The organism is Pantoea sp. USMM079, from assembly GCF_037153115.1.
GTDB lineage: Bacteria > Pseudomonadota > Gammaproteobacteria > Enterobacterales > Enterobacteriaceae > Pantoea > Pantoea communis.
On sequence record NZ_JBBCKX010000006.1, the window covers coordinates 170271 to 227941 of the forward strand.

General features: G+C 55.3%; 51 protein-coding genes (2 of these 51 cut by a window edge). 30 read left to right on the plus strand and 21 right to left on the minus strand.

The window, feature by feature from the left end; all coding sequences use genetic code 11:
* From WFP70_RS11735 to WFP70_RS11745, 3 genes are all read left to right on the plus strand, one after another.
* Positions 1–938: the 3' portion of a beta-propeller fold lactonase family protein gene (locus WFP70_RS11735; RefSeq protein WP_337023394.1), read on the plus strand. 76 nt of this gene lie to the left of the window's left edge; the window shows 938 of its 1014 coding nt (coding positions 77–1014); the start codon falls outside the window, past its left edge; it ends in the stop codon at positions 936–938.
* 30 nt (positions 939–968) lie between these two features.
* Positions 969–1394, plus strand: coding sequence for a nuclear transport factor 2 family protein (locus WFP70_RS11740; RefSeq protein WP_337023393.1), 426 nt, complete (start codon positions 969–971; stop codon positions 1392–1394).
* A 114-nt stretch (positions 1395–1508) separates the two neighbouring features.
* Positions 1509–2408, plus strand: coding sequence for a LysR substrate-binding domain-containing protein (locus tag WFP70_RS11745; protein ID WP_337023392.1), 900 nt, complete (start codon positions 1509–1511; stop codon positions 2406–2408).
* A gap of 32 nt (positions 2409–2440) precedes the next feature.
* Here WFP70_RS11745 and WFP70_RS11750 read toward each other — a convergent pair whose 3' ends face one another.
* Entirely contained in the window at positions 2441–2749 is a 309-nt protein-coding gene (locus tag WFP70_RS11750) for a putative quinol monooxygenase (protein WP_058961933.1), read from the minus strand.
* A 31-nt stretch (positions 2750–2780) separates the two neighbouring features.
* Positions 2781–3362, minus strand: a complete 582-nt coding sequence (locus tag WFP70_RS11755) for an NAD(P)H-dependent oxidoreductase (RefSeq protein WP_034828398.1) — start codon at positions 3360–3362, stop codon at positions 2781–2783.
* 163 nt (positions 3363–3525) lie between these two features.
* Between WFP70_RS11755 and WFP70_RS11760 the strand changes: the two genes are divergently transcribed.
* Positions 3526–4290, plus strand: a complete 765-nt coding sequence (locus WFP70_RS11760) for a transporter substrate-binding domain-containing protein (protein WP_045831819.1) — start codon at positions 3526–3528, stop codon at positions 4288–4290.
* Between the two features lie 85 nt (positions 4291–4375).
* Here the strand turns inward: WFP70_RS11760 and WFP70_RS11765 are convergent, their stop codons facing one another.
* The 6 genes from WFP70_RS11765 to WFP70_RS11790 all read right to left on the minus strand — a co-directional run bounded on the left by WFP70_RS11765 (position 4376) and on the right by WFP70_RS11790 (position 9862).
* Positions 4376–5239 (minus strand): ketose-bisphosphate aldolase, encoded by an 864-nt coding sequence (locus WFP70_RS11765; protein ID WP_034828403.1) that lies wholly within the window; start codon positions 5237–5239, stop codon positions 4376–4378.
* A 268-nt stretch (positions 5240–5507) separates the two neighbouring features.
* Complete coding sequence (locus tag WFP70_RS11770; RefSeq protein WP_313377370.1) at positions 5508–6359, minus strand: class II fructose-bisphosphate aldolase; 852 nt, start codon at positions 6357–6359, stop codon at positions 5508–5510.
* Between the two features lie 9 nt (positions 6360–6368).
* Entirely contained in the window at positions 6369–7460 is a 1092-nt protein-coding gene (locus WFP70_RS11775) for a PTS fructose transporter subunit IIC (protein ID WP_034828408.1), read from the minus strand.
* A gap of 11 nt (positions 7461–7471) precedes the next feature.
* Positions 7472–7786 (minus strand): PTS fructose transporter subunit IIB, encoded by a 315-nt coding sequence (locus tag WFP70_RS11780; RefSeq protein ID WP_034828411.1) that lies wholly within the window; start codon positions 7784–7786, stop codon positions 7472–7474.
* A 24-nt stretch (positions 7787–7810) separates the two neighbouring features.
* Complete coding sequence (locus WFP70_RS11785) at positions 7811–8281, minus strand: PTS sugar transporter subunit IIA (RefSeq protein WP_034828413.1); 471 nt, start codon at positions 8279–8281, stop codon at positions 7811–7813.
* An 18-nt stretch (positions 8282–8299) separates the two neighbouring features.
* Positions 8300–9862, minus strand: a complete 1563-nt coding sequence (locus tag WFP70_RS11790; RefSeq protein ID WP_097118136.1) for a BglG family transcription antiterminator — start codon at positions 9860–9862, stop codon at positions 8300–8302.
* Positions 9863–10273: 411 nt separating this feature from the next.
* Here WFP70_RS11790 and parC point away from each other — a divergent pair, with 411 nt between their 5' ends.
* The 3 genes from parC to ftsP all read left to right on the plus strand — a co-directional run bounded on the left by parC (position 10274) and on the right by ftsP (position 14860).
* A complete protein-coding gene (parC, locus tag WFP70_RS11795) occupies positions 10274–12547 on the plus strand; it encodes a DNA topoisomerase IV subunit A (RefSeq protein WP_097118135.1) in 2274 nt (757 codons plus the stop codon).
* Positions 12548–12585: 38 nt separating this feature from the next.
* A complete protein-coding gene (locus tag WFP70_RS11800) occupies positions 12586–13323 on the plus strand; it encodes a 1-acylglycerol-3-phosphate O-acyltransferase (protein WP_058961927.1) in 738 nt (245 codons plus the stop codon).
* A 109-nt stretch (positions 13324–13432) separates the two neighbouring features.
* On the plus strand, positions 13433–14860 hold the full coding sequence (ftsP, locus tag WFP70_RS11805) for a cell division protein FtsP (protein ID WP_034828418.1): 1428 nt from the start codon (positions 13433–13435) through the stop codon (positions 14858–14860).
* Positions 14861–15016: 156 nt separating this feature from the next.
* Here ftsP and dkgA read toward each other — a convergent pair whose 3' ends face one another.
* A complete protein-coding gene (gene dkgA, locus WFP70_RS11810) occupies positions 15017–15844 on the minus strand; it encodes a 2,5-didehydrogluconate reductase DkgA (RefSeq protein ID WP_034828419.1) in 828 nt (275 codons plus the stop codon).
* Positions 15845–16049: 205 nt separating this feature from the next.
* Here dkgA and WFP70_RS11815 point away from each other — a divergent pair, with 205 nt between their 5' ends.
* Positions 16050–16958 carry an AraC family transcriptional regulator gene (locus WFP70_RS11815; RefSeq protein ID WP_058961925.1) on the plus strand — a complete coding sequence of 303 codons (909 nt, stop codon included), beginning with the start codon at positions 16050–16052 and terminating at the stop codon, positions 16956–16958.
* Between the two features lie 152 nt (positions 16959–17110).
* Here WFP70_RS11815 and WFP70_RS11820 read toward each other — a convergent pair whose 3' ends face one another.
* From WFP70_RS11820 to WFP70_RS11840, 5 genes are all read right to left on the minus strand, one after another.
* Positions 17111–17773: a DedA family protein gene (locus WFP70_RS11820; RefSeq protein WP_038644709.1), complete on the minus strand. Its 663-nt coding sequence runs from the start codon at positions 17771–17773 to the stop codon at positions 17111–17113.
* Positions 17774–17878: 105 nt separating this feature from the next.
* A complete protein-coding gene (gene metC / locus WFP70_RS11825) occupies positions 17879–19069 on the minus strand; it encodes a cystathionine beta-lyase (protein ID WP_034828423.1) in 1191 nt (396 codons plus the stop codon).
* 133 nt (positions 19070–19202) lie between these two features.
* Positions 19203–20489 carry a TRAP transporter large permease gene (locus WFP70_RS11830; RefSeq protein ID WP_034828425.1) on the minus strand — a complete coding sequence of 429 codons (1287 nt, stop codon included), beginning with the start codon at positions 20487–20489 and terminating at the stop codon, positions 19203–19205.
* A gap of 15 nt (positions 20490–20504) precedes the next feature.
* Positions 20505–21011 carry a TRAP transporter small permease gene (locus WFP70_RS11835; RefSeq protein ID WP_160868868.1) on the minus strand — a complete coding sequence of 169 codons (507 nt, stop codon included), beginning with the start codon at positions 21009–21011 and terminating at the stop codon, positions 20505–20507.
* Between the two features lie 49 nt (positions 21012–21060).
* Positions 21061–22035: a TRAP transporter substrate-binding protein gene (locus WFP70_RS11840; protein ID WP_097118131.1), complete on the minus strand. Its 975-nt coding sequence runs from the start codon at positions 22033–22035 to the stop codon at positions 21061–21063.
* Between the two features lie 353 nt (positions 22036–22388).
* Between WFP70_RS11840 and exbB the strand changes: the two genes are divergently transcribed.
* The 3 genes from exbB (at position 22389) to WFP70_RS11855 (ending at position 25050) form a co-directional block, all read left to right on the plus strand.
* Positions 22389–23117 carry a tol-pal system-associated acyl-CoA thioesterase gene (gene exbB / locus WFP70_RS11845; protein ID WP_072017041.1) on the plus strand — a complete coding sequence of 243 codons (729 nt, stop codon included), beginning with the start codon at positions 22389–22391 and terminating at the stop codon, positions 23115–23117.
* Between the two features lie 5 nt (positions 23118–23122).
* Positions 23123–23545 carry a TonB system transport protein ExbD gene (exbD, locus tag WFP70_RS11850; RefSeq protein WP_034828432.1) on the plus strand — a complete coding sequence of 141 codons (423 nt, stop codon included), beginning with the start codon at positions 23123–23125 and terminating at the stop codon, positions 23543–23545.
* 182 nt (positions 23546–23727) lie between these two features.
* Positions 23728–25050, plus strand: a complete 1323-nt coding sequence (locus tag WFP70_RS11855; RefSeq protein WP_034828434.1) for an MFS transporter — start codon at positions 23728–23730, stop codon at positions 25048–25050.
* A gap of 162 nt (positions 25051–25212) precedes the next feature.
* Here WFP70_RS11855 and WFP70_RS11860 read toward each other — a convergent pair whose 3' ends face one another.
* The 5 genes from WFP70_RS11860 to WFP70_RS11880 are packed head-to-tail and all read right to left on the minus strand — an operon-like array spanning position 25213 to position 30441.
* On the minus strand, positions 25213–26178 hold the full coding sequence (locus tag WFP70_RS11860; RefSeq protein ID WP_337023391.1) for a Csu type fimbrial protein: 966 nt from the start codon (positions 26176–26178) through the stop codon (positions 25213–25215).
* Positions 26175–28610: a fimbria/pilus outer membrane usher protein gene (locus WFP70_RS11865; protein ID WP_442956341.1), complete on the minus strand. Its 2436-nt coding sequence runs from the start codon at positions 28608–28610 to the stop codon at positions 26175–26177. The genes WFP70_RS11860 and WFP70_RS11865 overlap by 4 nt, the downstream gene beginning before the upstream one ends.
* Complete coding sequence (locus tag WFP70_RS11870; protein WP_337023451.1) at positions 28610–29308, minus strand: fimbrial biogenesis chaperone; 699 nt, start codon at positions 29306–29308, stop codon at positions 28610–28612. The genes WFP70_RS11865 and WFP70_RS11870 overlap by 1 nt, the downstream gene beginning before the upstream one ends.
* Before the next feature lie 25 nt (positions 29309–29333).
* Positions 29334–29849 (minus strand): Csu type fimbrial protein, encoded by a 516-nt coding sequence (locus WFP70_RS11875; RefSeq protein ID WP_034828443.1) that lies wholly within the window; start codon positions 29847–29849, stop codon positions 29334–29336.
* Between the two features lie 22 nt (positions 29850–29871).
* Positions 29872–30441, minus strand: coding sequence for a spore coat protein U domain-containing protein (locus WFP70_RS11880; protein ID WP_045814784.1), 570 nt, complete (start codon positions 30439–30441; stop codon positions 29872–29874).
* 546 nt (positions 30442–30987) lie between these two features.
* Here WFP70_RS11880 and WFP70_RS11885 point away from each other — a divergent pair.
* The 3 genes from WFP70_RS11885 (at position 30988) to WFP70_RS11895 (ending at position 36864) form a co-directional block, all read left to right on the plus strand.
* Positions 30988–33090 (plus strand): putative bifunctional diguanylate cyclase/phosphodiesterase, encoded by a 2103-nt coding sequence (locus WFP70_RS11885; RefSeq protein ID WP_337023389.1) that lies wholly within the window; start codon positions 30988–30990, stop codon positions 33088–33090.
* A 159-nt stretch (positions 33091–33249) separates the two neighbouring features.
* Entirely contained in the window at positions 33250–35340 is a 2091-nt protein-coding gene (locus WFP70_RS11890; protein ID WP_182056912.1) for a putative bifunctional diguanylate cyclase/phosphodiesterase, read from the plus strand.
* Between the two features lie 108 nt (positions 35341–35448).
* Entirely contained in the window at positions 35449–36864 is a 1416-nt protein-coding gene (locus WFP70_RS11895; RefSeq protein ID WP_337023388.1) for an aminotransferase-like domain-containing protein, read from the plus strand.
* Positions 36865–37035: 171 nt separating this feature from the next.
* Here the strand turns inward: WFP70_RS11895 and WFP70_RS11900 are convergent, their stop codons facing one another.
* The gene (locus tag WFP70_RS11900; RefSeq protein ID WP_034828452.1) at positions 37036–37518 is read right to left on the minus strand and encodes a YlaC family protein; all 483 of its coding nucleotides are present in this window, start codon (positions 37516–37518) and stop codon (positions 37036–37038) included.
* Between the two features lie 253 nt (positions 37519–37771).
* On the opposite strand from WFP70_RS11900, the gene WFP70_RS11905 reads away from it, so the two are divergent.
* From WFP70_RS11905 to WFP70_RS11955, 11 genes are all read left to right on the plus strand, one after another.
* On the plus strand, positions 37772–38386 hold the full coding sequence (locus tag WFP70_RS11905) for a cupin domain-containing protein (protein WP_034828453.1): 615 nt from the start codon (positions 37772–37774) through the stop codon (positions 38384–38386).
* Between the two features lie 125 nt (positions 38387–38511).
* Complete coding sequence (locus tag WFP70_RS11910) at positions 38512–39951, plus strand: circularly permuted type 2 ATP-grasp protein (protein ID WP_166933480.1); 1440 nt, start codon at positions 38512–38514, stop codon at positions 39949–39951.
* Entirely contained in the window at positions 39945–40874 is a 930-nt protein-coding gene (locus tag WFP70_RS11915; protein ID WP_337023387.1) for an alpha-E domain-containing protein, read from the plus strand. The genes WFP70_RS11910 and WFP70_RS11915 overlap by 7 nt, the downstream gene beginning before the upstream one ends.
* On the plus strand, positions 40871–41671 hold the full coding sequence (locus tag WFP70_RS11920) for a transglutaminase family protein (RefSeq protein ID WP_034828459.1): 801 nt from the start codon (positions 40871–40873) through the stop codon (positions 41669–41671). The genes WFP70_RS11915 and WFP70_RS11920 overlap by 4 nt, the downstream gene beginning before the upstream one ends.
* A gap of 21 nt (positions 41672–41692) precedes the next feature.
* Positions 41693–42397 carry a proteasome-type protease gene (locus WFP70_RS11925; protein ID WP_038644739.1) on the plus strand — a complete coding sequence of 235 codons (705 nt, stop codon included), beginning with the start codon at positions 41693–41695 and terminating at the stop codon, positions 42395–42397.
* Positions 42398–42636: 239 nt separating this feature from the next.
* Positions 42637–44355 (plus strand): lysophospholipid acyltransferase family protein, encoded by a 1719-nt coding sequence (locus WFP70_RS11930; protein ID WP_034828463.1) that lies wholly within the window; start codon positions 42637–42639, stop codon positions 44353–44355.
* A 122-nt stretch (positions 44356–44477) separates the two neighbouring features.
* Positions 44478–45545, plus strand: coding sequence for an ABC transporter ATP-binding protein (locus WFP70_RS11935; protein WP_337023386.1), 1068 nt, complete (start codon positions 44478–44480; stop codon positions 45543–45545).
* Between the two features lie 24 nt (positions 45546–45569).
* A complete protein-coding gene (locus WFP70_RS11940; RefSeq protein ID WP_160833669.1) occupies positions 45570–46559 on the plus strand; it encodes an ABC transporter substrate-binding protein in 990 nt (329 codons plus the stop codon).
* Positions 46560–46561: 2 nt separating this feature from the next.
* On the plus strand, positions 46562–48304 hold the full coding sequence (locus WFP70_RS11945; protein WP_337023385.1) for an ABC transporter permease: 1743 nt from the start codon (positions 46562–46564) through the stop codon (positions 48302–48304).
* The gene (locus WFP70_RS11950; RefSeq protein WP_337023384.1) at positions 48292–49410 is read left to right on the plus strand and encodes an MBL fold metallo-hydrolase; all 1119 of its coding nucleotides are present in this window, start codon (positions 48292–48294) and stop codon (positions 49408–49410) included. Before WFP70_RS11945 ends, WFP70_RS11950 begins: the two co-directional genes overlap by 13 nt.
* Positions 49411–49576: 166 nt before the next feature.
* The gene (locus tag WFP70_RS11955; protein ID WP_337023383.1) at positions 49577–52420 is read left to right on the plus strand and encodes a sensor domain-containing protein; all 2844 of its coding nucleotides are present in this window, start codon (positions 49577–49579) and stop codon (positions 52418–52420) included.
* Positions 52421–52591: 171 nt separating this feature from the next.
* On the opposite strand, the gene ftnA is transcribed toward WFP70_RS11955, so the two are convergent.
* Entirely contained in the window at positions 52592–53101 is a 510-nt protein-coding gene (ftnA, locus tag WFP70_RS11960; RefSeq protein ID WP_337023382.1) for a non-heme ferritin, read from the minus strand.
* 238 nt (positions 53102–53339) lie between these two features.
* On the opposite strand from ftnA, the gene WFP70_RS11965 reads away from it, so the two are divergent.
* The 5 genes from WFP70_RS11965 to WFP70_RS11985 form a co-directional block, all read left to right on the plus strand.
* Complete coding sequence (locus tag WFP70_RS11965) at positions 53340–54443, plus strand: M20 peptidase aminoacylase family protein (protein ID WP_034828476.1); 1104 nt, start codon at positions 53340–53342, stop codon at positions 54441–54443.
* Positions 54444–54787: 344 nt separating this feature from the next.
* Positions 54788–56377 (plus strand): peptide chain release factor 3, encoded by a 1590-nt coding sequence (gene prfC, locus WFP70_RS11970; protein WP_337023381.1) that lies wholly within the window; start codon positions 54788–54790, stop codon positions 56375–56377.
* Positions 56378–56635: 258 nt separating this feature from the next.
* The gene (gene osmY / locus WFP70_RS11975; RefSeq protein WP_166933497.1) at positions 56636–57223 is read left to right on the plus strand and encodes a molecular chaperone OsmY; all 588 of its coding nucleotides are present in this window, start codon (positions 56636–56638) and stop codon (positions 57221–57223) included.
* Between the two features lie 95 nt (positions 57224–57318).
* Positions 57319–57480, plus strand: a complete 162-nt coding sequence (locus WFP70_RS11980; protein ID WP_007893192.1) for a DUF1328 domain-containing protein — start codon at positions 57319–57321, stop codon at positions 57478–57480.
* 178 nt (positions 57481–57658) lie between these two features.
* On the plus strand, positions 57659–57671 hold the 5' portion of the coding sequence (locus WFP70_RS11985; protein WP_337023380.1) for a patatin-like phospholipase family protein. Its footprint extends 1040 nt past the window's final position; only the first 13 of its 1053 coding nucleotides appear in the window; the start codon lies at positions 57659–57661; the stop codon falls past the right edge of the window.

The following is a 57671-nucleotide window of genomic DNA, read 5'->3' on the forward strand; positions in this document are numbered from 1 at the left end:
ATGCTAAGAATGACAATAAGCATGAAGTGCACAGGGTAACTTTTGATGGAGCGATAAAAAATAACACCCTCGCCATGAATCCGAATGAAAAAATGGCAGTGGTTGCCAGCAGTGAGAATTCTGAAGTTGTCATTTATGATTTAGTCAATGGCAAGGTTCAGGGCGTGTTAAAAAATTACGTGACGCCACGCAATATCATCTTTGCACCGGATGGGAAAAGTTTTTATATCTCAGACAGCAGCAAAGGTGTTGTGGATCGTATTGATAGTGAATCTTTCCAGACCATTAACCAATACGCTATTGGGCCCGGAGCGTTTGGTACGGCGCTGAACTCTGACGGTAAAGCTTTGTACGTGAACAATCAATCCAGCGACTCGGTGACAGTTATGAACACTGAAACGGGTGTTGCGCAGGCTGTGATTAAAGGTTTTGCCCAACCGAGACAAGGTGTGCAACTGAGCCCTGATGGACATCGTTTGTATGTGACGAATTTCCTCGGGGATAAGATCACTATAGTGGATACCGCAGGAAATGAAATTATTGGAGAGATTAGCGGATTCAATAAAATTCGCGCCATTTCGGTCACGGGTGATGGTAAAACACTGTTCGCTGCTAATAGCGGAAGTAATACGGTGGCCGTTGTCGATATTACAAGTCAAAAGATCATGCTTTCTATTCCCGTGGGGGAGCAACCCTATGGCGCTGCACTCTCTCCCGATGGGGGGGTTATTTACAGTGGCAATCTCATTGATAATAGCGTCTCAGTCATTGATGCTAAGAAACTGAGTGTTATTACCACTATTACAGGCTTTGACCACCCTCGTCAGGCTCTGGTGTTCACTCGCGATAATAAATATGCCTATGTATTGAACCAGGATCTGAGTCTTTCAAAGGTAGAGCGTGCTACACAAAAAATTATTGATACCCTCAAGCTGTAAAAGATAAATAATAAAACCAAGGAGCTATATATGTTGAAACTTAAACCATTATTGATTTCCACTGTATTATTCACTTTGTCAGCGGGACAAAGTTTTGCCGCTGATGCAGATAATGCGCGAGCGCATTTTCAGGCGATTGCTGCGGGTAATATGGCTGAGATAATGGCGCATTATGCCGATAACGCGCATCTGGAATGGGTTGGAGGACCGCTGGATGGGGCCTATAACTCCAGCGATGCCATTCAGCAGGTATGGAGCAAATTCAGTACTGCCCAGGGAAATTTGCAATACACCGTGAATAACCTCACTGAAGCGAGCAATCCTAAAGGCAGCACGGTTTTAGCACAGGTGCACTTTAACGGTAAAAATGCGTTGAACGTGAGCTACATCTTGACCTACCGCGCGGGTAAAATTGTTTCTGAAATCTGGCAGGTCACGCCTAATCCCGCAAAATAATCACCATAAGTGCTGTCCTGTCGTGAGTGGCGGGGCAGCAATGGCAATTGTGTTATCCTGCCGCCTAAAACCGTACCACTGTGCCAGACGGTGCAATGCGAAAGGATAGAATGCGTGAAAATCACACTGGAAGAGCTGCGCGCCTGGGTGGTGGTAGTGGATACCGGCTCAATCACAGCGGCGGCCGAGCAGCTCGATCAAACCAGTTCTGGTATCAGCCGGGCGTTGAGTCGGCTGGAAAGCAAATTACAAACCACGCTAATGCACCGCACCACGCGGCGTCTCGCGCTCACCGAGGAAGGCTTGATCTTCCTCGATCATGCGCGCCAGATCCTTTCGTCGGTAGAAAGGGCGGAAGAGCAGATCGCCCAACGTCGCGATATCCCCTCTGGCAGATTGCGCATCAATGCCAACGCACCCTTTATGCTGCATGTGATCGTGCCGCTGGTGGCGGAATTTCGACAGCGTTACCCGCTGATTCAGCTGGAGTTGAATACCGACGACATCATGATCGATTTGCTGGAGCAGCAGACCGATATCGCGATTCGTGTCGGGGAGCTGCGTGATTCTACGCTGCGTGCCCGCGTGCTGGGCAGCAGCGCCACGCGTTTAGTGGCGAGCCCGGCTTACCTGCAGCAGTATGGCAGCCCGGAATCAGTTGAGGCGTTGTCAGCCCATCAGCTTTTGGGATTCAGCCAGCTGGATGCGCATAACGTCTGGCCCGTATGGCAGCGTGAAGGTGAGTTTTTGCAAATTAAACCCACGCTGTCGGCTTCCAGCGGAGAAACCCTACGTCAGCTGGCGCTGGCAGGCCAGGGTATTGCACGTTTGTCTGATTTTGTCAGCCGTAAGGATCGTGAGCGGGGTGATTTAGTGCAGGTGCTGGAGCAGGAGACGCGTGAATGGCGTCTGCCGGTTCATGCTGTGTATTACCGCAACCAGTCACTCACCTCGCGCATTACCTGTTTTCTCGATTTTCTGCGCGAGAAGATTGAACAAGATCGCCTGCTATAAAAAAGCCCCTGCACAGGCAGAGGCTTAGACGATTAACGAACCGGCTCTAATACCAGGATCTTCACATCCACCACATCGTCTTTAATCGTGGCGCGATGCGCATCCATATGCGGCATTTGCTGATGCTGCTCAAGATGGCGCAGCGATTCCCACTGCTCCAGCATGAAAATGGAATCTGGGGAATTTTGCTTCCACGGCACCTGCGCCTGATGGTCAACCAGCGCGTCATACTGATGGCAACCCTCTTCTTCCAGCACGGTGGGGATCAATTTATTGATGGCATCCAGCACCACATGACGGCGGCCTGGCTTGACGCAAATTTCTGCAACGACGGTTAACATAGCGCTTCCTCTTTTCCCGGTGTGCTTACAGTTAAGCAAAGATCTGGCTGAGATGAGTCCGATAACGTTCGATATCGCGCGGCACGTCCGGCATCTTGATCACATCGTTACAGATAAAGGTCGGTAAACCTTCCATGCCAAGGAACTGGTTGGCTTTGTGGAAGTGCAGATAGAGACCATCCACGCCCACGCCTTCGAAGAACTGCTCAGGATCATTAAACGCTTCCAGCGGTGCATTCCACGTCAGCGACAGCATGTATTTTTTGCCCTGAATCAGACCGCCTGAACCGTACTTTTTGCCCGCATCGCTGCGCGTACGGCCATCACTGGCATACAGTGAACCGTGGCCTTCGGTGAACACGTCATCAATGTATTTTTTCACCGTCCACGGCTCGCCCATCCACCAGCCAGGCATCTGATAAATCACCACATCGCTGTCGAGATATTTCTGCACTTCTTCTGCCACGTTGTAATCGCTGTCTGCAAGGGTGACCACCACGTTATGGCCCAGATCGCGCAGCTGGCTGGCTGCCACGTCAGTGAGGGTGTGATTCAGTTCGCCTTTCGAGTGGGCAAAAGTTTTACCGCCGTCGATGATTAAAATATTGCTCATGGATGATTCGCTCCGTTTCCCGTTGATGGCGCACACTGTACGCGCGCAGGCGAAGCAAAAAAATGCGTGATTGATCACAAGACTTTTGCTAATAAAGCAACAATGCGCAGGGCTATGCAACAATCCGCGCGCAAACCAACATCAACATAAAAAAGAAGAAACCATGAAAACCGCGATACTGAGTGCATTACTTCTGGTGAGTGGCGCTGCGTCGGCGCAATCCCACCTCGACGAGATTCGTAGCAGTAAAACCCTGAAAGTCTGTACCACGGGCGACTACAAGCCTTACAGCTATCTGCGCAGCGATGGGCAGTATGAAGGGCTGGATATCAGCATGGCGCAGTCACTGGCGGCAAGTCTGGGTGCCAAAGTGCAGTGGGTGCCAACCACCTGGAAAACCATGAGTGACGATTTCGTGGCAAAGCAGTGTGATATCGCGCTGGGTGGCGTGTCCGTTACCTTAAAACGCCAGCAGATTGCCTGGTTTGCCGAGCCGCTGGGTGTGGATGGCAAAATCCCGCTGGTGCGCTGTGATGATAAAGACAAATATCAAACCGTCGCGCAGATCAACAAGCCGAGCGTGCGGGTGATTGAACCGGCTGGCGGCACCAATGAAGCCTTTGTGCACAGCCACTTACCGCAGTCGACGCTGCAACTGGCCGATAACGTCGGTATTTTCCAGCAGCTGGTGGATAAGAAAGCCGATGTGATGATTACGGATGCGTCCGAAGCATTGTTCCAGATGAAGCACTACCCGACGCTGTGCGCCATCAATCCGGATAAGCCGATGCAGTATGGTGAAAAAGCCTACATGATTCCGCGTGATGATATGAGCTGGAAACTGTATGTCGATCAGTGGCTGCATCTTAGCACCGCCACCGGCGAATATGCGCAGATCGCCTCGCAGTGGCTGGGTGTGATTAAGTAAACTCATGCCTGATGCATCGCGCCGCTACTGGAGCGGCGCGATTATTGCGTGGCTTAAAAGGGGCAACGTGGCCCCATTCGGGTACTCAGCGATACAAACTCGCTTTACCCAATCCACCAAACAGATTCATCTTGTAGCGAATCACTGCTTTGGCGGCGGTAATCGCTTCCGGATAAATCACATTGGGATCCCACCAGGTTTCACGCGCCAGAATTTCGCGCAGTTTAGCGAAGTAGGCGTACTTCATATCGCTGGAAATATTGATTTTGCCCACGCCGAGGGTCACCGCCTCAGCAATCTCCGCATCCGGGTTAGCAGAACCCCCGTGCAGCACCAGCGGAATATCGGTACGTTGAGCAATATCCTTCAGAATATGCATCTGCAGTTCCGGCTTCATATCTTTTGGATAGATACCGTGCGCGGTGCCAATTGCCACTGCCAGGGTATCGACGCCGGTGCGCTGGATAAAATCTTCTGCCTGCGCCGGTTCGGTATAGATCACCTTGCTAACGCCACCTTCCACGGTGGTGCCGGTATCGCCAATGGTGCCGAGTTCACCTTCCACCGACACGCCCACCGAATGCGCCAGCTTCACCACCTCTTTGGTCAGCGCCACGTTCTCTTCGTACGGCAGCAGTGATCCATCGATCATCACTGACGTAAATCCACATTGGATGGCGCGCAGCACCTGCGCAATCGATGCACCGTGGTCGAGGTGAATGGTGAAGGGCACTTTGCTCTTCAGCGTGCGTTCCCGCACATAGCCAAAGAATTCATCGGTCACAAACTCCAGCTCACTCGGGTGAATCGAGATGATCGCCGGAGTGTTGGTGGCTTCGGCTTCCTCCACCACGGCACGGATAAAGCAGCTGTCTGCCACGTTAAATGCGCCGATGGCGTAGCGGTGTTCACGAGTCGGTGCCAACATCTCTTTCATTGAAATCAACATGTTAATATTTCCTCAACGTGAGTTTTACCAGAGCCGACGCGTGCGCCGACCCGATGATGGATAAAAAGGGAAATGCTTCTGATTCCTGTCGCTGCGCGACTTATCGCGCTTTATCTTGCCGCTGCTTTAAATCGCGATGAGCAAAGCGGCGTTTCAGGTGCGTATTAATGCGTCAAATCACGTGTATTCTTTTCAACGCTATGCATAAATCCGTCTCCTACGGGGCCCCGTAGGGGTGACATTTATGGCGATCTGGCGCGTCCGCGAACTACGCTTTGCCAGCCGATCCCGACCAGCTCAGATACTCAATCACCACTTCACGGCAGGCAGATTCCATCAGCCCAAGCAGATCGGCCAGTTCCGCGTGCGGATGCTGTTTAAGCGCCTGCTCAACCGCGTTTTTACCGGCATCAAACACGGCGGCACCGACGTTAATCTTCGCCACACCATGCTGACTAACGCGGCGAATATCCTCGGCGGGTGTGCCCGAACCGCCATGCAGTGCCAATGGGCGTGTTGAGACCGCATGCAGCTCCTGCAAGCGCTGGAAATCAATCTTCGGCTTCACGCCCGCTGGATACAGCCCGTGCGCAGTGCCCACCGAAATCGCCAGCAAATCGATATCGGTTTGCTCAATAAACGGCAGCACGTCAGCAACTTGCGTCATCTTCACGGAGGCATCGGCTAACTCGTAGGTCGGCGCATCGGCGATATGCCCCAGCTCGCCTTCGACGCAAACGCCAGCGGTGTGCGCCATCTTCACTACCGCTGCGGTCTGGCGAATATTTTCGGCCAGCGGATCGGCAGAGGCATCGATCATCAGGCCGGTAAAGCCGGCGCGAAACGCCTGACCAATCAGCGGAAAGGCCTTGCCGTGGTCCAGCGCCAGCGCAATCGGTACCGTGGCGTCTTTCGCCAGCGCCTGCACCAGCGGCACCGCCACGGCGGGTGGGAAGTGTGTGCTGTGACCCTGATAGACATTCAATATCAGCGGTGCACGCTGCTGTTCGGCGGCCTGAATCGCCGCCCGCGCGGTTTCAAGGTTGAAGCAGTTTATCGCCAGCACGGCATATTGCTGCTTAGCGGCGGCCTGAATCAGGTCATTCATCATGGCAAACATGGTGGCTCCTTATTCCAGTGTGAATTTGATCTCTTCGTCGCGGACGCCAGGGGCTTCCACGTCATCGAACTCTTCATCTGCCTGCGTCACTGGCTTCTTCATTAGCGACAGCATCACGCCACACACCACGGTGCCGATGCCCAGCGCCAGACAGAACATCAGCGGTTTGGTGAACAGCGGCACCACAAACATGCCGCCGTGCGGCACCGGTGCTTCCACGCCCCACACCATAATCAGCCCACCGGCGATGGCAGAGGCCACCACGCAGCTGCCGACCACACGCAGCAGGTCACGCGCCGCAATCGGAATCACCCCTTCGGTAATCATGCAGATACCCATCGGGAAGGCGGCTTTGAGCGCCTCTTTCTCCGCTTTGGTGTATTTATGGCGCGTCAGCAGATACGACAGCGTGATGCCAAACGGCGGAATCATTGAGCCGACAAACTTCACTGCTTCCGGGCCATAAATCCCGTCGACCAGCATGCCGTCGGCGAACAGCGACATGGTTTTGTTGATGGGGCCGCCGAAGTCAAAAGTCGCCATCGCACCCAGCACCGCACCCAGCACAAACTTCGATCCGCCCTGCATCGATTCCAGCAGATGAATCAGCGCCTTCTGCAGCCAGACAATCGGCTGGCCAATAAAGGTCATCATCAACAGACCGGCGATGATGGTGCTCAACACCGGCAGCACCATAATCGGCATCAACCCCTGCATCGACTGCGGCAGCTTAATGGTGCGGCGCAACAGCAATACCGTGTAACCCACCAGGAAGCCGCCGAGCATACCGCCAATAAAACCGGTGCCGATCTGCCCGCAGATAAAACCGACGATCAAACCTGGCGCAAAGCCGGGACGATCGGCGATGGAGTAGGCGATGGCCGCGCTGATCAGCGGCACGATCAAGCCCATGCCCCAGCCGCCGATCTGATTCAACATCCAGGCGATAGTGCCGGTTTGCTTGCCGACATCCGGCCCGCCAATCACCTGGCCGAGCGCGATACAGATCCCGGCGGCGACGATCAGCGGGATCATCCAGGATATCCCGGTGAGCAGATGGCCTTTGATCTCTTGTCCGTACTGACGTTTGTTGTCGTTCATGATGGATCTCCTCAGGCACGCGCCAGTGAATCCGCCACTTTTTCGAGGAATTTCACCGGTGACTTGATCACCACTTCGGTTTTCACTCGTACGATGGGTTTGCCCTGAAAGCGTTCTTCACCGTTGATCTTCACATCAATGGCGAGGATCACCACGTCAGCGGCAGCGATGTCTTCACGCGTCAACGCGGTTTCAGTGCCGATGGTGCCCTGGGTTTCAACGTGGATGGTGTGGCCCAGTGCATGAGCGCCTTTGATCAGTTTTTCACGCGCAATATAGGTATGCGCGATGCCTGCCGTGCAGGCCGCTACACAGACGATATTCATGTGTCACCTCAAAGAGTTAGGGGATTAACAGAGGTCGGTTTCGGCGTACTGGCTAAACAGCCGGATGATATTGCTGGGGTCGTTTTCCACCAGCAGTTGGGCTATCACCTCATCATCGGCCAGCGCGCTGGCCACCTGCGACAACAGGCGAATATGGGTGGTGTTCTGATCTTCCAGTCGCACCGCGAACAGGATGATGCAGCGCACCTGGCTGCCATCGAGCGTTTCCCAGGGGATATCCTGTTGGGTACGACCAATGGCTAATGTGGTGTGTTGGACGGCGGAAGACTTGCCGTGCGGAATGGCAACGTGGTTTTCGAACCCGGTTGAGCCCTCAGCTTCACGCAGCCAGACATCTTCAATAAAGGCTGCACGATCGGTGATGGCGCCGTCCTGATACAGCAGATCGGTCAGTTCGTTGATCACTTCTTCTTTGGTGGTGGCGGTGAGCGCCAGGTTAACGCGGCGTGGCGTCAGAATGCGGGAAATGTCCATGGGTTTTACCTCATTCAATTAATGTTCAGCCAACGCGCAGTGCGCGCCGTCCGGCAGCTGGCTGCCAATCATGGCGTCAGTGACCCGCCGGATATCGTCATCGTTAAAAAATGCACTCACATACACTGCCGGAATAGGCCCGGCGTTGAGATGGATAGTGGTGATCACTAAATCCACTGTCTGGTTCTGACAAAACGCGGCGTGATTGCTGGCGGAGACGACACCCGCGATTTCCCAGTCAGGGAATGCCCGCAAGATGCGGCTTTTCAGCAGATGCGACGTCCCCACGCCGCTGGAACACACCACCAGAATGCGTTTATGGGCAATTTGCCGCTCCAGCGCGGCCTGGAAATGCACGCAGAGATAACCGATTTCGTCGTCAGCCACTGGCGAAAGCCCGTAAGTGCGAGCGGTTAATTGCATCGCCTGGTGCGTTAACGAAAATATGCCTTTCATTTCCTGCTGAATATCCTCCAGCAGCGGATTGCGAATATGAATATGATATTTGAGTCGATTTAATAGTGGCTTTATATGCACCAGTAAGCCGTCAAATAATAATCGGTCCTGCGCTAAATCTTGCTGAATAAAGGCTGCGAAACGATCAATTAATTCACAGGTTATTTTTACGGACTCTGCGGTGCAGAATTGATTATGCATCGGCGCATTATCGCCGCGCTCTTCCACCACAATGCCGGATGACACGATATATTGATAAATAAAACCCACTTCATCGGCGGGCAGGGCACAGCACATCCGCTGTTCAATCTGCGTCACCATTTGCTGGGCAATCAGTAAAATGCGCTGATCGAGATCCTGCATTGTGGCCAGAGTTGCCAGTGCCAGCGCATTCCCCTGCGCCATCCGGTGCATCATGATCAGAATATGGGTGCAGAGATTCAGATACCAGGCATCGCCTAGCGGGTAACTGAGTTGCTGCTCCATCTGTTGCAGCAGCGTCTGCACAAAAGCCACATCCTCATCGCCAAAATAATGCACCAGTGCCTGCTGGCTGCCGGGATCGAGACGTGGCAACAGCGGCGTACCGGCAACGTTTTGCTGCATCACATCATTGATCAGGGAGACCATTGCCTGACGCAGCGCCTGTTCGTTACCTTCGATATGGGTGCCACCTGGCCCACGTTGCAGCGTCAAACCCAACGGTTGTAGCCACTCTTCAATCACTTTCAGGTCATTCACAATCGAGGCGTGGCTAATAAAATAGCGTTCCGACAGCTTACTGATAGAGGTTGCACGCGGCGCGTCACTCAGCAACTGCGAGGCAATTTTTACTCGGCGGCTGTTTTGCCCCAGCGCATCGGCACTGCTTTCATCGCCGTTGAGTTGCTGCTCCAGTTGCAGGCGCTGCTGGATATCATCAACCCGCAAACGCACGCCGCGGCCTGGGGTTTTCTCCAGCGTCAGTGACCAGCTACCAAGCCAGCTTTCCAGCCACTGCAAGTCGCGCTGAATCGTCTTTTCTGACACGCCCAACTGTAGGGCTAATTCTCTGATCGGCTGCGGTGCAGCATGTTGCAACAGCAGTTTGACTAAACGGTGTTGTCGCGAAGTCAGTATTTGCATTCGGTCACCCTTTATTTTGGCAAAGCGTTTTTAAGATTATTTCCTCGTTATCTATTTCTTCATGCCAGAAATCAGGAGCGCAATATTGATGTCTTATGGAGTATAAATTTAGGAAAGGACGGTGTAAGCAACAATACTAAATGTTGTCCATGATTACGGACAGCTTTAATACACCTGAAATAGTTAATAATTAATTGCGATCATGCTCACATATTAATGGGGATATTCATTGTGATATTGATCTCATTCCTTTTTCATTTTCCAACCGATATCACGTTATTTAATGCCATACGATTCTGCCTGCGGTCATTGGCTTCCCTGTGACTAACTCGCACGAATAAGGTACTATCCTCGCCAAATGAGCGCCGGATGCCCCGCCGTTGCGGGCCACGAAGTGAGGATGCGAGCTTAATGAGCGAATTGACGCAGGATGGTGCAGAGCGTCTTGCCCTGCACAAATTTACGGAAAACGCGTACCTGAACTACTCCATGTACGTGATCATGGACCGCGCACTGCCGTATATCGGCGATGGCCTCAAGCCGGTGCAGCGCCGAATTGTATACGCGATGTCGGAACTGGGCCTCAATGCCAGCGCCAAATTCAAAAAATCTGCCCGTACCGTCGGTGACGTATTAGGTAAATATCATCCGCATGGCGACAGCGCCTGTTATGAAGCGATGGTGTTGATGGCACAGCCGTTCTCCTATCGCTACCCGCTGGTGGATGGTCAGGGCAACTGGGGGGCGCCGGACGATCCCAAATCCTTCGCCGCGATGCGTTACACCGAGTCACGCCTCTCCAAATATGCCGAGATTTTGCTGGGTGAATTGGGACAAGGCACGGTCGATTACATCCCGAACTTTGACGGCACCATGCAGGAGCCGAAGATGTTGCCGGCACGTCTGCCGAATATCCTGCTGAACGGCACCACCGGTATCGCCGTGGGCATGGCCACCGATATCCCACCGCACAACCTGCGTGAAGTGGCGGAAGCGGCGGTGAAGCTGATCGACAAACCCAACACCACGCTGGATGAGTTGCTGGATATTGTGCAGGGCCCGGATTATCCGACCGAAGCCGAGATCATCACGCCGCGCAGCGAGATCCGTAAAATCTACCAAAGCGGGCGCGGTTCGATCCGTCAGCGCGCGGTGTGGAAGAAAGAAGATGGCGATGTGGTGATCACTGCACTGCCGCACCAGGTTTCCGGTGCGCGCGTGCTGGAGCAGATCGCTAACCAGATGCGCAATAAAAAGCTGCCGATGGTGGAAGATCTGCGTGATGAATCCAACCACGAGAACCCAACGCGTCTGGTGATTGTGCCACGCTCGAATCGTGTGGATGTGGAGCAGGTGATGAACCATCTGTTTGCCACCACCGATCTGGAAAAGAGCTATCGCGTTAACCTGAATATGATTGGGCTGGATAACCGTCCGGCGGTGAAAAACCTGCTGGAGATCCTGTCTGAATGGCTGGTGTACCGACGCGATACCGTGACGCGCCGCCTGAACTATCGTTTAGAGCGCGTGCTGCGCCGCCTGCATATCCTCGAAGGTTTGCTGGTGGCGTTCCTCAACATTGATGAAGTGATTCACATCATCCGTACCGAGGACGAGCCTAAGCAAGTGCTGATGTCGCGCTTTGAACTCAGCGATACGCAAGCCGAATCCATTCTGGAACTGAAACTGCGCCATCTCGCCAAACTGGAAGAGATGAAGATTCGTGGTGAGCAGGCGGAGCTGGAGAAAGAGCGCGATCAACTGCAGGCGATTCTGGCGTCCGAACGCAAGATGAGCAACCTGCTGAAGAAAGAATTGCTGGCAGATAGCCAGACCTACGGTGACGATCGCCGTTCACCGCTGCATGAGCGTGAAGAAGCTAAAGCGCTGAGCGAAACCGAGCTGGTGAGTGCCGAGCCGGTGACGATTGTGCTGTCGCAGATGGGCTGGGTGCGCAGCGCCAAAGGCCACGATATCGATCCAACCGGTCTCAGTTACAAAGCCGGTGACAGTTACCTCGCCGCCGCACGCGGTAAGAGCAATCAGCCAGTGGCCTTTATCGACTCCACCGGCCGTAGTTATACGCTGGATCCGACCTCGTTGCCGTCGGCGCGCGGGCAGGGCGAACCGCTAACCGGCAAACTGACGCCACCGCCAGGTGCCGCGTTTGAACAGGTGCTGATGGAAGCGGACGACCAAAAACTGTTGATGGCCTCCGATGCGGGTTACGGCTTTATCTGTACCTTTGCCGATTTGATTTCGCGCAACCGCGCCGGTAAAGCGCTGCTAACGTTGCCAGACAATGCCAAAGTGATGACGCCAATGGCGGTGCATTCGGGCGATGATATGCTGCTGGCGATTACCCAGGCCGGACGTATGTTGATGTTCCCGGTGGGCGATCTGCCACAGATGTCGAAAGGAAAAGGGAATAAAATCATCTCTATTCCATCAGCGGATGCCGCTGCGGGCGTGGATAAGCTGCAGTGGTTGCTGATTCTGCCGCCGGGCAGTTCGATTACCCTGTATGTCGGCAAGCGTAAGCTGATTATGCGCGATGAAGATCTGCAAAAAGTGCGTGCCGATCGCGGTCGTCGTGGCAGCGTGTCGCGTGGCCTGCAGCGCATTGATAGCGTGGAAGTGAACGCGCCAGCGCGCCCGAAAAGTGACGCCAGTAGCGAAGAATAAGACTGACCAGGCAATGGATTGCCCAACTTGAGGAAGCTATGTTACTAATTTTACGCACGATTATTGTTATCGTTTATTCGATTTTGGTGTGCATCTTCGGCAGTATCTGGTGTTTGTTCTCACCGCGTAATCCTCGCCATGTGGCGACGTTCGGCCATATGTTTGGTCGCCTGTCGACAGTGTTTGGCGTCAAAGTCGAGCTGCGCAAACCCGCCGACGCGGAGAGCTATGGCAATGCGATTTACATTGCCAACCATCAGAACAATTACGACATGATCACGGCGGCGAAGATCGTGCAGCCGACCACGGTCACCGTCGGCAAAAAGAGCCTGCTGTGGATCCCATTCTTTGGTCAACTCTACTGGCTGACCGGTAATTTGCTGATTGACCGTGATAACCGCGCCAAAGCGCATGGCACCATCGGTGAACTGGTCGAGCAGTTTAATAAAAAGAAGATTTCATTCTGGATGTTCCCGGAAGGTACCCGCAGCCGTGGCCGTGGTTTACTGCCGTTTAAAACCGGTGCGTTTCATGCTGCAGTGGCAGCAGGTGTGCCGATCATCCCTGTGGTGGTGTCGAATACCCACGGCAAAGTGAAACTTAATCGCTGGAACAACGGCCTGGTGATTGTTGAAATGCTGCCGCCAGTGGATACCAAACAGTTTGAAACCACCTCGGTGCGCAAATTAGCCACCCACTGCCGCGAATTAATGTCTGCTAAGCTGGAAGAATTGAACGCCGAAGTCGCCGAACGCGAAAAAAACGGTAAACTCTAGCCATCCACGGGGTAGAAACGCTGCCCCGTGCTCATCACAGCAAAAACTCACTAACAAGAACAACATGGACACGGCGTCTTCACGCCCCGCTCAAAAGGTCTGAAGTTTTATGTCTTGCAGCAGACGTCAGTTTATTCAGCTTTCCGCCGGTGTTGCGCTGGCGACCAGTAGCATGCCTTATGCCGCCTACGCTGCGGCTCCGATGGGCGATGTGCCGCTTCCTGTTCCGCCACTGCTTGAGTCTCGCCGTGGCCAACCGCTCTTTCTGACGCTGCAACGCAGCCATTGGTCATTTAGCGGTAATAACAATAAAGTGCCGGTCTGGGGTATTAATGGCATGTACCTCGGTCCCACGGTGCGCGTCTACAGCGGCGATGACGTGAAGTTGATTTACAGCAACCGTCTCAACGAACCGGTGGCGATGACGGTAAGTGGATTGCAGGTGCCGGGTGCCTTAATGGGCGGTGCACCGCGCATGATGTCAGCCGGCGTTGACTGGGCGCCGGTATTGCCGGTTCGTCAGGGGGCATCGACCTTGTGGTATCACGCCAATACGCCAAATCGTATGGCGCCACACGTCTACAACGGTCTGGCGGGCATGTGGCTGATTGAAGATGACGTCAGCAAAGCGCTGCCGCTGCCCAAACACTATGGCGTTGATGACTTCCCGCTGATTATCCAGGACAAGCGTCTCGATAACTTTGCCACGCCGGTTTATAACCCACCATCAGACGGCGGTTTCCTCGGGGATACGTTGCTGGTCAACGGCGTGCAGAATCCGTATGTCGAGGTGTCGCGTGGTTGGGTGCGTCTGCGCCTGTTGAATGCTTCGAACGCGCGTCGCTTTGATTTGAGCTTCTCGGATAATCGTCCGTTTACCGTGATTGCCAGCGATCAAGGCTTCCTGCCTGCGCCCGTTGCGGTGCAAACGCTGTCGCTGGCACCCGGTGAACGCCGTGAAGTGCTGGTGGATATGTCGCAGGGCGATGAAGTCTCGATTACGGCAGGGACTGCGGCGGGCCTGATGGATCGCCTGCGTGGTCTGTTTGAACCTTCCTCCATCCTCGCCAACACGCTGGTTCTGAGCCTGCGCCCCACCGGCTTACTGCCGCTGGTTACCGACAATCTGCCGATGCGTTTATTAGCGGATCAGATTCTGGATGGCGTGGCGGTACGCACGCGCGAATTCCGCATTGGCGACAGTGTGCCGGGCATCAATGGCGCACTGTGGGACATGAGCCGCATCGACACCACGGTGCAGCAGGGCACCTTTGAACGCTGGATTATCCATGCCGATCGCCCGCAATCGCTGCATATTCAGGGCGTGATGTTCTTGATCAAAAGCGTCAATGGCGCACAGCCGATGGGCGAAGATCGCGGCTGGAAAGATACGGTGTGGGTGGATGGTGATGTGGAGTTGCTGGTGAGCTTCCCGCAGAGTTCGTCGGATCACTTCCCGTTTGTCTACTACAGCCAGACGCTGGAATTAGCCGACCGCGGCACGGCGGGGCAGTTGCAGGTCAATCCGGTGCCATAAGAAAAAAGGTGCGCAGTGATGCGCACCTTACAACAGATCGTCAAATCGACAGGGTCACGATTCATAGCAACCCGCACATGACCGCACGGCTGTTGTGAAGCCAATGCAGGCGAGTACGCATTGGCCGTATCCGCCTGACGATTAAACGGTGCCGACTTAGCCGTTAAAGCTCTCCGGATCCGGCCCCAAACGATTTCCTTTATCCAGCTTAGTGATCTCGCTGATCTCGGGTTTTTCCAGTCTGAAGTCGAACACCTGGAAGTTTTCACGAATACGTTCCGGCGTCACCGATTTTGGAATCACCACTAATCCGCTATCCAGATGCCAGCGAATCACAATCTGCGCTGGCGTCTTACCGTATTTCTTCGCCAGTTCGCGGATGATCTCCTGATCGAATACTCCTTTACCGCCTTGCGCCAGCGGGCTCCAGGATTCGGTTTGGATCTGATGCAGTGCGTTCCAGGCATGCAGGGTGCGCTGTTGCAGCATCGGGTGCAGCTCAATCTGGTTCACCACCGGCGAGACGCCTGTTTCATCGATCAGGCGTTTGAGATGGGCTTCATGGAAGTTACAGACGCCAATGCTTTTGGTTAAGCCCTGCTGTTGCAGCTCAATCATCTTTTTCCAGGCTTCAACGTAGTGATCTTTTTCCGGGCACGGCCAGTGCATCAGATAGAGATCGACGCTCTCCAGTTGCAGCTTCTTCAGGCTGGTCTCAATCGCCTGCTGACCGTTCTGCTGGTCGTCATTCCACAGTTTGGTGGTGATGAAAATGTCTTCGCGTGCGACATCAGTGTCCTGCAGTGCCTGACCGACGGCTTCCTCATTTTTGTAGATGGCGGCGGTATCAATCGAGCGATAGCCTACTTTTAGGGCCTCGACAATCGCCGCCCGGGCATCCTCGATACTCGCTTGCCAGACACCGAGTCCGAGTTGCGGCATCATATTGCCGTCGTGCAGTTTGATAATGGGTTGCTCTGCCATAGTTGCTCCTTATCTGTCGCAGTGACTTACCGTAAAAGCGCTGTGGTTAAGTCTAGTCAACAAACTCAACCGCAGGATCATTGTGGCAATCACCTCGCCCTTTTACCCTGGTCATTTCTGCCAGAATCTTGCCTGATTCTGCTGAAGGGTGGAGCTTTGAGCAGCATTGCGGCACACTGATTTTTTTGCTGCCTGAGAGTGATCCATGCCGAACGATGCCCTTTGCCGCCAGCTGGCGCAGCGCGTAACCGCGCTAATGAATGATGCGCGTAAGCCGCTGTGTGCTGTGGAAAACGTCAAGCTCATCTACGCCTGCGAAACGCTTCCGCGTACGCCGATGATGTATCAACCCGGCATTGTGATTCTTTTTCAGGGACGTAAAACCGGTTATCTCGGCAGCACGGTGTTTCATTACGACGCCACGAAGTATTTGATGCTGACCGTACCGCTGCCGGTGGAGTGCGAAACCGAAGCCACTCCGGAAGAGCCGTTGGCCGGCATGTGCCTGAGCGTGGATATCGCCAGCTTGCAGGATCTGTTGATGGATATTGGCGACGACGAACAATTTCAGCCGCAGTTGCAGACTTCCGGTATCCATTCGGCGTTTATGAGTGAAGAGATGCTGTGCGCTGCCGAGCGTTTGCTGGATGCGATGAGCCATCCGCGTGATGCGCGCGTGCTGGGCCCACAGCTGGTGCGGGAAATTATCTACTATGTGCTCACCGGCCCGATTGGCGGTGCGCTGCTGTCGCTGGTGAATCGCCAGACCCAGTTCAGCCAGATTGCGCGCGCCTTGCGACGCATCGAAAGCCATTTCGCCGAAAGCCTCAGCGTCGATATGCTGGCAGCCGAAGTGAACATGAGCGTTTCGGCGTTTCATCACAACTTTAAAGCCGTCACCCAAACCTCGCCGCTGCAATATCTGAAGCGCTATCGTCTGCATCAGGCACGATTAATGATGTTGCAGGATGGGATGAAAGCCAGTGCGGCAGCGGTGCGCGTGGGCTATGAAAGCCCTTCGCAGTTTTCGCGGGAGTTTAAACGCTATTTCGGCGTGACGCCGGGAGAGGAAGCCAGCCGCGTGCGCCAAACGTTGCCGTTTGACGCCGCCTGAACAAATGCAGATAAATGTGCATTTAACGAAATGGCCCTGAGCGAATGGTTGCTGTCAGACGCCATCTGAATGGCCAAATGTGCATGAATGCGCGCGCGACGAAACTGCACTGAACCATTGAAGGGTTACCATTTATGGCAACCCGTATCGGATTAGCTCGTTTTCTGGCGGCGTTTTTTCCAGATCACCACGATGCTGCCGGTCAGACCGACAAACAGCAACACCATCGGCAGCACCATCAGCACCGCCATCACCTGATCTTCGTGACGCTTGATAAACGGCACCTGACTGATGCCATAGCCCATGGCGACCACAATCCCGACCCACAGCGCGCCGCTCAGCCAGTTAAACAGCTGGAAGCGCCCATTCTGTAAACCCGAAATGCCCGCCATGGTCGGCAGCAAGGTACGAACAAACGCCAGGAAACGCCCGACCAGCAGCGCCATCAAACCGTGGCGGTTAAACAGATTCCAGGCGCGCTGATGATATTGCGCCGGCAAATGCATCAACCAGCTTTTGACCATCCGCGTATTGCCCAGCCATCGTCCCTGTAAATAACTCAACCAGCAACCCAGGCTGGCGGCAGTGGTCAGAATCACCATGGTGGGCACGAAATCCATCACGCCTTTGGCAATCATGGCGCCTGCGAGCAGCAACAGGCTGTCACCCGGCAGAAAAGAGGCAGGCAACAAACCGTTTTCCAGAAACAGCGTTAAAAACATCACGCCGTAGACAATCCACACGACATCCGGATTGGCCAGCGCGGCAAAATCCTGATGCCAGAGCGCGTGAACAATCTCATGTAAAACACCCATCTGCTATCCCATCGAGTCACAAGGATTCTATTTTAACCATCTGTGGCATCGCAGACGTTGATCTCACCGATGCGGCACGAAATGGTTTAGGTTTTGTTTAAATATTTACTGTTTTAAGCGCGCAAAGCCCGCTTTCAGGTCGTTCAGCAGGTCATCAACGTGTTCAAGACCAATATGCAAACGCACCAGCGTACCGTCGAAATCGACGCCGCCTGCCGGGCGAATCTCCGCCAGCTCTTCCGGTTGGTTGGCCAGAATCAGGGATTCATAGCCACCCCAGGAATAAGCCATGCTGAAATGGTGGAAGTGATCGAGGTAATTCGCCAGCTGCTCACGGCTCAATTTTTCATGCAGGATGAAGGAAAAGAGTCCGCTGCTGCCGTTGAAATCGCGCTGCCAGAATTCATGACCTTTACTCTGCGCCAGCGCCGGATGGTTGACGCGCGCCACTTCCGGTTGAGCGGCCAGCCATTCGGCAACCTGCAAACCGCTCTCTTCATGCTGGCGCAAACGCGTACCGAGCGTGCGCAAGCCGCGACTGGCCATATACGCTGTATCGGCATCCACCATCTGGCCCATCAGGTACGAGTTTTCACGCAGCTGCGGCCAGCAACGTTCATTGGCGACGGCGGTGCCAATCATCGCATCGCTGTGACCAATAATGTATTTGGTGCCCGCCTGAATCGAAATATCGATGCCATGCTCCAGCGCGTTAAACAACACGCCCGCCGCCCAGGTATTATCAATCATGATGATCGCGTCGGGCGCTTTCGCACGCACGGCGGCGACGATGGCGGGAATGTCCTGCACTTCCATGGTGATGGAGGCGGGAGATTCGAGGAATACCACGCGCGTGTTCGGCTGAATCAGTTCACTGATTTCGCTGCCGATGCAGTGATCAAAGAACGTGGTGGTGACATTCAGCTTACTGAGAATTTTGGTGCAGAAATCTTGCGTCGGTTCATACACGGCGCCGCTCACCAGAATGTGATCGCCCGCTTCGACAAAAGAGATAATCGCATTGGATACTGCCGCTGCACCGCACGGATACAGCGCGCAACCCGCGCCGCCTTCCAGTTCGGTCATGGCGTCTTGCAGCGAGAAGTGGGTGAGGGTGCCACGGCGACCATAAAAAAGCTCGCCCGATGCACGACCTGCCGTCGCCCGTTTTTTGTCAGCAACCGTGTCAAAAACCAGTGAAGATGCGCGCTGAATGACGCTGTTAACTGAGCCCTGAGTGTAACGTTTGCTTCGTCCCGCGCTAACCAGCGTGGTATCAATTTTATTCGTTGCCATCACTGCCTTTCCTGACACTTACCACAAAACATCCACGTTACCACGAAACACCGCAGTGGGTTGACCCTGATTGCGGATTATCGGAGTCAGTCGATGAATTGGCCGGGCAAAAGCGCGTCCCTGCGATTTCGCGTTACATCACACCCATGACATGCGGCAGCCACAGCGATAGCGCGGGCACGTAAGTGATCAGCATCAGGATGAAAAACAGCGTGACGTAGAAGGGCAGCATGGCCGTCACCACTTGCTCAATTTTCTGTTTACTGACGGCGCTGGCAACGAACAGCACGGTACCGACCGGCGGGGTGATCAGACCGATACCCAGGTTGGTCATCATAATCATGCCAAAATGCACAGGATCGATGCCCAGACTGGTGGCAACGGGCAGCAAGACAGGGGTTAAAATCAGAATAATAGGGGCCATGTCCATCAAGGTGCCGATCACCAGCAGTAACACGTTGATGCACATCAGAATTACGTATTTGTTATCAGAGATGCTGGTGAAGGCATCGGTGATCATGGTCGGCAGTTGCATAAAGGTCATCACTGCGCCAAAGCCCGCCGCAAAGGCAATCAACACCATCACAATGGTGACGGTTTTGATGGTGCGAAACACCAGAATATGCAGCTGATTCCATTTGAAATCGCGATAAATAAACATCGTGACAAAAAACGCCCACAGGCAGGCGATCGCAGCGGATTCCGAAGCGGTAAAAATGCCGGAAAGAATACCGCCCAAAATAATGACGATGGTAAAGAGTCCCCAGAACGCATCGAAGAAGATTTTCACCGCCTGACGCAACGGAATGGCTTCGCCTTTGGGATAACCGCGCTTGCGAGCGAACGCCAGGCACATCACCATCAAACAGAATCCCAGCATCAGCCCGGGGATAATACCCGCAACAAACAATGAGGATATGGTAACGACGCCACCGGTGGCCAGCGAGTAGATCACGGAGTTATGGCTGGGCGGCGTTAACACCGCCTGCACCGAACCGCTGGCGGTCACGGCGGCGGCGAAATCTCGCGGATAACCTTTTTGCTCCATTTGCGGGATCATCACCGACCCGATCGAGGCGGTATCGGCCACTGACGATCCTGAAATGGCGCCAAAAAATGTCGATGCCACGATATTTACCAACGACAAGCCCCCGCGGATAAAACCGACGAAGATATAGGCAAAGTTCACCAGGCGGCGGGCAATCCCTCCCTCGGCCATGATCGCCCCGGCCAAAATGAAGAACGGAATGGTGAGGAGTGAAAATTTGTTGACCCCGTTGGTAATCTGAATCACCACGGCTTCCAGTGGCAAATCAATCCACCAGGCGCCAATAAAAGCGGCAAACCCCACGGCAAACGCCACCGGAAAGCCGACCAACAGCAGCAACACCAAACTACCAACCAGAATGAAAGCATCCATTTTAGTGCTCCGAATTTAGTGTGTGCCGCCCAGCGTCACCAGCGGACGCTGACTTTGATCGCCATTCAGTATTCGCTCGATCACAAACAGCAGCGTAAACAGCGCGCCGATAGGAATGGGCAGATACATTTCGCCATACGTCACAGCAGGCAAGGCCGCCAGCGGTTGAACCCACATGGCCTCACACAAGCTGTAGCTGGCCTGCAGCAGGATGAGACAGACCACGATCAGCAGCAGGTTGCACAGCCGTTGCGCCCATTTTTGCCCGGTTTCGGAAAGGCGATCGGTCACCATCGACACACAAATGTGTGTGCCTGCCCGCAATCCGACGGGCGCACCAATAAAGGTAAAGATGATCATGCAGACGATAGCGACCGGCTCCGGCCATGAGAGGGCACCATTTAGCACATAGCGCGCGAAAATACCGATGGGTATCACCGTGACCATGATCAACAGGGCTACCGCCGCGATGCCCATGCACAACAGATAGAGCCCATCCATTAAACGGGAATATGCATTCATGCTTCGTTACCTGAGCAAGGCGCCACGCGGTCGCGCGGCGCTGAGAGGGTTATTTCACATCCGCAATCTGTTTCATCAGATCCTGATAATTGCCGCCAAACTGGTCGCGCACCGGTTGCGTGGCTTTCATAAAGTAATCGCGGTTGGTGTCCTGGAATGTCACGCCGCCGGCTTTCATTTTCTCCACTGACTGGGCGGTGTAAGTGGCCCACAGCTGGCGCTCTTCATCCTGCGCTTCCTTGCCGAGTTTCTTCAGCAGCGCCTGATCTTCAGCGGAGAGCCGTCCCCATGAGGCTTTAGAGAACAGGATCATCTCCGGCTGAATAAAGTGGCCGCTCAGGGTGTAGTACTTCGCCACGGGCAGATAGTTGTGGGCGACAAACGTCGGTGGATTGTTCTCTGTGCCATCGACCACGCCAGTTTGCATGGCGCTAAACACTTCGCTGACGCCCATTGCCACAGGATTGGCACCCATCGCTTTCAGCGTGGCCAGTGAAATGGCACTGTTCTGCACGCGAATTTTCATCCCCTGCAAATCTTCGGGTTTGGTGATGGGTTTTTTGGTGATCATGTTGCGTGTGCCCGCGTCGGTCCAGCCGAGGAACACCATGCGCGTGCGGGGATCGTTATCGAATTTTTCGACAATCTGTTTGCCGACATCGCCATCCAGCACCTTATGCATGTGGTCTTCATCGCGGAACACATAGGGCAGGGTTAGCACACTGGTTTCAGGGGCGATGGTGGTGACAGGAGCCAGCGAGACGCGAATCATATCAATCGCGCCGAGCTGAACCTGTTGCAGCGTTTGATCCTCATCGCCCAGCACGCCGCCAGCGTAAACCTTCAACTCCAATCGTCCTTGTGTCGCTTCTTTTAACTTATCGCCCATATGCTGCAGCGCGACCACGGTGGGATAACCGGCGGGCTGTACTTCCGCGACTTTTAACACTTTGGCGTGAGCACCACTCGCCAGCAGCATAACCAGAGAAGAGATTGCAATCGTGAGTCGTTTTTTAGATGTCATTATTATTGCTCCAGCTTGATGATCATTAGCGGTGTCAGGCACACCACAATCGGGAAGGGCTGGCTCAGAATAGTGAAATTGCGCTGGCGAAAAAGTGGTCAAATGTTGATTGGATGAAATACATCACATTTTGAAACGATGTTTTAATAAATTTTCAGTTTAGGTCACATTTGTAAAACATCAGCCAGCGCATCCATAAAAACCACCTAGATTGTTGGAAATTGAAGCATTAATCGTTTGTAAATAGTAATGAGAACTACTATCACTTCGGTCAATTTTTTTGCTATGATCCGCGCTTCAATCGTGAACTGTGCAACAGAAGTTGGAGACGCAGCGTGGTAGCCAGTGATTTGATGCAAACGGACCTCTCCGTTTGGGGCATGTATCAGCATGCCGATATCGTGGTAAAAGTGGTGATGATTGGCCTGTTACTGGCCTCGGTTGTCACCTGGGCGATTTTCTTCGGCAAGTTTGCTGAGCTGAGCGGGGCGAAACGTCGCCTGAAACGCGAACAGCAGGCGCTGGGCGAAGCGCGTTCGCTTAATGATGCTTACCGCGCTGCTGAAAGCTTTAAAAGTAACAGCCACAGTGCGGTGTTGCTGAATGATGCGCAAAACGAGCTGGAACTCTCTGCTGGTACTGAAGATCTTGATGGTATTAAGGAACGCACCAGCTTCCGCCTCGATCGTCGCGTTGCGGCATTCAGCCGTCATGCTGGTCGCGGCAATGGCTTCCTCGCCACTATCGGTTCTGTTGCTCCCTTCATCGGTCTGTTTGGTACCGTGTGGGGCATCATGAACAGCTTTATCGGTATCGCTAAAACGCAGACCACCAACCTTGCGGTCGTTGCTCCGGGCATCGCAGAAGCGTTGCTGGCGACCGCGATTGGTCTGGTTGCTGCTATTCCTGCTGTGGTTATCTACAACGTCTTCGCGCGCATGATTGCCAGCTACAAAGCCTCATTGGGTGATGTTGCGGCGCAGGTGATGCTGCTGCAGAGCCGCGATCTGGATCTCGGCAATGTGGACACCGCGAAAGAAGCGACCCGTCCGACGGCGGCACAGAAACTGCGCGTAGGATAAGTATTATGGCGATGCGTTTAAACGATGACTCGGTAGGCGATGGCGAAATGCATGAAATCAACGTGACGCCGTTTATCGACGTTATGCTGGTTCTGCTGATCATCTTTATGGTCGCCGCGCCATTAGCCACGGTGGATGTGCGTGTTAACCTGCCTGCCTCCACCAGCGCACCGCAACCGCGTCCGGAAAAACCGGTTTATCTTTCTATTAAGGAAGATAAGCAGATCTATATCGGCAACGATGCGGTCACCAAAGAGACGCTGGTGAATGCGCTTACGGCGCAGACCGAAGGCAAGAAAGACACCACCATCTTCTTCCAGGCGGATAAGTCTGTGGATTATGAAACCCTGATGAGCGTGATGGATCAGTTACGCGAAGCGGGTTATCTGAAGATTGGTTTGATGGGCATGGAGACGGTGAAGAAATAAATCACCCCCTCTTATCGCTCACAAGGGCCGCTATCGATAGCGGCCCTTTTTATTTGCTCCCGCCGTCAATGTTAATTTCTTGTTACTTTTGGTCTCACTTTTGTAAACTGCAATGGTGAAGCCGATCACATCTATTCCTGGCGCAACCCGCTACAACGGAAGAAAAACCCAGGAAGGACAATATGAGCGCGAGTCAATCTTTACAAAAGCCATCGCAAGGCGGGGCCAAAACCATCTTTAGCGTTACCAGCGGTAACTTTCTTGAGATGTACGATTTTATGGTGTTTGGCTATTACGCTACGGCGATCGCCAAAACCTTTTTCCCCGGAGATGATCCCTTTGCTTCATTGATGCTCACGCTGATGACCTTTGGTGCGGGCTTCCTGATGCGTCCACTTGGCGCGATTATTCTGGGTGCCTACATCGACCATCACGGACGCCGTAAAGGGCTGTTGCTGACATTGGGCTTGATGGCGTTGGGCACACTCACCATCGCCCTGGTTCCGGGCTATGCCACGCTGGGCGCTGCCGCGCCGATTCTGATCCTGCTGGGTCGTTTGCTGCAGGGCTTCTCTGCGGGCGTGGAGTTGGGCGGTGTGTCGGTTTATCTGTCTGAAGTGGCGCCAAAAGGACGCAAAGGATTCTATGTCAGCTGGCAGTCCGGTAGTCAGCAGGTCGCGGTGATCTTCGCTGCGCTGCTTGGCCTCGGTCTTAATCATCTGCTGGCGAAGGAAGCGGTCACCGAGTGGGGCTGGCGTATTCCGTTCGTTGTCGGTTGTATGATTGTGCCGTTCCTGTTCTGGATCCGTCGCATGCTGGAAGAAACCGAAGCGTTCAGCAAACGTAAACAACATCCTTCCATGGGACAGATCATGCGCTCGGTCGGTGAGAACTGGGCATTGGTGCTGGCGGGTATGCTGATGGTGGTGACCACCACGGTGATGTTCTACATGATCACCGCCTTCACCCCGACCTTCGGTAAAACCGTGCTGATGATGAGCGATGAGCAGAGTTTTATGGTGACGCTTTTTGTCGGTATCTCTAACCTGATTTGGTTGCCGGTCATGGGCTCGCTGTCGGATCGCATAGGACGTCGTCCGCTGCTGATCACCTTTACTATCCTGATGATTCTCACCACCTGGCCGGTATTGCACTGGCTGGTGGGATCGCCCACCTTTGCGCATCTGGTGGAAGCGGAATTGTGGTTATCGTTCCTGTATGCCAGCTATAACGGTGCGATGGTGGTCTATCTGGCGGAAATTATGCCGGCTGAAGTGCGCGCCACCGGCTTCTCACTGGCGTATAGCCTGGCGACCGCGCTGTTTGGTGGCTTCACGCCAGCGGTTTCAAGCTACCTGATCCATGCCACGGGTGATAAAGCGATGCCCGGCGTGTGGTTGTCATTCGCGGCGGTGTGCGGATTGATCGGCACGCTGCTGATTGGCCGCATGGTGAAACAGTATCAGGCGCGCCATGGCGGCACGCCGGTGGGAGCTTCACTGTAACGCCCTGGCTGACAGCGGGCCTGATGTCAGCCTGTTAAGAAACTATTCGAATAAAGCAGCCCCTTGTTGAAGGGGCTGCTTTTTTGTTTATGCAGATATGTGGGTATGGTGCAGTGAAACGCAATCATCGGGCCTACAAACGACATCGTCGACCATGCCTGCCTAAAACGACAGATCCACCACCACGCTATCCGTATAACTTCCCGCCGCTGGCGTATTCTGCGTCGTCAGAATCTGCGCAGTATAAGTGAAGTTGCGCGTCACCAGATCCGCGTTCAGGGAGGTGGCGCTGGCGCTACTCCAGCGGTCGGTGCCCGTCGGTCCCCAGCGTGTCGTGGTGGTGGTGCCTTTATAAATGTCATAAGCCAGCCGGTTGGTACCGCTCGCCATCTGGCGCGTGGTGCCGCTGTAGTAGCTGCCATTGCTCAACCCCACAGTGAAGGTGCTGCCTTTAGAACATACCACGTTAATCGTCTGCTGCACCGTGGAGAAACTCCCCACCAGCGGTGCGCTGCCAAAACTCACATTAGGCGCGGTGATGGTGGTGCAATCGTTGGTCACAACCAGGTTAACGGTAATCGGCATCGCGGTGCCGGTACTGGTTTGCACTGTTCCTACGCATAAACCTGCAACGTTCAAACCCGCGCACACCGTATAACTCACCGTTATGGTTATCGTCGTGGTGTAAGTGCCGGCTGCAATCACCTGTCCCGTCAGGGTGCGGAAATAGAGCGGAATATTAAAGTTAAGGCTGTTCCCCAGCCCAAGCAGTAAAGCCGAGCTCCAGCGATAGCTGCCGCCCTGCTGCAATTCCGTGGCGCAGGCGCTGTCGATGCACATTTGAATGGGAATGCTGTCGGTACCGGTGCTGGAACTCTTCAACACCGCCCGCGTGCCGCTGAGATAGGTCGCAGTGGTGAAGGCGTATGTGACGTTATCGGTGCCCAATAGCGAAAGCGTGCCGGAACCGCAGTTGACGTTGGTGGTGCTGGAAGTGTTCTGCACGGTAGAGCCCACCGCGAACGTCGTCACGGAGCCGAAGGTCGCCGCTGGGGCCGATAAACCACAAAGCGCATAACTGGTGCCCGGCAAGATAAACAGCGCCAGCAGCAAAAAAATCTTTCTCATGGTGAAATTCCTGACTGTGAATTATTGGCCGTGCTGACCGCTGAACCCGGCGCTGGCGGCGGCAGATCGCACGTCAGCGGACCGTAGGTCTCCAGCGCTTTTGGCTGGCCGTCCGCAATGGTCAGCGTGGTATCACAACTGCGCCCATCAGGCGTCACGACATGAATCGGATTTTCAGCGCTCAGATTCTCCATCCAGACAATGCCATCCCATCCGATATATTCCGTACCCTGATTCGGGCGCAACACCTGGCTGGAGATCGGCAACGGTTGCCCCTGTTTATCCTGTAGCACCACGCTGGCGGCACGCAGGCGCTCTACCGGGAAGTTCAGCAGGTAACCACTTTTCCGTTTCACCGCAAAACGCTGTTCCACCTTGGGTGCGGTGCGGTCAGCCGGTAAATCCAGGGTATCGATATCGTATTTTGCGCCGTAGTAACTGCTGATCGATGGCACCAGCAAATAGCCCTGATTATCGGTGCGTCCCATTGCCTGGTTTTCATAGCGAACCGTGACATCCGGGTAATCGGTTTTCACCACCACAAATGCATCATTGATGTCGTTGGCGGCAAACACGCGGTTATCCATCAGCACCAGCGAACCGGTGAAATCGGCCCACTGCGTGGTGTTATCGTTATCGCCGTAGAATCCGGCAGAGGTGTCGATTTTGTTATTGCGATAGCGCAGGCTTGCCTGGCGGTAATCACCGCTGTCGCCACCCTGATTGGCCCAGGCCGCATCATACGCAAAGCCACCATCGGTCGGCATGGCGCGTGACACGTAGAGGCGCTGATTGTTGTTGCCCTGTTGATCGCGCTCGTAGCTCACCGAAGCACTGCTCTGCTCGCCGAATGGGATTACCAGCGAGATAGCGCCGCTCCAGTCACCCTGTTCCTGATCGCGGCTGGCGGAGATATACAGGCTGCTGTTACCCCACAGGTTTTTACTCCAGGACAGGTTCCATAAGCGGGTGCGATCGCCCGATCCGCCGGCAATATCAAAGTAGGCCAGGCCCAGACTGCCGTATTGATTGAGTGACACGCTGGCGGTGTACTGCGCACTGCGTCGCGCCAGTGAGTAGCTGGTGTTGGCGCTGTCGCCCCGGCTGCCGACCAGCGCCAGATTGCCGTAATCGGCGGTGCGTAATACATGCTGGGTGCCGAGGCTAAACCAGCTGTTGTTATATTGATAACCCCAGCTGTATTGCGTGCCGGGTTTACCTTCCATCTGACTGTGTGCCAGCGCACCATTGACCACGCCCCAGCTGCCGAGCTTCACCAATCCCCCAGCGCCGCCGGTGGCCACGCTGTCGCTGCCTTCCGCATGGCTCTCCAGCGTCAGCCAGTCGGTTAACCCATAACGATAAGAACCGCTGGCTGCTGCTGCGCCATAGTCAAAGTTCTCCAGTCCGTAGTTTTCACGAATAGCACCGGCCGAGAAGGAGTAATCCGACAAACCCTGTCGCAGAAGGCTGCTGGAGACATAAAACGGCAGCGTGGTAGTGACCTGGCGCCCCACGGCATCGGTGGTGGTGATCACCGCATCGCCCGCGCCATTAACGAACGGCACATTGGTCAGCGACCACGGCCCCGGCTGCACATTGGCTTGCGTGCTGCGATAACCGTTAATAAACAGATCGACGGAAGAGGGCACTGCGGCCTGGCCGGAAAACGCCGGTAGCGGGTAAGTGACCAAATCCGGTCGCACGCTGAAATCACGCGCAATCTGCACGCCACCCAGACGCACGCTGTTACTCCAGCTCAGCGCATCGGTGACCAGATCCCCGGCGCGCCAGCTAATTGCATCGTTCTCATCTTCATTGCTGAACCAGGTATCGTAGCGAATGTATCCCTCTTGCTGACCGCTGACACCGCCTTCCAGTTGTTGGGTGTAGACGCCATTGGTGGAGAATTGCCCGCTGGGGCCAAACACGCGCAGCTCATTCCAGCTCGACAAGCGGGAACCGGCATTATCGGTACGCGTGGCGTAAAAGTCGTAATTGAGCAGCGCACCGTTACTGGCTCGCCCCGGGTAGCGAGGGCCGCGCTGATCTTTACCGATCACCTGGCCGGGCAGCCAGGCGGGCGGAACGGTGAGCAACAGGCGCTGACGACGCTCGTCATATTCCACTTTCATGTCCGCAAGTTGATTCACATCGATTTGCTCGCCCTGGAGTTTCTCCGCAGGGATACCGGCACGCTGTAAATCGCCACTGCGCAGCCAAAAGTCGCCGTTTTTACGCTCCACCGGCACGATATCGCCGCGCGCGTTCTGATTCACCACCAGCTCCAGCATGTACTGCTGACCGCTGGCGTTGTTCTCCAGCGCAGGGGGCGGTGGTAGCTCGGAAAAGGTCTCCGCGCTACTGATTTGAGGTAACAGGCATAGCACGCTAGCCACTGCCAACGTGCAGGGATGCAGCGAAAACGTCATCAACGCGCGGCCGCGCTGCTCCAGTGCCCTTTATTCACCTCCGCTGACAGCTCTCCGCTCACGCTGCTGGTTAATGGCCAGCGGTTACTGCTGTTTGCCAGTACGTAGCCAAACAGGCCATTGCCCAGGCGGCGGCCACCAATGGTGACATTACTCAGCCGCGCATGGCCGTTGCCCCGGTTGGTGAGTTCCAGCCAGCGTTTGCCACCACTGTCCACCTGTTGCCAGCTGAGTTGCGGCTTCGCACTGTCGCTGGTGACGCCGTTACCATAAACAAACAGCGGAACCGAATAGCGCATCTGGAAGGTTAATCCCGCCTGATTTTCGCCGGGCGTGCGTGGCGTAGGGATTTCATCCAGCACCACGCGGTAGGACATTTCGCGTCCCGCTTCCGGCGCGCCCTGCTTAATGAGTCGCACCAGTTGTTTCTGACCCGGTTCGAGGCGCACCATCGGCGGGCTGGCGACCACTTGCTGCTGAGTTTGATACTGTTCCTGACCGCCCACTTGCAGCCAGCTAAAGATGCGTACCTGCATCATGGTGGTGGCATTCCCACGGTTTTCCAGCCAAAGCTCACTGGCTTTATCATCGGGATTGATGGTGGGATCGATGGGCCAAATCATCAGCGAATTGGCAGCGTGGGCAGCAGGCATTAGTGCCATAATAAACAACAGTAACAGGGCGCGCAGGTTCATGATTATTCATCCTTCTTTATCACTGCCGTCACCAGCTAAGCGTAACGGTTAAGGTGTCGGTATAAGTGCCGGCGCGCGTGGGGCCGGGTAGCGTTAACAGGCCATAAATCGGCAAAGTAATGTTATTGGCGTTGCTGTAACTCAGCGCCACGGCGCTATTCACTGGGATAGCCGTGGTGTGTGCCGCGTTGGTGTACAGGGAATAGGGCACGGTATTGGTGTTACCCGAGACCTTGAGATTGCGGGTAGTAGAGTAATTGGCGCCGCCATTGATACTCATGCTAACGGCGGTGCCTGGCGTGCAGGCGAGAATGATGGTGGTGCTTTGCACATAGCTGGCGCTCACGCTGCTGGACGACACGCCAGATTGCGTACCGAAATTAAGCGTGCCAAAGACCCCGGTATTGGTACCGGAGACAACACAGCCTGCCACTACTGATGCAGAGACCTGAAAGGTTGCGGTTGGCAACCCCCAGGCAGAGACGCTCCCTATCAGCAGGGCGAGGCCGCCTGCAATGTGCACCCAACGCTGCACCACGGCCACCCTGATTACCCCACAACTGACCTCAGTAGTTCACCGCAACGTTAATGGTGTCGGTATAAGTCCCTGCCGGAATCAGTGGGTTAAACCCGCCGCCCACCACACGACCATAAATGGCGTAGTTAGTGCCTAAGGTCGGGTCCGTGGTGCCGCTGGCGGCAATGTTGGTGTTATTGGCGATGGCGGTGGTGAATGCCGCATCGCTATACAGGGTATAGGCAATGCCTTGGGTGTTATTGGAACCGAGGATCAGATAGCGAGGCTGTCCGCTGACGGTGCCGTAAATGGTCGCCGGTGCAGCATTACTGCTGGTGACCTGCACGTTGAAAGTCTGGCCGGTGGTGCAGCGAACATAAATACCGTTGCCCGATGCGCCGACCAGCGTGGCATTCAGGGTATCGAAGGTTGCGGCGCTGCTACCAAAGTTCAGGGTACCGAAGTTGACGCCTGTGGTGGCAGACTGACCATTCACCAGACAACCGGTGGTCAGGGTCAGGGTCGCATTAATGGTTCCCGTTGTGGTGGCGGCAAAAGCCGCATGAGGGGCGAGCACTACGCTCAGGCTGGACGCCAAAAGAAAAAGCTTGAGTTTCATAATCATTCCTTACTGATTATCCAAGGTCAGTGCTTTTTCACCTGGTGATTCATTTATGTAACGAATCCGAAGTCAAACAAGAGTCACGATCGGCTTTACTGCGTAAGTGCCCGACATCTAGGAATATTCTTAGATGATGGGTTTATGATTTATATCAGTTTTCTTTACTATAGATCAGCAAATCAACACTGGGAGCGTTGCGCTTAGATTTTTCATTAATCAATTCACACTTTTCGCCGATAACGTAGTAATCGCAAGGGGTGACAACCGGTTAAAAAAACTAAACAGCGAGTGATTTAACCCTCTACCGCGATTAACCGTTCAATGCTATGTTCGTGCATTAATCAGATATTATTAATTTTTCTGACTGCGACTGAAGATGAAAAACCAAAAACATAGCGCGGTGTTTCCAGAATTGTCTGGATCGGCTCCCCCCTCTGCCTCACTGCGTGCGGTCATTACTCACCCTTAATCAATGTTTCGACCTTTTGATCATTTTTGACGATACAGCTCCTGCTCCGCAGCGGGCTGAGTTTAGGAGCGCACATGCTGCTAATTACCTGGGATAGCGTTCTGGTCACGGTTTCATTGATCGTGGCCTTCATTGCTGCGTTTACCGCACTGGATACGGCTGGACGCGTCGCGGTTTCACGCGGCTGCCTGGCGAAAATGTGGCTGATTGGCGGTGGCACCGCGATGGGCATTGGCATCTGGGCGATGCACTTCATTGGCATGCTGGCGATGATGATGCCGATGACCATGCGTTATGACATTACCCTCACCACGGTTTCCCTGCTGGTGGCGATCCTCTCTGCCATCTTCGCCTTCGCCCAGGGTGTTCAGGGCAGCCATCTGACCCCGCGTCGGCTGATAAGTGGCACCCTGATACTCGGCAGCGGCGTGGTGGCGATGCATTACATCGGCATGAATGCCCTGATGATTGAACCGGCGATTCGCTGGGACATGCCATTGGTCGCGCTCTCCGTGGTGATTGCCTATGCCGCCTCGGGGGCGGCACTGTGGCTGGCGTTTCATCTGCGCCAGGGCGAGAGCGTGTGGATTATGCGTGTCTGTGCCGCGCTGGTAATGGGCATTGCCATCGCCGGAATGCACTACACCGGCATGGCGGCGGCGGAGTACAGCATGCCGAGCACCATGCAGCAGCATCATGGCATCAGTGAGGATGGACTGGCGGTATGGGTGACCATTATCACGCTGTCCATTCTTGGCCTCACGCTGTTAGTTTCCATGCTGGATGCCCAGCTGCGCGCCGCGCGTCTGGCGGCCAAGCTCAAGCGTGCCAATAGCGAACTGCGCCAACTGGCGATGCATGACAATCTCACCTCGCTTCCCAACCGCGTGCTGCTGGAGCAGCAGCTGACGGCGCAGATCAAGCAAGCCACGTTGCAGGATGAAAGCTTTGCACTGATGTTTATGGATCTCGACGGCTTCAAAGCGGTCAACGATACCTGGGGCCATCATGTGGGCGATCGTCTGCTTATCGCGGTCGCCGAACGTCTGCGCGTGCAGCTGGGCGAGGGCGTGCTACTGGCGCGACTCGGGGGCGATGAGTTTGTGCTGCTGTGTCCACAATACAATGATTTGCAAGCCTCAGCGCTGGCGCAGCAGCTGGTGAATGCCATCGATGCGCCATTTGAACTGGATCGTTACTCATTGCGAGTGTCGCTGAGTATCGGCATCGTGGTGTTCCCGCAGCACGGTCGTAGCCAGCAGGAAATGATGTTCAACGCCGACTCCGCCATGTATCACACCAAACACAGCGGCCGAAACGGCTGGTGTCTGTTTGAACCGATGATGAGCGCCGTGGCACAGCATCAGCTGGCGCTGGCGAATGACCTGTGGAATGCGCTGGAATATCAGGAAATGTGCCTGTTCTATCAGCCAAAATTCCGCGCAGGCGGCACGGTGCTCATGGGCTTCGAAGCGCTGCTGCGCTGGCAACATCCGCGTCGCGGATTACTGATGCCGGATATGTTCCTGCCGCGTGCGGAGAAAACCGGGCAAATCGTGGCGCTGGGCAATTGGGTGATCAACGAAGCGTGCCGTCAGTTAAAACAGTGGCACGATGAAGGCAACCGCGACTGGAGCGTGTCAGTTAACCTTTCGGCGTTGCAATTCCATCAGCGCGATCTCATCGACAGCTTACGTCATGCACTGCTGCGCTATCAGCTGCCGGAGGGGGCGCTGATGCTGGAGATTGCCGAGAATATCGCGATGCGCGACCCGCAGTTCAGCCAGCAGCGCATTGCAGAATTGCATCAACTCGGCGTGAAAGTGGCGATCGATAACTTCGGTATCGGCTATGCCAATTTACTGCATCTGAAACATCTGGAAGCCACCGAACTGAAAATCGACCGCGCCTTTATTAACAGCCTGCGTGCCGACAGCGAGGACGCCACCGTCGTGAGCGCGATGCTGACGCTGGCACAAAGTCTTAATCTGCGCATGGTGGCCGAAGGGGTAGAAACCGAAGAACAGCAGCGTCTGCTGACCGGGCTCGGTTTTGACACGCTGCAGGGCTATCTGCTGGGCAAGCCAACACCGGCGGAGCGTATCGGTGAATTTACCGCTGTGTTTAATGCACCGCCACTGTTTGCTGAGCACCCGCTGCCCTTAACCAGCGCCTGATAAATCATTTTTATTTTCTTCCGCATCGGAAGGTTTCATCGTTCAAAGACTCAAATCGGCAGTGTTCCTGCCGATAAAACACACAATAAAACCTATAGCCTTGACTTTTTTTCATAACACCACAGCTGATTGATAACGGCTTTAACTTGGGAAATCACTATGTTAGTGACTTCGTACGATTCGTTTACTGTCATCGTTTCCATTCTGGTGGCGATGCTGGCCTCGTTTACCGCGCTGGATATGGCGGGACGTGTGGCTTCTTCAACTGGCAAGGTGGCGCTGGTTTGGTTATTAGGCGGTGGATTCGCCATGGGCGTGGGCATCTGGGCGATGCATTTCATCGGCATGCTGTCGATGAGCCTGGATATGGTGATGAGCTACGATCCGCTGCTGACGGCGACGTCGATGGCAGTGGCAATCCTGGCATCAATTTTTGCCTTGTGGCTGGTGTGCTCATCGCATGATTTATCCTGGCGGCGCTTAACGGGCGGGGCTTTGGTGCTCGGTTCCGGCGTGGTCGCCATGCACTACATGGGCATGGCCGCGCTGATGTTTGCGCCGGGCATCGTCTGGAATTGGGGCTGGGTTGCCGCTTCAGTGGTGATTGCGCTGGTGGCATCGGGCGCGGCACTGTGGCTCGCCTTTAACCTGCGCGAAGGACATGGCCGCGTGACCATTCTGCGTCTCGGTGCTTCGGTAGTGATGGGCTGCGCCATTGCTGGCATGCACTACACCGGTATGGCCGCTGCCAGCTTCCCGATGATGAGTCATGCCACGCACATGGGCGTTAACAGCAACTGGCTGGCGATTGTGGTCACCGTGGTGACGCTGGCGATCCTCGGCATTACGTTGCTGGTTTCGATGCTGGATGCACGCCTGCAAGCGCGCACCTCCATCCTTGCGCACTCGCTGGCGGAAGCCAACCGCGAGCTGGCGCAACTGGCCCTGCACGATAACCTGACACGCCTGCCAAACCGTATTTTGCTGGAAGATCGTCTGGAGCAATCCATCAACAAAGCCAATCGCGAGAAGTCGCAGTTTGCGCTGATGTTTATGGATCTGGATGGCTTCAAAGCGGTCAATGACGCCTTTGGTCACCATGTGGGTGACAACCTGCTGATTGCCGTGGCCGAGCGCATGATCAGTCAGATGAAAGGGCACTACACCCTGGCACGCATGGGTGGCGACGAGTTCGTGCTGCTGATCGAAATCGATGAGCCCAATGACGCCGCAGCGGTAGCGGATGCGCTGGTGAAAGCGGTCGATCGTCCGTTTGATATTTCACGCTATGAGCTGGTGGTGTCACTGAGTATTGGCATCGCGGTCTATCCAGGCGACGGCAAAGATGAGCGTGAATTGATGTTTAACGCCGATGCCGCGATGTATCACACCAAGAACAACGGCCGTAACGGTTACAACTTCTTCCAGCCGTCGATGAACACTCTGGCGCAGTCGCAGTTACAGCTCAATAACGACCTGTGGCAAGCGCTGGATAATGAAGAGTTACGTCTGTTCTACCAGCCAAAATATTGTGCGCCGAGCGGCCCGATTATTGGATTTGAAGCGTTGCTACGCTGGGAACATCCGACACGCGGTTTGCTGGCACCGGACAAATTCCTGCCGATTGCCGAGAAGACCGGCATGATTATCAACATCGGTAACTGGGTGATTAACGAAGCCTGCCGTCAATTGCACTGCTGGCATCTGCAGGGCCATCCACACTGGTCGGTCGCGGTGAATCTCTCCGCGCTGCAGTTTGAGCAGAGCAACCTGGTGGAAACCGTGACGCAGGCGCTGGCGAAGCATCAGATCCCGGCCGAATTGCTGACGCTGGAAGTGACGGAAACCACCGCGATGCGTGATCCGGAAGAGAGTGTACGTATTCTGACGCAACTGACGGATATGGGCGTGAAAGCCTCGATTGATGATTTCGGTACCGGCTATTCAAGCCTGCTGTATCTCAAACGTTTGCCCGCCAGTGAACTGAAGATCGACCGCGCCTTCGTCAATGAACTGCAGGCGAAATCTGAAGATGCCACCATTGTCTCTGCCATTGTGGCACTGGCGCAGTCGCTCGATCTCAAAGTGGTGGCGGAAGGGGTGGAAACGCAGGATCAACAAGCGTTCCTCACCGGCCTGGGTTGCGATACCTTGCAGGGTTATTTGCTGGGCAAACCGGTGCCGCCAGAACGCATCCACGAACTGCCGAATTTTGTCGAAAACGAGCAGCAGCTGGTGCAGTTGCCGTAAGGATTTTTGTGCGGTGATGGCCTCATCCCAACCATCCCCTCTCGCGCTTGCGGGAGGGGGCCAGGGTGAGGGAAAATAGCCGCACACATTTCCAATACCGGAGCCAGGGTGGCGAAATATCAGCAGTTGGTGGATCAACTTCGGACGCAGATCGAAGCGCGCATCTGGCCGCCGGGCGAAAAGCTGCCGTCATTACGTCAGCAGGCGGAGCAGAGCGGCCTTAGCCTGATGACGGTGATGCACGCCTATGAAGTGCTGGAAAGCCAGGGCTGGATCCTGTCAAAACCCCAATCCGGATACTACGTTGCGCCACGAGCTGCCGAAAGCCGCCCACGTTTGCCGACACAGGCGATTGCCAAAACCGAGCAGGCGGACACCAACAGTTTCGTGTTTGATGTGCTGCAAGCCACGCGTGACCCTGGCATCATGCCGTTTGGCTCTGCCTTTCCCGATCCCGAACTCTTTCCGCAGCGTCAGCTGATGCGCTCGCTGGTCAAAGTCTCGCACAATCTGAAACCCAGTGATGCCTTAAATAACCTGCCGCCCGGCAACGAAGCGCTGCGGAAAATTCTGGCGCAACGTTATGCCCAGCAGGGCATCACCTTGTCGCCGGACGATATCGTCATCACCAACGGCGCGATGGAAGCGCTCAACCTCAGCCTGCAAGCGGTGACCGAACCCGGTGATTGGGTGGTGATTGAAAATCCTTCTTTCTACGGTGCCTTGCAGGTGATTGAGCGGCTGAAACTGAATGCGATTGCCATCGCCAGCGATGTTGAGCAGGGCATCGATCTCGACGAGCTGGAGCAGGCATTGCAACGCTGGCCGGTCAAAGCCTGCTGGCTGATGACCAATCGACAAAACCCGCTGGGCTTTACCCTGAGCGCTGAACGAAAACAACAGTTGGTCACTCTGCTGTCGCGCTACCAGGTCGCGATGATTGAGGATGACGTTTACAGCGATCTCTACAGCGGCCACGACAAGCCTTTGCCCGCCAAAGCCTTTGATCGCGAGGGGAATGTGCTGCACTGCGGCAGTTTTTCCAAAAATCTGGTAGCGGGATTTCGCGTAGGTTGGGTGGCTGCCGGGCGCTATGCTCAGCGCGTACAGCGTATTCAGCTCATGAGCACGCTCTCCACCAGCGCGCCGATGCAGCTGGCATTGGCCGACTTCCTCAGCACCCGTAGTTACGACACGCACTTAAAGAAGTTGCGCCAGACGCTGGCAAAACGTAAGCAGCTGGCGCAGCAGGCTTTACGTCGGGTGCTGCCTGTTGACGCGCAGATCAGCGATACGCCAGGCGGCTATTTCTTGTGGATTGCGCTGCCGCAGCAGATCAACACCACGCAGCTGTATCATCTGGCGTTAAAAGAGGGCATCAGTATCGCGCCCGGTCAGCTGTTCTCGGGCAGTGAAGGGTTCAGCCACTGTTTCCGCTTCAACACCGCCTGGCCGTGGGATGCGCGCGCCGAGGCGGCGGTGGAGACGTTAGGGAAATTGATTGCTCAGTTGGAGTCGATTTAACGGCTCTGCCGCAAAATGTTCGCCCCTGAGATGACTGACCACAAAGAATTACCAATGTGGTCAGTCTGAATTGACACCGATGTGCCGTTTGTACCTGCAGGGCAACCTGACAACATCGCGTCAGATTTTTGTAGCCTGTGCTGCCTTGCATCTCGTGCAAGGCGATATTCATCAGATAGTTGCCGCCTGTTTATTTCCCCATGTCAGGTAATAAACATCATAAAAATCCACTTCGCCTTTTTGCTTCATCAGGCGATCGATGCCGCTGCGCACGCGGTCGGGCGTGCCGGGATTTTCCACGATCTTATCCAGCGCCTGCTGCGAAACCGGTTGCACGTAATACCACTCACCGTTGTAGCACACGCGCAGGTCTAGCGTGTCGATATCCTCAAAACGGTATTTCGGGTTGATATCCATCAGCATCAGGAAGCTCATCACCAATACAAAGGCGGTGGCGAACCAGAACGCGGGCCAGCCGAGCATCTCAGTGGAGAAGATCAGCGCCACGCACAGCGCGTAGCACAGGTACATGATCGCCCACAGCCCCGGATGGGTTTTGAGGAATGAAAAGCTAAAGCGTGGCAGATTATCGCGCTGGCCTTCACGGTTCAGCGTGGCGATTTCATCGAGCAGAATTTGTTTGATCGCTTCCATAGTTCACCTCTAAATGTTACTGCCTGCCAGTAAATCACATAACAGTGAAGCGAATCAGATACAGAATTGAGGTGTTTTTTTATAACAGTTTCCTGGCGGCTTTACCGGCGCCACAAAATGTTAAATATGTTGCCAACTAATTTGGCTTTAGTAAGGTAAATCATTCTTTTATGTGAATTTTGTTGGCGGGCGCACATTGCAATGCCGTCGGGGTTTGCCACAATTAAGTAACGTGGCTTCCCGGAGAAAGAGTATGACTGCCAACACTTCCAGCCTGCTGTTACTGATGTCTTTCGCCGCCGGTACCTTTTCTGCAGGTTCATCAAATAATCCGCAGCATTTGATGCTGTCGCAGCCCTCAGGCGGTGTGCCTAACAATCTGCTGCCGCTGATCATCTGGCCAGGCATTGCGCCTGACTATGATGAGGAGCTGCAAAGCAACAGCGCCGAATGGTTTGAAAAAACCTTCACGGCTAACGGCTGGCCGGCCGCGTGGCGCGCGCCGATCTTCCCTTACACCCATTACCATCCCAACACCCATGAAATTCTGGGCGTCGCGTCGGGCTGGGCGGAAGTGCTGTTTGGCGGCGATAGCGGCCGCATGGTGACGCTACGTGAGGGTGATGCGGTGCTGATCCCCGCCGGTGTCGGCCATAAACAGGTGTTCGCCTCAGACGATTTTTTCGCCGTTGGCGCCTATCCTGAAGGAATGTCCCCGGAAACCGTGCGTGATGAACCTTCTCGTTTACGCGCGGCGAAAGATCAGATCGCGCGCGTACCTTTACCGCATCGCGATCCTTTCACGGGGGGCGATGGAGCGATGACGGATATCTGGCTGCCAATTGCGCAGCAGTTAATGCACCAATAAGGTGCAATCTGAGTGTTATTCGGCGCTGCTCCGCTATCGGGGCGCGTGTGCCGTTTGGGGCGTGAGCCTCTGGCACACTTTGTGCAGGAGAGGATCCAGGTCCTCTGACAAGCGCCGGGTAAATCATGAAAGAAAGCTACCAGATAGCGTCACACTTCTATGATGAGATGTTATTGAGCAACGGCGAACACCGTGCGCACTATCAGCATTACTGGGAGTGGTTACAACAGGCGGACAAAGAGGCCGTGGCGCGTAAGCGCGAAGAAGCGGAACTGTTGTTTCATCGTGTGGGCATCACCTTCAATGTCTATGGTGACGATGGCGGCGCAGAACGGCTCATCCCGTTCGACAGCGTACCGCGTATTATTCCGGCGGGTGAATGGGCGATGCTCGATCGCGGCATCCGCCAGCGCGTGCAGGCGCTGAATGCCTTCCTGCATGATATCTACCATCAACAACACATCCTCAAGGCGGGGATCGTGCCTGCCGAGCAGGTGCTGGTAAACGATCAATATCAGCCCTGCATGCAAGGTGTCGATCTGCACCGCAACATCTATGCGCACATCACCGGTGTCGATATGGTGCGCAACAACGACGGCGAGTACTACGTACTGGAGGACAATCTGCGCACGCCTTCTGGTGTCTCCTACATGCTGGAGAACCGCAAGATGATGATGCGCCTCTACCCGGAACTGTTCGTCGAGCAGCATATTGCTCCGGTAGAACGCTATCCTTCACACCTGCTGCAAACCCTGCGCGAAAGCTCACCGGTCAACGATCCGGTGGTAGTGGTGCTGACGCCGGGCCGCTTCAACAGCGCCTACTTCGAACACAGTTTCCTTGCGCAGCAGATGGGCGTTGAGCTGGTGGAAAGTGCCGATCTGTTTGTCAAAGACGGTGCGGTGATGATGCGCACCACCGCCGGGCCGTGCAAAGTCGATGTGATCTATCGCCGTGTTGATGATGCGTTCCTCGATCCGCTGGCGTTCCGTCCCGATTCGATGCTCGGCGTGCCGGGCCTGCTGTCGGTGTATCGATCCGGTAACGTGGTGTTGGCCAATGCCATTGGCACTGGCGTGGCCGATGACAAATCGATCTATCCCTACGTGCCCGACATGATCCGCTTCTATCTGGATGAAGATCCGATCCTCAACAACGTGCCGACCTGGCAGTGCCGCAAGCCGCAGGATCTGACTTACGTCCTCGCCAATCTCAGCAAAATGGTGGTGAAAGAGGTACACGGCGCTGGCGGTTACGGCATGTTGATTGGCCCGGTGGCCAGCCAGCAGGAGCTGAGTGATTTTCGCGATCGTTTGAAAGCACGCCCGGAAAACTATATCGCGCAGGACACGCTGTCGCTCTCCACCTGTCCGACGTTTATCGACAACGGCCTGGCGCCGCGTCATATCGATTTGCGTCCCTTTGCCTTATGTGGTGCGGATATTCGCTTAGTGCCGGGTGGCTTAACCCGCGTGGCGCTGACCGAAGGTTCGCTGGTGGTGAACTCATCGCAGGGCGGTGGCACCAAGGACACCTGGGTTCTGGAGGATGACGCATCATGCTAAGCCGCACGGCCAGTGGCCTCTATTGGATGGCGCGCTATCTGGAGCGCGCAGAACAACTTGCCCGGGTGCTGGATGTTACCAACCGGCTTTCGCTGATGCCGGTGCGTAACAGCCAAACTGATGAGCTGCTGTTGCCGCTCAACCTCACCGGTACGCGTCAGCTGTTTGAAACCCTCAACGGGCGTTTCACCATGCCGCAGCTGTTTAACTTTTTTGCCCTCGACGATCGCAATCCCAGCAGTATTTTTAGCTGCTGGCAGGAGGCGTGGAACAATGCTCACGCGGTGCGCGGCAGTCTGTCGTCTGAAGTGTGGGAGAGCATCAACTCGACGTGGATTGAGATGCGTAACATGCGGCGACGCGGCATCACCAGCGCCAACGCTGACAGCTTTTTTGACTGGGTTAAAGAGCGTTCTCACCTGTTTCGTGGCGCGATGTTCGGCACTTTGCTGCGTGGCGATGCGATGTGTTTTATCCGTATCGGCACGCTGATGGAGCGCAGTGACGGCACCGCGCGTTTGTTGAGCGTCAACCAGCAATTGCTGGAGCAGAACCCCGATTCGGTGCGGGAATACTACTGCCTCGATACCTTGCTGCGTGCGGTGTCGGCGCGTGAAGCCTATAACGCGATCTTTAAGCAGCAGCTGATGCCGGATCTGGTGAATGAGATGCTGATCCTGCGTAACGAAAGCCCGCGTTCGCTGCACTCCTGCATTGAGGAGATCGCCAACCAGCTGGAACAGATCGGCAGCAGCGGTGAGGATCGTCCACGCTATCTGGTGACGGTGCTGTTGGCCGAAATGCGCTTCAGCACCTGGGAAAGTTTGACGCGTGACGGGTTGTACAGCTGGCTTTATCACTTTCTCTCGCAGACCAATGCGCTGGCAGAAAGCATCAATCAGACCTATCTGGAGGCGAAATGAGACTGAACATCGAGCACAAAACCTGGTATGCCTATGAGCATCAGGTCAAACTCAGCACCCAGTATCTGCGCCTGACGCCGCAGAACTCGGTGCACCAGCAGATTCTGTCATGGGATCTCGATTTACCGTGCGAAGCCACGCGCACCCTGGATGCTTACGGCAACGTGTTGCATGTGCTGACGCTGGATACGCCACATCAGCAACTGGAGATTGCCGCACGCGGGGTGGTGGAAATTCTGGATGAAGGGGAGTATTCCCCCGACCCTGAATCGATCCTTTCGCCATTGGTGTTTCTGCGCGCCACGCCATTAACCTTGCCCGATGCGGCGATACGCGATTTCGCACAGCGCTACTGGCACGCGGAAAAACCGCTCGCCAGCCTGGAAAAACTGATGGATGAGCTGCTGTTAAAAATGCCGTACCAGCCTGGCAGCACCCAGGTGAGTGATACCGCAGCGAAAGTATTTGCGGCGGGCAGCGGCGTTTGCCAGGATCACAGCCATGTGTTTCTGGCTTGTTGTCGCAGTCTCGGGATCCCGGCGCGCTATGTCAGCGGCTATCTTTATACGGACAATGTAGAACACGTTGCTACTCACGCCTGGGTTGAAGCCTGGCTGGATGGCAGTTGGCACAGCTTTGATATCACCAACAATACGCGCAGTACGCGCCAGCATTTACGTCTGGCGGTGGGTGTGGATTATCTCGATGCTTGTCCGGTGCGCGGTATGCGGCTGGGCGGCGGCGGTGAGGATATGCTGGCGATGGCCGCGGTGCAGCAGGTGCATGCGCAGCAGTGATATTTTTTTGCAGGCGTGACTATGACTTATTGTGTGGCAATGCGTTTATCGTCAGGGATGATTTTTGTATCGGACTCACGCACCAACGCGGGCGTCGATCATATTTCCTCGTTCCGTAAATTACACGTGTTTCAGGTGGATGATGAACGCACGCTGGTGCTGCAAAGCGCCGGTAATCTGGCGACCACGCAAAGCGTGATGAGTTTGCTACGGCGTAATAACCACGACAGCGATCAGCCCAATCTGCTGAATGGGCGCTCGCTGTATGACATTGCGCTGCTAGTGGGGGAAACCCTGCGTGAAGTGATCAAACGTGATGGCGAAGAGTTTGGTGGCACGCTGCTATTAGGGGGACAGATTCGTGGTGAAGAGCCGCGCCTGTTCCAGATCTATCCGCAGGGCAACTTCATTGAAGCCAGTGTGGATACGCCTTATTTCCAGATTGGTGAAAGCAAGTACGGCAAGCCGATTATTGATCGCGTATTGCGTTATGAAACCCCGCTCAGCCAGGCGATGCAATGTGCGCTGATTTCCATGGACTCGACGCTGGCGAGTAATATTTCGGTGGGCCTGCCGCTGGATGTGATGGTGTATCACACCGACAGCTTCAAAGATAACGAACAGCATCATATTACCGAACAGCACCCTTACTTTTCGCAGATTCGTCAGTTGTGGAGCAAAGGCTTGTTGAGCGTGTTCTCACAATTGCCGCCGTTAAAACTTTAACCGCTCACGCACGATGAATCGGGCGGTGCCACACCATCGATAAGTGGTTGTCTTTTCAGGGGCGGCTTCTGCCGCTCGCTGGCTCGACAATCCTCTATACGGTTCGCTAGCGGTGCCATTACTGACTAACGCCCCGCGTTTCCCCCGTTATTTCCGTTTCGCTTTCTCACTGGTCATAAATCTGAAAACAAGCCTGTTTAACTTCGGTGCCATAAACCTCTGCGCACAAAAGGTGAATGATGTTTTCTGTTGATCAGCTTCTCGATACTTACTGGCCAGGCCATCACCCCGCGAACTGGCAAAAAAGCCTGTTGAAATGGGCGGTTCGCGAACATGAATTCCAATCTTTTGCTGACCGTTATCGCCACCTGAAAGGGGTGGATATGGTCGAGCAAGTGCTGGAGCACCTGGATGTGCGCTGTGAATTAAGTGAACGCGATTTGGAGCAGATCCCGACCAGCGGTCCGGTGGTGATTGTCGCCAACCATCCGCTCGGTGCGCTGGACGGGCTGGCGCTGCTGGCGGCCGTGTCTCAGGTGCGTCGTGATGTGAAAATCGTGGCAAACCGCATGCTGATGATGCTGGAGCCGATCAACAATCTGATGTTGCCGGTGGATAACATGGGCAACCGCACCAGTCGCGAACAGCTGACGCGCATGCAGCAGCATCTCGACAATCAGGGCGCACTGATTATCTTCCCGGCGGGTGAAGTGTCGCGCCTTTCGAGCCGTGGTGTGCGCGATAACCGCTGGCATCACAGCTTCCTGCGTCTGGCCGCCCGTGCTCGTGCGCCGATTGTTCCGGCACACGTCGTCGGACGTAATAGCCTTGCGTTCTATGCCGCCGCCAAAATCGCCTCACCGCTGGCGCTGCTGATGCTGGTGCGCGAGATGTTCCGCCAGCGTGGATCGCGCATCAAGCTGCACATTGGCGAGCAGATCCCGTTTGCCAACTGGCACGATGGCCACACGCCGGGCAAAGAGCTGGCGAAACGGCTGCGCAAGCACTTATATCGCATTGGTCAGGGCCGTCGTGGTCTGTTCCAGACTGAAGCGGCGATTGCGCGCCCGGAAGATCGTGCCGAACTGAAAAAAGCGCTGATGGAGAGTGAGCGTCTCGGCTCGCTGCCGGATGGCAAACAGATTTACCTGTGGCGTCGTAACGGCGCGACCTGGGTGCCGCTGCTGCGTGAACTCGGACGCCTGCGTGAAATCGCCTTCCGCGCCGTGGGCGAGGGCAGCGGTCGCCGTCGTGACCTCGATAAATACGATGACGATTACTATCACCTGATTCTGTGGGATGACGACGCGCTGGAGATTGTGGGCGCTTATCGCTTTATTCCGGGAGCCGAGCAGCTGGAGCGTCGTGGTCTGGAAGGCATCTACAGCGATAGCCTGTTCCACTACGACGAGCGCATGCTGCCGATCATCAATCAGGGCCTGGAGCTGGGTCGCAGCTTTATCCAGCCTGCCTACTGGGGCAAACGCGGCCTGGATTATCTGTGGATGGGCATTGGTGCCTATATCGCCAAATACCCGGAGACCCGTTACCTGTTCGGTCCGGTATCGATCTCCGGCGGTATGCCGCTGGCGGCGCGCGATCTGCTGGTGGCGTTCTACCGCATGTACTTCCCGACTGAATTGCCGCTGGCAAAATCGCGCCGTCCTTATCCGGCCTCGCTGCCGGAGGTGCTGGCGCAGTTTACCGGTGATAACTATGCGGAAGACTTGCGTCGTCTGAAGCATCTGCTGGCGAACCTCGGCACCGCGATTCCCACGCTCTACAAGCAGTACTCGGAAGTGTGTGAACCGGGCGGCGTGCAGTTTATCGATTTCGGCAGCGATCCTGATTTCAACAACTGTATTGATGGGCTGGTGCTGGTGGATCTGTCACGCGTGAAACCATCACGCTATGAGCGCTACATCGGCATGCATTTGCAGGCTGAAAGCGTCGAATAAGTAGCAGGGAGGCTTTAGGGCCTCCCGTTTTGTTTGAGCACGGAAACGTCAAATCGATGTCACGGGATCGTCATCTGATTGTCGTAGGGTCTTAGCCGGACTGTCAGATAAAGGCCAGAAACATGGCAACGATCACACTTCGCGGGTTAAGCAAAGCCTTTGCTGCCCAGCCGGTACTTCAGGATATCTCGCTGCAGATTGCGCAGGGAGAGTTCATCGCCGTTCTGGGCCCTTCGGGCTGCGGCAAAACCACCTTATTACGTCTGCTGGCGGGCTTTGAAACCGCTGATGCCGGTGAAATCCACGTCGGTGAGCGCTGCTTTGCTGCGGCGGGCGTGCACCTGCCACCGGAAGATCGCCAGCTCGGCGTGGTGTTCCAGAGCTATGCGCTGTGGCCACATATGACGGTGGCGGAAAACGTCGCCTACAGCCTGAAAGTCAACGGCGTGGCGCGCCATGAGCGTGACAGCCGTACTCAACAAGCGCTGGAGCTGGTGGGATTAGAAAACTTTGCCTCGCGCCGTCCCGCCGATCTTTCCGGTGGACAGCGTCAGCGTGTGGCGTTAGCCCGCTGTCTGGTCGCTAAACCGACGCTGGTGCTGCTCGATGAGCCATTGGCCAACCTTGATGTGCACCTGCGCGCCACCATGGAAGAGGAGTTTCGCCGCTTCCATCGCCACAGCCACGCCACCTTACTCTACATCACCCACGATCAGCACGAAGCGATGGCGCTGGCCGACCGCATTGTCGTGATGGACAGCGGCCGCGTGATGCAGTTCGCCACGCCGCAAACCCTGTGGCGTGAACCGGCGAATGCAATGGTGGCGGGATTTATCGATGACGGCAAAGTGCTGCCGGTCAGCGATATCGAACCGATCGGCGAGGGCAAAGCACTTGCCACGCTGTGCTGCTTGCGCGTCACTTTGCGTTGCGCACCGGATCAACGCCCGATGCCCCACGGCAAAGCCAGTTTTCATGCGGTGGATTTCCGCCTCGCTGAGCCGGATGAACCGCAGTTTGCGGCACGCGTGCAGCGGGTGATCTATCGCGGCAGCCATTACCAAATTGATGTTGCACCCATCGAGGCACCAGACCACAGCATCACGCTGCAGCTGGCCGATGCCGCTTTACCCGTTGTTGACGCGACCCTTGGTGTGGCGCTGCGCGACGGTTGGATTCTTCCTTCATAACGTTCAAACCTTAGGGAAATTGCTATGCGCACGTCTTTTAACGCTTTGATGTTAGCCAGTGGATTAGTGTTTGCCGCCACCAGCCACGCCGATGATGCCCCGTCCGGCAAGCTGGTGATTTACACCTCACAGGCACCGGAAATCGCGCAGCAAACCGTGGACGCGTTCAAAGCCGCGTACCCGAAAGTCGAAGTGGAGTGGACGCGTAACGGCACCACGCAGCTGATGAACGTATTGCAGACCGAGATGATGAGCGGCGGCGCCAAGCCGGATGTGTTGCTGATTGCTGATGCCATCAATCTTGGCGCGTTGAAGAATCAGAACCAGCTGTACAGCTACAAAGATGCGCCACTGAGCCACATCAATCCGTCGTTCTACGACAAAGACAAAACCTTCTTTGGCACCAAAATCATCGCCACGGTGATTGCTTACAACACCCAGCACGCGCAGCCGATTGACAGCTGGAACGCGCTGGCAGTAGAGGCCAATAAAGGTCAGATCGCCATGCCAAGCCCGCTCTACTCTGGTGCGGCGCTGTACAAGTTGCACACCGATATCAACACGCCAACCATCGGCTGGAACTTCTACAAGAAGCTGGCAGCGATTGGCGTGGCACCGCAGGGCGGCAACGGCCCGGCGCTGAAAGCGGTGGCCAGCGGACTGGATAAGTACGGCATCATCACGGACGCGGACGTGATTCTGGCGAAGAAAAAAGGCTCGCCAGTCGATCTGGTGTACCCGAAAGAGGGCGTCTCTTACGTGACCGAGCCGGTAGCGATCATGAAGTCGGTGCACAACCTGCCCGCCGCTAAAGCCTTCGTAAACTTTATGCTGTCTGAGCAAGGCCAGAAGCTGGTGGTCGAGCAGGGTAACCGTCCGGTGGACGATCGTGTTTCTGCGCCAGCCGGCTTTACGCCCATCAATAAAATCAAGCTGCTGACCCCTGACGTGGCGAAAGCTATCAAGGAAGATGCCACGGTGCGCGATCAGTTCACCGCAATGTTTGGCGGCTAAGCATGAGCGTGGTGAGCAACGAATGGCGTAACGCGACGCGTGGCGGTCAACGCTGGCGTCTCAACAGTGAAAAGCTGATCCTGGCACTGATGGTGCTGCTGATTGGCTTGCTGTCGGTGGCGCCGCTGCTGCGACTGGTGTGGACGGCGATTGCCCCTCAGGGCGTGCCGGATATGGCTCGGTTAACGCGCCTGATAGCCAGCGACCGCGTGCTGATTGCCAGTGGCAATACGTTGCTCATCGCTTTTAGCTCGACCCTGATTTCGGTGCTGCTCGGCACCGCCGCCGCCTGGCTGGTGGCGCTGAGCGATTTGCGCGCCAAAACCGCCTGGGTGTTTGCCTTTATCCTGCCGCTGATGATTCCGCCGCAGGTCACGGCGCTGGCGTGGCTGCAGGCGCTGGCACCGTCCAGCCCGTTAGCGCTGCTGTTTGGTTCGCTCGGCTTGCCGTGGTTTGCGCCCGGCGAACAGCCACTCTATTCGCTGAGCGGCATCGTGCTGCTGCTCGGTACACACAACGCGCCACTGGTGTTTCTCACCGTGCGCGCGGGTTTACGTCGCTTACCGGCCGATTTAGTCGAAGCGGCACAGATCAGCGGCGCGTCCAGGATGCGCGTGCTGTTCACCATCATTCTGCCGCTGGCGCGTCCGGCGATCTTTGCCGGGGCCGCGCTGACCTTTGTCGCCGCTGCCGGTAACTTCGGTATTCAGGCGATGCTGGGTATTCCTGCCCGCGTGCCGACACTGATCACGCTGGTCTATCAGCAGCTCAACGGCATTGGTCCGAGTGCCTTACCCAATACCGCCGTTTACGCGCTGCTGATTGCTGTGATCACGTTGGCGGGCATGGCGGCCAGCGCCTGGCTCGGTGGGCGCCATGATGTGCGCGTCAACGGTGCGCCGCGCCTGTGGCAGCAATCATTGGGACGCGGGCGCGTGGCGATTGAAGGTACCGCCTGGCTGTGGATGGTGCTGACGCTGCTGCTGCCGGTCAGTGCGCTGCTGATCACTGCACTCACCAGCGGATATGGTCAGGCACTCACCTGGCAAACGTTGACGCTGGAGAACTTCCGCAGCGCGCTATGGGGCTACCCGGCAGTGCGCCATGCCTTTATGACCAGCCTCGGGCTGACCACGCTGGCGGCGATGATTCTGACGTCCACCGCGCTGTTCCTGGCCTATTTCCTCAGCTGGCGACGGACCAAATTGGTGCGCGGCTTGTGGCTGGCCAGTGAACTCACCTATGCCTTACCGGGCATTGTCACCGGTGTCGCCGCGATGCTGTTCTTCCTGCGGCCGCTGCCGATAATCAATGTGTCGCTGTATGGCACGGTGTGGATCATCCTCGCCGCGTATCTGGCGAACTTCCTTGCGCTGGTGCTGCGCCCGACCCTGGCAGGCTTCGCGCAACTGGAACCGGCGCTGGATGAGGCGGCACGCTTGTGCGGTGCCAGCTTTATGCGCCGCATGCGCGATATTTTACTGCCGCTGGCTGCGCCTTCTGCGCTGGCGGGCACGGTGCTGGTGTTCCTCACCGCACTAAATGAAATCCAGGTTTCGGTATTGCTGGTCACCTCGCAAACCCAAACCATCGGACCCACCATCGTGTTCCTCGACGAAGGGGGCTCCGCCTCGCTGGCGGCCGCGGTAGGCTGCCTGATGATTCTGGTCGTGTGTTTGCTGATGGGATTGGCAACGCGGCTGGCGCGGCGTCTGCCGCAAGGGGTTTTACCATGGCAAGCTTAACGGTTATCAGCGGTGTGGGCGGCAAGCTGCCCGCGGCCTTTTTGGTTGAGATGGAAGGCTATCGCCTGCTGTGGGATCTCGGCGCCGGTCCGCAACCCGGCGTGCGCCCGGATATCCGCGCCATTGGCCGGGTTGATGCGTTGTGTTTGACCCACTCGCACATTGATCACGCCGCCTCGCTCGACTGCTGGGCGCAAATCGGCTCACCGCCGGTCTATGCGACAGAACAAACCTGGTTGCAGTTGGCTAACGTCGCGGTGCCGATGTATGCGCGACGTTTGTTACCGCTACGCGGGCAAACGGCCATCGGCCCGTTAAATCTGTTTACCGGCCGCAGCGGCCATTCACCGGGTTCGGTATGGTTCCATCTGCCGATTGCCGGTGGCATCACCTATATGGGCGACTGGAGCCGCGAAGCGCTGCTGTTGCCGTTTGACTGCCCGCCGCAGGCTAAGCTGTTGATCACTGATGCGTCCTACGGCGATCGCACGCAGCGTTTGTGCGATCAGATGGATGCACTGGGGATGGCCGCCACCCACGGCGCGGTGATTGCCGTGCCGGAACACGGACGCGGTCCGGAAGTGGCTTTACAGCTCACCGCACGGGGGCTGGCGGTTCAGCTCTGCCCGCAAATTCGCAGTGAGGTCGCGCAACTGCTGGCGATGGACAAACTGCCCGCCACCACGGCGCTGGGATTGGTGCGCTTGTTGAAACAGCCGCAGCCGGAACAATGGCGGCCTGCAGATGTCATTGTGGCGGCCGATGCGGTGGCCGACAGCGGCTTAGCCGCGCAGCTCAGTGCTCAGCCAGGCTTTAAGCTGATTTTCAGCAGTCACGTTGCGCCCGGCACACGCGCTGCGCGGCTGCTGGCCGATCAGCAGGCACGCTGGCTGCCGTGGAACGTCCATCCGCCGCTTGACGATCAGCTATGGTTAATTGAGAAAACCGCTGCCCAGCGCGTGATCCCGGCCTTTATTGCGGCGGCAGAGTGCCCGATTTTAGCGACACGCGCGCCATTATGCTGGCAAGCGCATCTCCCCCTGCAATGCCATCTGGATAGTCCGCGTTTTCCCCAGGAGCAGCGTCAACGTAGCAGAATATATTGAGTATCCCTCTGAATGTTTTTTCGCCATTGCCGATAACCTGACTACCAACTTTTGTCTGTGGACGATTAACGCTTGTCAGCGCTGCGCTTTTGCGTTTAAGTCTCCACGGTAATTAAGATTTTTCTTAAGAAGCAATTAATACCAGGCCAGCAATAGGCGAACAACAATGAATAATAACTCTGACGTCATGTACCGGCTGCTGGTGCAGAGCGTGGTGGATTATGCCATTTACATGCTCAAACCCGATGGCACGGTCGCCAACTGGAATGCAGGGGCGCAACGCGCCAAAGGTTATACGCCGGACGAAATCGTCGGTAAAAACTTTGCGCTGTTCTATAGCGAAGAAGATCGTAAAAACGGTGCGCCGCAGCGCGGGCTTTCAATAGCGACAGCGGTGGGGCGCTTCGAAACCGAAGGCTGGCGTTATCGTAAAGATGGCAGCGCCTTCTGGGCACATGTGGTGATTGATGCGATTCGCGACGACTTCGGCGAACTGCTGGGCTTTGCCAAAATCACCCGCGACTGCACGGTTCAGCAAGAACAGCAGCGCAAACAGCAGGAACAGGAGCAACGTTTCCGTTTATTAGTTGAAGGCGTAACGGACTACGCCATCTACATGCTTGATCTCGACGGTAACGTCGAAAACTGGAATGCCGGCGCGCAGCGTGCCAAAGGTTACGTGGCCGAAGAGATTGTTGGTCAGAACTTCTCACGCTTCTACAGTGCGCAGGACCGCAAAAATCATATCCCTGAGAAAAACCTCAGCACCGCTTTCAAAACCGGGCGCTTTGAGGATGAAGGCTGGCGCTATCGCAAAGATGGCAGCGCGTTCTGGGCACATGTGATCATTGATGCGATTCGTGATGATGCGGGCAAGCTGATTGGCTACGCCAAAATCACCCGTGACTGCACCGAGCAGCGTGAGCTGCAGCGCAAACAGCGGGAGTACGAGAAAACCTTCCGACTGCTGGTGGAAGGTGTGACTGATTACGCTATCTACATGCTGGATCTGCAGGGCCGTGTAGTGAACTGGAACGCCGGGGCACAGCGTGCCAAAGGCTATCTTTCCGATGAGATTGTCGGCCAGCATTTTTCAGTGTTTTACGGTTCTCAGGAGCGCATCGCCAACACGCCGGAAGCCAACCTGGGTATCGCGCTGAAAACCGGTCGCTTCGAAGATGAAGGCTGGCGCTATCGTAAAGATGGCTCGGCGTTCTGGGCGCATGTGGTGATCGATGCTATCCACAATGAAGATGGCAAGATGATCGGCTTCGCCAAAATCACGCGTGATGTCACCGAGCGTCGTGAGAATGAACAGCAACTGCTGCGCGCGCGGGATCTGGCGCAGGCGCAGAGCGCTAAGATGTCTGAGCTGTCTGGTTTCCTGGACACCATTATCAGCAATATCCCTTCGTGCGTGATTGTGGAAGACGCCATCAGCCGCGAAATTTTGATGGTTAATGACAAAGCCGAGCAGCTGTTTGGCGTCAGTAAATCTTTGATTATGCACAAGCGTCCGCACGAGTGTATGTCGGCGGAGCTGAGCGACTATTTCAACAGCCTGGCGGATATCGCGCTGCGCAGCGAAGGCATCCATTCACGCGAGCAGCTGCTGCTGACCGCAGGCGGTGATCGTATTCTGCAAACCCGCGCCACCACCATCAGTGGCAAAGATATGCGTCAGAACTACGTGATGCTGATTGTTGAGGACGTTACCGATCAGCGTGAAGCCGATGCGCGTATTCACCATATGGCGCACCACGATAACCTCACCAGCCTGCCAAACCGTATTCTGTTCCGGCAGAAGCTGAGTGAAGCGCTGCGCCAGGATAACCAACAACATGCGCTGAGCGCCACGCTGTGTCTCGATCTCGATAACTTTAAGAACGTTAACGATGCGCTGGGCCATCAGATTGGTGACGATCTGCTGCGCGTGGTGGCAAAACGCTTGCGCAGTGCGCTGCGCGATCACGACACGCTGGCACGTATTGGCGGCGATGAGTTTGCTATTGTGCTGCCCAATATTAACAACGCGCAGGAAGCGGCGGTGGTGGCTCAACGCCTTATCGAAGCGATCCGTCCGCCGATCAACGTTGAAGGGCACAATCTTTCCGTAGGTTTGAGCGTGGGTATCGCGTTGACGTCACAGGTCACCAACACGCCGGAGCACATGCTGCGCTGTGCGGATATGGCGTTGTACGAAGCCAAACGCAACGGGCGCAACCGCTTTGAACACTTCACCATGGAAATGGATGATGTGGCGCGCAGTCGCCGCGTGATTGAAAACGATCTGCGTGAGGCAATCACCGGACGTCAGCTCAAGCTTTACTATCAGCCAATCACCAATGAGGACGAAATCATTGGTTATGAAGCGCTGATGCGCTGGCACCATCCGGTTAAGGGCTTGATCATGCCGAATGATTTTATCCCGATTGCCGAAGAGACCGGGCTTATCCATATGCTGGGCGCTTATGCGCTGTATGAAGCCTGCCGCGAGGCACAGAGTTGGGGCACCGAGCAGTCGGTGTCGGTGAACCTGTCGCCGCTGCAGTTTAAGAACAGCTCGCTGGTGTCGGTGGTGGAAGGCGCGTTGCGTGAATCCGGGCTGGCCCCGCATCGCCTCGAGGTGGAGATCACGGAATCGGTGCTGCTGGACGACACGCTGGGTAACATCCGCACCCTGCAAAGCCTGAAGTCGATTGGCGTGCAGATTGCACTGGATGATTTCGGTACCGGCTATTCATCGCTGAGTTATCTGCGATCCTTCCCGTTCGACAAGATCAAAATCGACAAGTCGTTTATCAACGATATGGGTGACAGTCGCGAAGCGCTGGCGATTATCCGGGCGATCACCGGCATGAGCCGCAGTCTGGATATTCAGATCACTGCCGAAGGGGTGGAGAGCAGCGAGCAATTCGCCAAGCTGCGTGAAGAGGGTTGTACCTTATTCCAGGGCTATTTCTTTGGCCGCCCGCAGCCTTCAGAACTGCGTCTGAAAGAGCTGGAGTAAGCGGTCGCCATGTATGGCGATGCGACAACGTAGGTGGTGCATTGATGCGCTCCTTGTTGAGTCTATGTTCCTGATCGTTTGTACGCTCGTCGCCATCTAAGCGTACGATTTCAGCATAAAAAAACGCCCGGCATTGCCGGGCGTGGTGTTTTCAGCTGTGTGACGTCTTTATTATGACTGGGCGTGGCCTTCGACGTTCATGCGGCCCAGGTCTTTGTCCACCAGGAACAGGCCTTCGCCTTTGTTGCCCACCAGCGCCAGTTTATCCAGTACGGTTTTGAACAGCTTCTCTTCTTCGTGCTGCTCAGCCACATACCACTGCAGGAAGTTGAAGGTTGAGTAGTCCTGAGACATCAACGCGGTGTGTACCAGGTCGTTGATGCGCTGCGTGATCAGCTGCTCATGCTTCAGCGCTTCTTCCAGCACGTCATTCAGTGAGTTCCAGCTAACGGCAGGGGCGGCAATGCTGCCCAGTACCGGCAGAGAACCGGCATCGCTAACGTAATCGAACAGGCGCTGCATGTGCTCCATCTCTTCGCGAGAATGCATCTTCAGGAAAGAGGCAGCACCTTCAAAACCTTTGTCGCTGCACCATGCGCTCATCTGCAGATACAGGTTGGCAGAGAAGAATTCGAGGTTCAGTTGATCGTTCAGGCGAGAGGTCATTTCAGCAGTTAACATGGCTGAGTCCTTTTTAATTTGTCAGGTGAAGTACGGTGAATTATGCATCAATCTATACTTTTTTGTGAAGGCTTTTTCGACAAAAATTTGAAATTATCTTATTGATTGTAAATGGAATTATTTCATTTATTGAATGCGAGGAGTTCTCAGTTTTGACTCATTTTCATTCACGCTGGATTGATTATAGCCGTACATCGGCGGATGCTGTGATGAGCCTTTACTTGTCAGGAGCTTAGCGGTGTCGAACGTATTAGATCATTACCATTACCTGCATGAAATCCCGGAACTGGGATTCGAAGAATTCAAAACTTCCGCCTATATCGCCGACCAGCTTGAGCAGGCTGGCATCAGGGTGACGCGCGGCATCAATCACACCACCGGCATCGTGGCGGAAATTGATAGCGGCGTGCCGGGCCCAGTACTGGCGCTTCGTGCAGATATGGATGCACTCGGCCACATCATTAACGGCGTCGCCTGTGCACGCCATACCTGCGGCCACGATGGGCACTCTTCGGTGGTGCTGACGGCGGCACAGGAGTTGCTGAAAGAGGGTGCGATCAAGCGCGGCAAGCTTAAGCTGCTGTTCCAGCCTGCGGAAGAACTCGGTGCGGGTGCGTTATCGATGATTGAGGGCGGTGCGCTGGAGGATGTCGAGATGATCCTCGGTTTCCATGTGCGTCCACTGGAAGAGTGCCATGTCGGACAAGCCACGCCAGCCGTGCTTTATTCGGCGTGCAGTACGCTGGAAGCGACAATTAAAGGTGTGCCTGCTCATGCCGCGCGCCCACATTTGGGTGTCAATGCGCTGGATGCCGCAGTACAAGCTGTTCAGGCGGTGAACAGTATCCATCTGGCACCGGGTCTGACATGGAGCGTGAAAGCCACCCGCTTCCTGTGTGATGCCGGTGTCACCAACTCGGTGCCGGATGAGGCGCGCGTGGTGTGGGATCTGCGTTCGCAGGAGAACGCACCGATGGAGGTGCTGAAACAAAAAGTGACGCAAGCGATTCAGCACAGCGTGGCTGCATTGGGTGCGAGCGCTGAAGTGGTGGTACTGAAAGAGATGCCCGCCGCAGAAATCCACGAGGAAGCCACGGCAGTGATCCGGGCAGCGATCGTCGATGTACTGGGGGAAGAAGGGCTGCTCGACACCAAATCCACGCCAGGCAGTGAAGACTTCTTCTACTACCCGGTGAAAAGACCGCAGGTGAAAGCCGGTTTCTGGGGGCTGGGTACCAATCTGGTGCCGGGCCTGCATCATCCTGATATGCGTTTTGAACTGAGTTCGCTGGAGATTGGGGTGAAGATCTTTAAGGCGGCAGTGGTGCGCGTATTGGGTTAGTCGTGTGTCGTTTCCCACACCCCAGCCTCTCCCGCAAATGGGCGAGGCTGTAACCCTGAATGAAAGCCTCGCTCGAGCAGTCTCTTCTTCTCGCCTGCAGGAAAGCGGCTGGGCGAGGGTGTACACAGGTTCCATCCTGCGATTTCCCCGCCTGCTGAAATATTGTATGCTATGCCGCCTTAATGCTGACTGGATAACCGGACTGCCGCCAATGTAGATCGCGCACATCTTGCTGTGAACTGACGCCACTGCGTCACCATTGGTTCCGCTATCCCCCGGCTTTGCCCGGAACGATTTATTCGCAGCGCGCCGCCCGCGCGTTGCCCTTGAAGAAGAATTCACACATGTCTATTGCTTCCTTTTTAGATGAAGTGGCGCGCCGCCGTACGTTTGCGATCATCTCGCACCCGGATGCCGGTAAAACCACCATTACCGAAAAAGTGCTGCTGTTCGGGCAGGCGATCCAAACCGCCGGTACCGTCAAAGGCCGCGGCTCCAGCCAGCATGCTAAATCTGACTGGATGGAGATGGAGAAACAACGTGGTATCTCCATCACCACCTCGGTGATGCAATTCCCGTATCGCGACAGTCTGGTGAACCTGCTGGATACCCCAGGGCACGAAGACTTCTCTGAAGATACCTACCGTACGCTGACGGCGGTTGACTGCTGTTTGATGGTGATCGATGCCGCGAAAGGTGTTGAAGATCGTACCCGTAAGCTGATGGAAGTGACCCGTCTGCGCGATACGCCGATCATCACCTTTATGAACAAACTTGACCGTGACATCCGCGATCCGATGGAACTGCTGGATGAAGTTGAGAGCGAGCTGAAGATTGCCTGCGCGCCAATCACCTGGCCGATTGGCTGCGGTAAGCTGTTCAAGGGCGTGTATCACCTCTACAAAGATGAAACTTACCTGTATCAAACCGGTAAGGGACATACCATTCAGGATGTGCGCATTGTCAAAGGTCTGGCGAACCCGGATCTCGACGCGGCGGTGGGTGAAGACCTGGCACAGCAACTGCGTGATGAGCTGGAACTGGTGCAGGGCGCGTCCCACGAGTTCGAACAGGAGCTGTTCCTGAGCGGTGAAATTACCCCGGTGTTCTTCGGCACCGCACTGGGTAACTTCGGCGTCGATCATATGCTCGATGGCTTAGTGGCCTGGGCACCGACGCCGATGCCACGTAAAACCGATGCGCGTCTGGTGGAATCCAGCGAGGAGAAATTCAGCGGCTTCGTGTTTAAGATCCAGGCCAACATGGATCCGAAACACCGTGACCGCGTTGCCTTTATGCGCGTGGTTTCAGGCAAGTACGAGAAAGGCATGAAGCTGCGCCAGGTGCGTACTGGCAAAGACGTGGTGATTTCGGATGCATTGACCTTTATGGCCGGCGACCGTTCTCACGTTGAAGAAGCCTATCCGGGCGATATCATCGGCTTGCACAACCACGGCACCATTCAGATCGGCGACACCTTTACCCAGGGTGAGAACATGAAGTTCACCGGTATTCCGAACTTCGCGCCTGAGCTGTTCCGTCGTATCCGTCTGCGCGATCCGTTGAAGCAGAAACAATTGCTGAAAGGTCTGGTTCAGCTGTCGGAAGAGGGCGCGGTGCAGGTGTTCCGTCCGGTCCACAACAACGATCTGATTGTGGGTGCGGTTGGTGTGCTGCAGTTCGAAGTGGTCGTGGCGCGTCTGAAAAGCGAATACAACGTCGAAGCGATATATGAAGCCATCAACGTCTCAACCGCCCGTTGGGTGGAGTGCAGCGATGCGAAGAAATTCGACGATTTCCAACGCAAAAACGAAGTGAACCTGGCGCTGGATGGCGGTGATAACCTCACTTACATCGCCCCAACTATGGTAAACCTCAACATCACGCAGGAACGCTATCCTGACGTGAAGTTCCGCAAAACGCGCGAGCATTAATCCCGCCTCACAACAGGGCCAGTGATTTTCACTGGCCCTGTTTTTATCCTACAGACTCCTCCTAATTGCGCTGCGTTTATCGCTTTTTGGCGAGATATCAACCACAAAAGCCAGCAAAACCTGTAATCCCTACTATGATTATCCTGTCGGACGAGAAAAGAGACCTCTGGTTTCATTACGTCTATGAATGCAGCAACGCCGTTTGTTGCTGGCGCATTCGCAGTTGCGAGTGAGTTAACTGATAGAAGGATGATATCGATGAATAAGACTAAGATTGCTAAAACCCTGATTGCCGCTCTGGCTACCACTGCTCTGATGGGCGGCGCAGCCTACGCTGCGGACACCAGCAGCACGGGTTCTAAAATCGATAGTTCTATGAAAAAAGTCGATGGTTTTATGGATGACAGCGGCATCACTGCTAAAGCCAAAGCGGCGCTGGTGGATGATGAAGCGATTAAAAGTACGGATATCTCAGTAAAAACGCATCAGGGCGTGGTCACGCTGAGCGGCTTTGTCGCTTCGCAGGATCAGGCGGAAAAAGCCGTGGCGCTGGTGCAAAAAGTTGAGGGTGTGAAATCCGTCAGTGACAAACTGCACGTTAAAGACAGCAAAGAGACCACACTGAAAGGTTATGCGGGCGATACCGCAACCACCAGTGAAATCAAAGCTAAGCTTTTAGCAGATGACATTGTGCCATCGCGCAACGTGAAGGTGGAAACCACCGATGGCGTGGTGCAGTTATCAGGAGAAGTGGCGAACCAGGCACAGTCCGATCGTGCTGAGAAAATCGCCAAAGCCATTGAAGGCGTCAAAAGCGTGAAGAATGACCTGAAGGTGAAATCTTAACGCGAGCGAAGCGGCACTGTTTCGGTGCCGTTTCGTAATAAAAACAATGTTGTATGAATAAGCAGTTCGATTTTCACTACGGTAAGGAGAGGCTTATGTTTCGTTGGGGTATTATCTTTCTGGTCATCGCTCTGATTGCTGCAGCGTTAGGTTTCGGCGGTCTGGCGGGTACGGCAGCATGGGCAGCTAAAATTGTCTTCATTGTCGGTATTATTCTGTTCCTCGTAAGCCTGTTTACCGGGCGTAAACGACCCTGACCGATTGCGTTAACACAACGCTAACCCGCGAGTCACTAAAGCGGAGACCAGACATTTGCGGCATAATAGGCAGCCGTACCGATTGCACGATGCAATAGGTCAGGGAATGACAATGACTGGTTCTCCGGGATGCTGCCGTCAGCGGCTCCCTCAGAGCAGGAAAACTGAGGGACATCCATTGGGAATACGCA

What these genes read in the sequence shown, in the direction of transcription:
- WFP70_RS11740 (WP_337023393.1), top strand. Translation starts at nt 969, where the DNA reads ATGTTGAAACTTAAACCATTATTGATTTCCACTGTATTATTCACTTTG.
- WFP70_RS11750 (WP_058961933.1), bottom strand. Translation starts at nt 2,749, where the DNA reads ATGTTAACCGTCGTTGCAGAAATTTGCGTCAAGCCAGGCCGCCGTCAT.
- WFP70_RS11755 (WP_034828398.1), bottom strand. Translation starts at nt 3,362, where the DNA reads ATGAGCAATATTTTAATCATCGACGGCGGTAAAACTTTTGCCCACTCG.
- WFP70_RS11760 (WP_045831819.1), top strand. Translation starts at nt 3,526, where the DNA reads ATGAAAACCGCGATACTGAGTGCATTACTTCTGGTGAGTGGCGCTGCG.
- WFP70_RS11765 (WP_034828403.1), bottom strand. Translation starts at nt 5,239, where the DNA reads ATGTTGATTTCAATGAAAGAGATGTTGGCACCGACTCGTGAACACCGC.
- WFP70_RS11770 (WP_313377370.1), bottom strand. Translation starts at nt 6,359, where the DNA reads ATGTTTGCCATGATGAATGACCTGATTCAGGCCGCCGCTAAGCAGCAA.
- WFP70_RS11775 (WP_034828408.1), bottom strand. Translation starts at nt 7,460, where the DNA reads ATGAACGACAACAAACGTCAGTACGGACAAGAGATCAAAGGCCATCTG.
- WFP70_RS11780 (WP_034828411.1), bottom strand. Translation starts at nt 7,786, where the DNA reads ATGAATATCGTCTGTGTAGCGGCCTGCACGGCAGGCATCGCGCATACC.
- WFP70_RS11785 (WP_034828413.1), bottom strand. Translation starts at nt 8,281, where the DNA reads ATGGACATTTCCCGCATTCTGACGCCACGCCGCGTTAACCTGGCGCTC.
- WFP70_RS11790 (WP_097118136.1), bottom strand. Translation starts at nt 9,862, where the DNA reads ATGCAAATACTGACTTCGCGACAACACCGTTTAGTCAAACTGCTGTTG.
- parC (WP_097118135.1), top strand. Translation starts at nt 10,274, where the DNA reads ATGAGCGAATTGACGCAGGATGGTGCAGAGCGTCTTGCCCTGCACAAA.
- WFP70_RS11800 (WP_058961927.1), top strand. Translation starts at nt 12,586, where the DNA reads ATGTTACTAATTTTACGCACGATTATTGTTATCGTTTATTCGATTTTG.
- ftsP (WP_034828418.1), top strand. Translation starts at nt 13,433, where the DNA reads ATGTCTTGCAGCAGACGTCAGTTTATTCAGCTTTCCGCCGGTGTTGCG.
- dkgA (WP_034828419.1), bottom strand. Translation starts at nt 15,844, where the DNA reads ATGGCAGAGCAACCCATTATCAAACTGCACGACGGCAATATGATGCCG.
- WFP70_RS11815 (WP_058961925.1), top strand. Translation starts at nt 16,050, where the DNA reads ATGCCGAACGATGCCCTTTGCCGCCAGCTGGCGCAGCGCGTAACCGCG.
- WFP70_RS11820 (WP_038644709.1), bottom strand. Translation starts at nt 17,773, where the DNA reads ATGGGTGTTTTACATGAGATTGTTCACGCGCTCTGGCATCAGGATTTT.
- metC (WP_034828423.1), bottom strand. Translation starts at nt 19,069, where the DNA reads ATGGCAACGAATAAAATTGATACCACGCTGGTTAGCGCGGGACGAAGC.
- WFP70_RS11830 (WP_034828425.1), bottom strand. Translation starts at nt 20,489, where the DNA reads ATGGATGCTTTCATTCTGGTTGGTAGTTTGGTGTTGCTGCTGTTGGTC.
- WFP70_RS11835 (WP_160868868.1), bottom strand. Translation starts at nt 21,011, where the DNA reads ATGAATGCATATTCCCGTTTAATGGATGGGCTCTATCTGTTGTGCATG.
- WFP70_RS11840 (WP_097118131.1), bottom strand. Translation starts at nt 22,035, where the DNA reads ATGACATCTAAAAAACGACTCACGATTGCAATCTCTTCTCTGGTTATG.
- exbB (WP_072017041.1), top strand. Translation starts at nt 22,389, where the DNA reads ATGCAAACGGACCTCTCCGTTTGGGGCATGTATCAGCATGCCGATATC.
- exbD (WP_034828432.1), top strand. Translation starts at nt 23,123, where the DNA reads ATGGCGATGCGTTTAAACGATGACTCGGTAGGCGATGGCGAAATGCAT.
- WFP70_RS11855 (WP_034828434.1), top strand. Translation starts at nt 23,728, where the DNA reads ATGAGCGCGAGTCAATCTTTACAAAAGCCATCGCAAGGCGGGGCCAAA.
- WFP70_RS11860 (WP_337023391.1), bottom strand. Translation starts at nt 26,178, where the DNA reads ATGAGAAAGATTTTTTTGCTGCTGGCGCTGTTTATCTTGCCGGGCACC.
- WFP70_RS11865 (WP_442956341.1), bottom strand. Translation starts at nt 28,610, where the DNA reads ATGACGTTTTCGCTGCATCCCTGCACGTTGGCAGTGGCTAGCGTGCTA.
- WFP70_RS11880 (WP_045814784.1), bottom strand. Translation starts at nt 30,441, where the DNA reads ATGAAACTCAAGCTTTTTCTTTTGGCGTCCAGCCTGAGCGTAGTGCTC.
- WFP70_RS11885 (WP_337023389.1), top strand. Translation starts at nt 30,988, where the DNA reads ATGCTGCTAATTACCTGGGATAGCGTTCTGGTCACGGTTTCATTGATC.
- WFP70_RS11890 (WP_182056912.1), top strand. Translation starts at nt 33,250, where the DNA reads ATGTTAGTGACTTCGTACGATTCGTTTACTGTCATCGTTTCCATTCTG.
- WFP70_RS11900 (WP_034828452.1), bottom strand. Translation starts at nt 37,518, where the DNA reads ATGGAAGCGATCAAACAAATTCTGCTCGATGAAATCGCCACGCTGAAC.
- WFP70_RS11905 (WP_034828453.1), top strand. Translation starts at nt 37,772, where the DNA reads ATGACTGCCAACACTTCCAGCCTGCTGTTACTGATGTCTTTCGCCGCC.
- WFP70_RS11910 (WP_166933480.1), top strand. Translation starts at nt 38,512, where the DNA reads ATGAAAGAAAGCTACCAGATAGCGTCACACTTCTATGATGAGATGTTA.
- WFP70_RS11915 (WP_337023387.1), top strand. Translation starts at nt 39,945, where the DNA reads ATGCTAAGCCGCACGGCCAGTGGCCTCTATTGGATGGCGCGCTATCTG.
- WFP70_RS11920 (WP_034828459.1), top strand. Translation starts at nt 40,871, where the DNA reads ATGAGACTGAACATCGAGCACAAAACCTGGTATGCCTATGAGCATCAG.
- WFP70_RS11925 (WP_038644739.1), top strand. Translation starts at nt 41,693, where the DNA reads ATGACTTATTGTGTGGCAATGCGTTTATCGTCAGGGATGATTTTTGTA.
- WFP70_RS11930 (WP_034828463.1), top strand. Translation starts at nt 42,637, where the DNA reads ATGTTTTCTGTTGATCAGCTTCTCGATACTTACTGGCCAGGCCATCAC.
- WFP70_RS11935 (WP_337023386.1), top strand. Translation starts at nt 44,478, where the DNA reads ATGGCAACGATCACACTTCGCGGGTTAAGCAAAGCCTTTGCTGCCCAG.
- WFP70_RS11940 (WP_160833669.1), top strand. Translation starts at nt 45,570, where the DNA reads ATGCGCACGTCTTTTAACGCTTTGATGTTAGCCAGTGGATTAGTGTTT.
- WFP70_RS11945 (WP_337023385.1), top strand. Translation starts at nt 46,562, where the DNA reads ATGAGCGTGGTGAGCAACGAATGGCGTAACGCGACGCGTGGCGGTCAA.
- WFP70_RS11950 (WP_337023384.1), top strand. Translation starts at nt 48,292, where the DNA reads ATGGCAAGCTTAACGGTTATCAGCGGTGTGGGCGGCAAGCTGCCCGCG.
- WFP70_RS11955 (WP_337023383.1), top strand. Translation starts at nt 49,577, where the DNA reads ATGAATAATAACTCTGACGTCATGTACCGGCTGCTGGTGCAGAGCGTG.
- ftnA (WP_337023382.1), bottom strand. Translation starts at nt 53,101, where the DNA reads ATGTTAACTGCTGAAATGACCTCTCGCCTGAACGATCAACTGAACCTC.
- prfC (WP_337023381.1), top strand. Translation starts at nt 54,788, where the DNA reads ATGTCTATTGCTTCCTTTTTAGATGAAGTGGCGCGCCGCCGTACGTTT.
- osmY (WP_166933497.1), top strand. Translation starts at nt 56,636, where the DNA reads ATGAATAAGACTAAGATTGCTAAAACCCTGATTGCCGCTCTGGCTACC.
- WFP70_RS11980 (WP_007893192.1), top strand. Translation starts at nt 57,319, where the DNA reads ATGTTTCGTTGGGGTATTATCTTTCTGGTCATCGCTCTGATTGCTGCA.